Source organism: Rhodoferax sp. RT4P68, from assembly GCF_056521305.1.
Map to the genome: position 1 here is coordinate 222650 of NZ_JBWMBB010000009.1, position 57671 is coordinate 280320.

The window sequence follows — 57671 nt, forward strand, 5'->3', positions numbered from 1 at the left end:
CTGCAGCGGGCCGGCCGTGGCCGCACTGCCCAGCGCGAAGCCCAGCTCACCGGTGGACACGGCGGTGTAGAGCTGCGTGGTCTCTTTGTAGACCACGTGCTCCATCTGCGTGCCGGTGGCGCTTTCGAACAGCTCGGAGCCCAGGTGCACCGGGTTGCCGATGGACCAGGAGCCGTAGTTCATCTTGCCCGGGTTGGCCTTGGCGTCGGCCACGATGTCGCCCACGGTCTTGTACTTGCTGCCTGTGCCCACGGTGAAGAAGAAGTGCGTCTTGAACAGCGGCAGCAGCACGTCGAAGTCGCGGGCCACGTCGTAGGGCAGCTTCTTAAACAGGCTGGGGTAGGCCGCCAGGTGCACGTTGTCCAGCACCAGAATGTCGGTGCCGTCCTTGGCGCCGCGCTTCCACGCGTCGATGGCGATGAAGCCGTTGCCGCCCGGGCGGTTCTCCACGATCACGCCCTGGCCCCAGGCGCGAGAGACCTTGTCGGCCACCAGCCGGGCCACGCCGTCGGGGCCGCCGCCCACGGGAAACGGCGTGATGATACGCACCGGCTTGCCAGGGAAGTTCTGCGCGGCAGCGGTGAAGGGAACAGCCGCTGCAACGCAGGCAGCCAGCACGGTGCAGCGCAACACGGCGCGGCGGGTCTTCATGGTCATCGAAAGGTCTCCGGGGTCTCTGGGCTTGCTCGCGGACTCAGTGCTCAGTGCTCAGTCCAGCGAGATGTTGGCGCGCTTGATGATCACGTCGTGGCGCTTGGCCTCGGACGCAATGAAGGCTTCGGTCTTGGCGCGGTCCAGCGACAGCGGCACATAGCCGAAGGTCGCGTAGCGCTCCTGCACGTCGGGGCCGGCCAGGGCCTCGGCGATGTCGGCGCGGATCTTGTCCTGCACCGCTTGCGGCAGGCCCTTGGGGCCGGCGATCACGTTCCAGCCGCTGACCTCGTAGTCCTTGGGGCCGCCGACTTCAGCCGCCGTCGGCACGTCAGGGTAGGCCGGCAGGCGCTGGGGCGCCGTCACAGCCAGAAAGCGCACCTTGCCGCCCTTGTACAGCGGCCCGGTGGTGCCGGCCGTGCCCAGCGTCACAGGCAGTTCGCCATTGGCCACGGCGGTGTAGAGCTGCGAGGTTTCCTTGTAGATGACGTGCTGCATCTTGGTGCCGGTCAGGGCCTGGAACTCCTCCATGCCCAGGTGCACCGGGTTGCCGATGGACCACGAGCCATAGTCCAGCTTGCCGGGGTTGGCCTTGGCTTCGGCGATCACATCGGCCACGGTCTTGAACTTGCTGTTGGTGGGCACCACCACCATCATGTAGGCCTTGAACAGCGTGGCCTGCACGTCGAAATCCTTGGCGGCGTCGTAGGGCAGCTTCTTGAACATGTAGGGGTAGGCCACCAGGTGCACGCTGTCCAGCTGCACCAGGTCGTGCCCGTCCTTGGCGCCGCGCTTGAAGGCATCGATGGCGATGAAACCGTTGCCACCCGGGCGGTTCTCCACCACCACCGGCTGGCCCCACTTGCGCGACAGCTTGTCGGCCAGCACGCGAGAGATGGCGTCGGGGCCGCCACCGGTGGGGTAAGGCGAGATCAGGCGCACGGTGCGCGTGGGCCAGGTGGCGGCCGTCTGGGCCACGGTGGCGCCGGCGGCCAGCAGGGACAGGCCGAGCACGGTGGCACGGCGCAGGAACGATGTCTTCATGGGATGTCTCCTCGGGGGTTCAGGGATGGGTTGCGAAGTTCAGTCGATGTACTTCAGGCCGGCCGCTGCCAGCGGCTCGCGCATCTTGTACATGTCCAGGCCCAGCACGCCGCTGGCCAGTTTGTCTCGTTTCTCGCCTTCGAAGGACTCGCGCTTGCGGGCCGCCTCCAGCGTCTTGGCGGCGATGGCGCGCGGCACGCAGACGACGCCGTCATCGTCGGCCACGATCACGTCGCCCGGCGTCACCAGCATGCCGGCGCAGACCACGGGGATGTTGACCGAGCCGATCGTGGCCTTGATGGTGCCCTTGCTGCTGACGGCCTTGCTCCAGACCGGGAAGTTCATTTCCTTCAGCGTCTTCACATCGCGCACGCCGGCGTCGATGATGAGCGCGCGGGCGCCACGGGCCTGGAAGCTGGTGGCCAGCAGGTCGCCGAAATAGCCGTCCGTGCATTCGGCCGTGATGGCCGCCACCACGATGTCGCCGGGCTGGATCTGCTCTGCGACCACATGCATCATCCAGTTGTCACCGGGGTGCAGCAGCACGGTGACCGCCGTGCCGGACACCTGTGCGCCCGGGTAGATCGGCCGCATGTAGGGCTTGAGCAGACCGACGCGGCCCATGGCCTCGTGCACGGTGGCAGAGCCCAGGGCGGCCAGGCCGTCGGCGGTGGCGCTGTCGGTGCGCTGGATGTTGCGGTAGACGACTCCGAGTTCATACATGGTGGTGGCTCCTGCGGGTTACTTATTCTTTGCCTTGAGGGCCGTGTCCAGACGCGAGAACACGCGGCGCGCATTGCCTTCGAACACCTGGTAGCGGTCTTCATCCGTCAGGTTGGGCGTGTTCAGCACATAGCGCTTGGTGTCGTCGAAATAGTGGCCGGTCTCCGGGTCGATGCCGCGCACGGCGCCGATCATCTCGCTGGCGAACAGCACGTTCTTCACCGGGATCACCTTGGTCAACAGGTCGATGCCCGGCTGGTGGTAGACGCAGGTGTCGAAGTAGATGTTGTTCATCAGGTGCTCGGTCAGGAGCGGCTTCTTCAGCTCCTGCGCCAGCCCGCGGAAACGGCCCCAGTGGTAGGGCACGGCGCCGCCGCCGTGCGGGATCAGGAACTTCAGCGTCGGGAAGTCCTTGAACAAGTCAGACGTCAGGCACTGCATGAAGGCCGTGGTGTCTGCGTTCAGATAGTGCGCGCCGGTGGTGTGGAAGCAGGCGTTGCATGAGGTGGAGACGTGCACCATGGCCGGGATGTCGAACTCCACCATCTTCTCGTAGATGGGGTACCAGCTGCGGTCGGACAGCGGCGGGCTCGTCCAGTGGCCGCCCGACGGATCGGGGTTCAGGTTGATGCCGACGTTGCCGTATTCCTTGACGCACTTTTCCAGCTCGGGGATGCAGGTCTTGGGGTCGACGCCGGGGCTTTGCGGCAGCATCGCGGCGGGGATGAAGTGGTCGGGGAACAACTGCGACACGCGGTAACACAGCTCGTTGCAGATGGCCGCCCAGGTGGACGACACGTTGAAGTCGCCGATGTGGTGGGCCATGAAGCTGGCGCGCGGGCTGAAGATCGTGATGTCGCTGCCGCGCTCGCGCATCTTGGCCAGCTGGTTCAGCTCGATGCTCTCGCGCAGTTCGTCGTCGCTGATCTTCAGGTCGGCCACCTTGGGCATGAGGGCCGCGTCCTGGATGCCGGCGATCTGCTGGTTGCGCCAGTTCTCCAGCGCCTTGGGCGCCGTCGTGTAGTGGCCGTGTACGTCGATGATCAGGGGGTTGGCTTGACTCATGTTGCTCCTCGGTTTTATGGCTCGGCTGACCGGGCGGATTCTGGCCGGGAACAGCACCCCGGCAAAGACGGGCCAACCTCTAGCAGTTAGAACAGATTGCGATATCTCATGGCGCGGTATTCTCAATACACTGGGACCGACCATGGACCTCAAGCAACTCGAATACTTCGTGCGCGTCGCCGAGCTGGGCAGCTTCACGCGCGCTGCGATCGCGCTGAACGTGGCCCAGCCGGCGCTGTCCCGGCAGATCCGCTTGCTGGAGGTGGAACTGCGCCAGAACCTGCTGGCCCGCAACGGCCGCGGCGCCACACCCACCGAAGCCGGCAAGCTGCTGCTGGAGCACGGCCGCGGGATCCTGCACCAGGTGGACGTAGCGCGCGAAGAGCTGGGCGTGGCACGCGGCGCGCTGGCCGGGCGCGTGTCCATCGGCCTGCCGCCCAGCCTGTCGCGGCTCATCACCGTGCCGCTGACGAAGGCGTTGCGCGCGCAGCTGCCGCAGGCGCAGGTCACGCTGACGGAGGGGTTTTCGGTCAGCATGGTCGACGGCCTGCGCCTGGGCAAGCTGGACATGGCCGTGCTCTACAACCCCGAGCGCTCGCCCGATATCGAGCTGGCCACGCTGCATGAAGAAGAACTGGTGCTGATCTCACCGCGCAGCGGCACTGCGCGCGGGCGCGGTGCCACGGGCAAAGCCGGCAGCAAGGCCCGCGACCGCATCGGCTTTCGGGAGGTGACGGCGCTGCCGCTGATCCTGCCCAGTCGGCCCAATGCGTTTCGCCTGCTGATCGACGACGAGGCGCAACGCATCGGCCGCCCGGTGCAGGCCCGGCTGGAGGTCGATGGGCTCAATGGCATCCTGAACCTGGTCAAGGAGGGCATGGGCCATGCCGTACTGCCCGCCTACACGCTGAGTAACTTTGAAAACGCCGAGCCGTTCGAGCTGCGCAGCATCCACACGCCGCGGCTGATGGGCCAGTTGATGCTGGTGCGCTCGGCGCGCCGGCCGATCACCGCGACCCAGACCATCGCGCGCGCACTGGTGCAGGACGTGGTGCTCAAGGCCATTGCGCCCTACGTCTGAAGCACAGGCGCGCGGGCGCTAGACTGCCCCGCTTCCTGACGATTCACCTGGACGACATGACCGCCCCTATCCCCCTGCTCGTGCTGTGCCCACTGCAAGCGGCCTACCTGCAACAGTTCCGCGACCACTACGAGGTGATCGAGGCCCGAGACGACGCTCAGCGCGCCGCCGCCATCGCCACGCACGGCCCGCGCGTGCGCGCCGTGCTGACGATCGGCACCATCGGCCTGACCGCGATCGAGATTGCTGCCTTGCCCGCGCTGGAGGTGGTGCACACGCTGGGCGTGGGCTACGAGTTGGTGGACGTGGACGCCGCCCGCGCGCGCGGCATCGCCCTGGCGAACGCGGCCGGCAGCAACGAGACCTGTGTGGCCGACCATGCCTTCGGCTTGCTGCTGGCGGCCGTGCGCGGCATCGTGCAGCTGGACAAGGGTGTGCGCAAGGGCCTGTGGCGCGACCAGTTGCAGTTCTACACGCCCACCGTCAGCGGCAAGCGCATCGGCCTCCTGGGCATGGGCGGCATCGGCCAGCAGATCGCCAAGCGCGCAGCCGGCTTCGACATGCCCGTGGGCTACCACAGCCGCAGCCGCAAGGCCGCATTGCCATACGCGTATTTCGACAGCCCGCGCGCGTTGGCCCAGTGGTGCGACTGCCTGATCGTTGCCACGCCCGGTGGTGCCGACACGCGGCACCTGGTCAACGCCGAGGTGCTGGACGCGCTGGGCCCCCAGGGCACGCTGGTCAACATCGCGCGCGGCAGCGTGGTGGACACGGCCGCGTTGGCCGCCGCGCTGCGGGGTGGCCGCATTGCGTCTGCCGGCATCGACGTCTACGAGAGCGAACCAGCGCCGCCAGCGGAGCTGCTGGATCTGCCGAACGTGGTGCTGACGCCGCACATCGCCGGGCGTTCGCCGGAAGCCGTGCAGGCGTCGGTCACGCTGGTGCTGGGGAACCTGCGGGCCTTCTTCAACGGCCGGGCCTTGACCACGCCGATCTGAATTCGGCTTGGCCCGGCTCGGGGGGGGCCAGGAACGACAGCCGGGGCCGGCGTGCCAGAACGACTGCACGTTCCGTCCAGGCGCCGATGCAGTCGCCCAGTCGGCAGCACTGCATCGATTTCGTGCGCGGCGCTGGCCTGCGCGGCATGGCGCTGCTCGCGCCTGTGCCCACCACGGCGCAACAAGCCGCGTGGCAGGACGTCGCCGAGCAGCGCGACCGTTTCAGCGGGCCATGTGGATGGCAGGGCCCGGCAGTCCGTCCCGCACAAAATGTGACGTCAGGACGGCCAGCGGTCCGATAGACTGGCCTGCGCCCCGATCTCCGTGCAAGCTGCCGATGTGTTCCGCCAATTCATTGCTCCGTTTGTGCCCCTTGGGAGACCAGCGCCCGCGCGTTGGCGCATGACTGCGGCGTCGGGCATCACATGTCGAACCGAGCTGCACTGCTCAACACCGAAATCCTGACGAGCGACCTGCAGGCACTGGAAAGCGCGCGTCGCACACACGCGGCTTCCTATGTCGAGATCGGCCAGGCCGCCAACCGCATTCCGGTGCCCTGGCTCGCGTGCTTTCGTACGTCCGATCTGCGCCCCGTGGAGGTCAAGCGTGCCATCGGGCCTTCGGAATACGAAGTGCTGCATCTGGCGCTGCCCTGCACCTCGGTCGCGGCAGCACGAGAGAACCTTTTGGCCAGCCTTGCGCTGTACGTCGCCATCGTGGGTGATGCGGATGTCGCAGAGGCTTACTGGAAGTACGCGCTCGCGGGGCTCGCAGACCTTCCGTTTCCGTACCTCACGATGAATCCGGTCGAGGTCCTCGCGCTGAACGATCCATCCGAAGAATCGACTGTTCTGGCGAACTCTCTGAGTGGAACGCCAGAGGCTGTTGCGCTGGTCAAGCGCCTGGCCTTCATCGAAGACGGCTATGCACCGTGGTCGTGTCCCATCCCGTGGTGTAGGTCCACAGCCCGGACAGAGCTGGAGATGCACGGTACTCAGCGTGCCACTGCGGACAGCCGAGTGGGGGCAGTGTCGCTCAGGGTCTGCAAGCCTTCAAGCTGCATGTAGCGCCGGTTGAGCGACCACTCGTCGTTCTGCTCCAGCATCATGGCGCCGACCAGGCGCACGATGGACGCGTCGTTGGGGAAGATGCCCACGACGTTGGTGCGCCGCTTGATCTCCGCGTTCAGTCGCTCCAGCGAGTTGGTGCTGTAGATCTGCGTCCAGTGCGCCCGCGGGAAAGTCATGAAGGCCAGCACGTCGTTCTCCGCCTCGTCCATCACGGCGCCGAGCTTTGGGAATTTGTCTCTGAGCTGGTCGGCAACTGACCTCCACTGCGCGCGTGCCGCATCGGCCGACTCCTGCACGAACACCGTGCCGATGGCCGCCGAGACCATGCGCCGCTGGGTCTTGCCGGCATGCGCCAGGGCGTTGCGCATGAAGTGCACGCGGCAGCGCTGCCAGGTGGCCTTCAGAACCTTGGAGGCGGCCGCCTTGATGCCCTCGTGGCTGTCGCTGATCACCAGCTTGACGCCGCGCAGGCCACGGCGGTTCAGGCTGCGCAAGAACTCCGTCCAAAACGGCTCTGCTTCTGAAGCGCCGACCTTCAAACCCAGCACCTCTCGTTGGCCGTCGGTGTTCACGCCGACAGCCACTATCACGGCCACGCTGACGATGCGCCCGGCCTCGCGCGTCTTCACGTAGGTCGCATCCACCCACAGATACGGCCAGTCGCCCTCGATCTGGCGGCCCAGGAAGGCGTTGACACGCTCGTCCAGTTCGCCGCACAGCCGGCTGACCTGGCTCTTGGAGACCCCGCTCATGCCCATCGACTTGACCAGCTCGTCCACCGAGCGGGTGGAGATGCCCTGCACGTAGGCCTCCTGGATCACCGCGGTGAGCGCCTTCTCGGCCGTGCGCCGCGGCTCCAGGAACTCGGGGAAGTAGCTGCCTTGGCGCAGCTTGGGGATCTTCAGCTCCACCGAACCGGCGCGCGTGTCCCAGGTGCGCTCGCGGTAGCCGTTGCGGCTGTTCAGCCGCTCGGCACTCTTCTCGTCGTAGCCGGCGCCGCAGCGCCCCTCGACGTCCAGTTCCATCAGCCGCTGGGCCATGAACTGCACCATCTGGCGCAGCACGTCGATGTCGGCTCCCTTCTCGGCAAGCTCGGTCAATGCCATAGTGGCGTTGGTCATCGTGATTTCCCTTCGCAAGGATCAAGGTTGGTATTCGCACCTCAACCCTATCCGGAATCACGATGGCCACCCCCATCAGGAGCGGCCGCCGCGCGGCAGGCCGCTGCGGGTTACGCCCTCCGGGCTGCACCCTCCGCGGCCTGCCGCGCGATCAAGACTTACACCACTTCCTGGGACATCAACTGCACCGTACACAGTCGACGAATATTTCCGCGGACCACCTGAGGCCTTGACACATCAATCGCGGATTGACAACTCCGCTGCGCTGGACCCCGGATATTCCGACCCTCAGTACCGGCTCTGGTATCGGCCCGAGCTGCCAGCAGCGCCGGCGCCGGGCCAACCCGAACGCAAGCCGTGGTGGAAGCGCTGGTGAAACCCCCACGCGCATGTCACGGTGGCACCAGACCCAGAAAAGGAGAGAAGACCATGGGTGTCGAGGTCAAGCACTTGCTCATTCCCGTACAGGCGTCCTGGCGACCGGACGCTGCTGCCGTCGCGCGCCTGATTGCCAGGCTCACGCAGGAGGGATGGATGGCCGATCCCAAGTCTGCGGACTTCGCGGCCATGGCATTCGAGAGTTCCCACGATGGCGGCCATGCGCCAGGCGAGGGGTTCTACCTGCGCACTGCGTTGGGGGTCAGGCCGGGCCGCACAGCGGATCTGGTCGAAGAACTGCACAGCCTGCATGACCAGGATGTTCTGCTGGGCTGGCCTGTCGAGCGCTTCGGCCCCTCCAAGCTCCGCTATCCGCTCGCACACAGCCCCTTCAACTCGCCAGAAGACGCTGCCGATGGCTACTACGAACTCCAGCTGCACCTCGCGCGAGACGTCGTGCACTGTGTCTCCGAGGTCCTCGGCTCGTTCGACGAGCCTGTTCGGTGTGCGTGCGGAGAGGCGTTCGAGGAGTTCTACCTGGAAGAGGACATCTTCTATCGAAGTCGACTGCCCGCCCGTTGCCCCCGGTGCGCGGTTCCGCTCGACACCAGTGCCCGGACCTTCACGGTCCGGGATGGACGGACAGGTGAGTCACGCAAGGAGACCGGTGGTGCCGCCTACCGATTTGCCTTGGTCGTGGATTGCGGCAAATGCTTCCCGCAGCAGCCCACGCAGGTAGACCCCGCGTTGGCTGCGCTTGTAGAGGCGGAGCTGGGCTGTCGGCTGCGGTCGCTGGAGGATTTCTATTGAAAGCGTCGCGATAGGTCGGAGGCCTGCGAATGCGAAACCGTACCGCCACGATCGTGGTGGCGTTGGGCGCTGCAAGCGGCCTCGATTGCGCCGGCGACATCGCGCCCCTGCCAGGATGTGTGCCGATCGACCGAGCAGGATACGTTGCGCGCCGTTCATGCCGCGCCCGTGACGCCGCACCCATGATCTGAGGTCGTCATGGGCGCTTTCTTGAGCAGCCTCCTACAATCGCTGCCTTTTGCGGTTCGCCGTGACGTACACCGCAACCAGGCACCGCATGCAAGACCACTATCTCGCCTTGGGTGTCAGCAGTGGCGCGAGCCTGGCGGACATCAAGAAGGCCTACCGCCACCACGCCGCCCTGCACCACCCGGACCGCAGCACGGCCCCCGATGCCGCCACGCGTTTCCGCGCCGTCCAGGAGGCGTACGACGTCCTCGGCGACGCAGCGAAGCGCGAGGCTTACGACCACAACCGCAAGCGCAACCTGCTCGACGATCCGCTGGAAACAGCGCGCGAGATCTGGGCCGACTATTTCCGCAAGCTCATTTAGGTTTCGATGCACGTATCCCCCTTCTTTCGCAACCTGCGCTCCGCCTACATGGCCGAACTCGACGACATGCGCCACGACTCCGATGGGCAGTTCGTCCTCGACCGGCGGCTGGCCGAGCGGCGCAGCGAGATCGCGTTCCTGTTCAACATGCTGGAGATCAGCCCCGAGATGGTGGCGGTGGTGCTGCACAAGGCCTTCCGCTTCACGTCCCTGCCCGCCATGGACCAGCTGCTGGCCTGCGAGCCCGAGGACCTGCCCGCATGGGACAGCCTGCGGCACAGCATCGCCATCGCCCCATGGGCCGAGGCCACGGTGCAGGTGCTGCGCGCGCAAGCGGCCGGTGACAACTTCCTGAGCGTGGCCGCCGCGCTGGAATACATGGCGGGCAGCGCCCGGCATGCGAGCGATGGGTTGAAGCACGGCGATGGCGCGCAAGACGCCGACGGCGACGGCGACGGCGACCGCGACCACGACCACGACCACGAGGCTGACCACGATGGAGACGACCATCGCCAGCCCCTCTCGGCAGACGATCTGGACGATGCCGATGGCCTGAGCCGCGAGGACGCCCGCGCCGACTGGATGGTCGAGCAAGGCTTCGACCGCAAAGACTGAACCGCTCCACACGCCAACACCCACCGCCATGAACCACCTTGCCCTGATCGAGAAGACCCAAAGCCTGATTGCCGCAGGCGACATTGCCGGCGCCGAGTCCGCCCTCACCGAGCTGGCCGACACCGAGGGCGACGGTGCGCTGATGGTGGTGCTCGAGCAGCTGGCCCCCAAGGACATCCTGGCGGTGATGCGCGAGTACGACCCATCCCGGGAATCGGTCGTGAACCTGCTGGTCACGCCCGCGCAGTTCGCGCACGCCATCGTCATCGAGAAGCGCTACAAGGACCTCACCCACACGCACCTGCGCGGCATGGTCAATTCCATCGTCTTTCGGGAAGACGCGGACCCGGTGGCTTTCCTGACGGCGGTGGGCGATCTGGAGGGCGGCAGCGAGGCCATGGCCAACTACTTCGCGGAGAAGTGGGGCCGCATCGAAGCCTTCGCCCGCAGCGGCACCTTCGACACCGTCGAGGAAGATGGCGAGATGCTGTCCGAGACGGCGCTGCTGGCGTCGGCCTACGCCCGCCCCAGGGTCGAGCTGGAAGAGGTGGCCGACCAGGACTGGATGGAGCTGGCCTGGCACATGCGTCATGAGTGCCCGGACCTGTTCACCGAAACCTTGCTGGTCATGCGTGCCCAGGCACGCGCCCAGCATCTCGGTGTCGAAGACGAGGAAGAGGCCGCGGAAGAAGAAGACACGCGCGTGGAAACCCGCGACACGGACCGGGGCCGCGGCACACCGGCAGCGCGCGACGACGAGGAAGAGTCGGCCATCTGAGAAGGTGCGAGCGACCCTGTGATGCCACCCCTGCCCGATACCCTCCCCGGTACCCGCCCCGACACGGCCCCCCAGGCCGTCGCCCTGTTCGACGAGCGGCCTTTCTTCGAGAAGGCCCTGCAGCACGGCGTGCGACACGGGATCATCACGCCGCAGAAGCTGGCGACGATGTGCGTGGAGGCGCCCAAGGGCATGGTCCAGATCGCGCGTTACTTCGGCACCGAGTACCTGCGCCCCGACCTGGAGATGGCAAGGGCGCGGCTGGTCAATCTCGTGAGCCTGCACCTGGAGCACGAGAGCGGCGGCGACCTGGACCTGGCCGCCCAGGCCCTGCGCGACCACAGCCTGCTGTCGCGTTCCAAAGGCGGCTCGGACATGCTCAAGGCGCTGATCGCCATGCCCCAGAGCAGCCACTTCGGCATGCAGGAACACGGGGTCTTCGAGGACAAGCACATTGCCTTGCTGGCCAGATGGTCCCTGCGCAGCCTGCCCGAGGTCCACGCCGAACGCGCCGCGCGCAGCCATGCCACGACCCTGGTGGAGGCGGCCATCTGGATGGCAGCGCAACTGGGCCTGGACGCCGATGCGCTGGAGGATGCCGGCAAGGATGCGGAGGCCGTGGTGCGCACGGCTCTGCTGGTGCTGGCATGCCGGCGCAGCGCCATGCCGGACTGGTCCGGCTTCGAGAAGATGGTGCTGGGCCTGCGCAAGAAATACGGGCGGCAGGCCGATGGCCACGCGCAGGTCCCCGTCCCCATCGACTTGCCCAAGGACCTGCCGGCACCCTTCGTGGACGCTGTGCAGTCCGTGCAGGAAACCGTCGTGCAGGACATGCCCAAGATACTGGACGCCGCGCTCGGCGTGCGCAAGCTCTTCGACCAGACGCCGGCCTTTCTGGGCCGCTATTTCTGGCTAGAGGATGCCATGGCCGACCTGGACCATTTCGAGCGCAGCAACAGCGCCTTGTGGGAGAAGGCCACCGAGGGCCACAGCGACGACAGTTCGCTGCTGACACTGTTTTTGCGCATCGCAACGCACGGCAAGCACGCCACGCTGCTGACCGAGAAGTCCGCAGCCAGCCTGGTCAGGAAGATCCGCAAGTCAGGCCTGGATGCCGAGTTGCCCAGGCAGTTCGTCCTGCAGCATGCCCCCGTCGCGCTGCGCAGCGATTACCTGCATCTGTGGAACGCCTTCATCGCAGACGCCGAGCCCGTCTTGCAGAGCGACCGGGTGCACGGCACCGAGGATGCGTTGGCGCTGCTGCGCCGCGAGTGCAACATCGCGGCTTAGTCTTTACAGGAAAGCCCGATGGCGACGCCGATTCGGTGACGCATGCGGGACACCGTAGCGGTCCCATTGACACCCGGGGGAGCACCGCTAGCATCGTTCGGCCACTCCGACATCAACAGGCCGAAGTCTTGGCCGACGGAGCGGCGACAACGACAACGGAGACACCTCATGATCCCCAAAGTACTCTGGGCCGCAATGACGGCATGTGCGGTCGCCACATCGGCGGTCGCCGCGCCGGCCATGATCCCCAACGGGCCTACCGGCAACAACGGCAGCACGGCCTCGCTGCTGAGCTACGAGCAACTCATGCGCGCGTTGCAAAGCGCGGTGCACACGAGCCGCGGCGCCGCCACGCTGAAGGAAGCGCCCTGGATCAGCAACGCGGGCCGCGTCGTGCCCTATGTCGTGATCGGCAATGGTCCTACCCGCGTCATGATCATCGCGCAGCAGCACGGCAACGAGATGGAGACCAGCGACTCTGCCGCCAATCTGGTGCGCTCGTTGACCAACAACTCCAAGGAGTCCAACGCCATCCGCGCGGCGCTGACCGTGGTCGTGGTGCCGCGCGTCAACGTCGATGGTTTCGACGGCGTCAACACAGACGACACGCCGCTGACCGACAGTGCTGGCAACACGCCGCCATGGCGTCAGAACTACGACCCGCGCTACACCGTGAACCCGCTGCCGGCCTTCTACCAGCGTGGCCGCGGCTACGACATCAACCGCTACCACGCGTTTCGGCCCGAATGCCCGCTGGACAATCCCAACTATCCGAACATCACCACCGGCGTGACCAGCTGCGAGACGGCGGACCTCAATTCGCGTCCTGGCAGCAGCTATGACCTGCGGCTGGGCAATCCGGTGCCCGAGGCGAAGAACATCCGCTGGCTCAACGACCAATACAAGCCGGTGGCCGTGCTCGACATGCACCACCAGGGCACGCCCGTGCACAACGGCCAGATGGTGACCGGCTCTACCCTGTACCCGACCGCCGCGTCCACAGCGACCCGGCTGCTCGCGGTGGACCCGAACGCCGTGACCCGCTTCAACGCCGGCCAGACCATGGCCAAGCGCGTGGTGGTGCTGATCGCGAAGACGCTGGCCCAGTACCCCTACGCCACCTTGACGCGCTATCCCGGCGGCACCGAGCCCGGTATCTCGCGCAATGCCTATGGCCTGTTGGGCGCCGGCTCGGTGTTGTTGGAGCTGCGCGGCGGCATCGGCACGAAGTCCGGTGGCTACATCCAGAAAATCGGCTTCCACGCGTCGATGGCCATCGTCAGCGCACTGGCCAAGGACCCGACGCTCTCTGCGTACGACCCGGCCATGGCCGATGTCCTGGTCGTGCCGGCCAATGGGCAGCCGCCCAGCCCCGGGCAGGAGAGTGAAGCCATCACCGAGGGCATGGTGCCCGGCCTGGTCGAACACACCGACGATCACCACGACGGGAACTGAGCGTCGGCGCCCGCGCGCTGCACGCGCAGCGCGTGGCGCGCCGCTGGTGGGACTTTTCCCCTGGTGGCTGCACTGACTGGCGTTCAGCCGGCGGCGCCCGGCGCAATCGCCGCTCAGTCCGCGCGCCCCGGTGCCATACGGCTCTGATCTGAGGAATGGCGCTCGCAGACCGTGGGTCAGCGGCGGCCCATCCAGGCCTCCAGCGGCCATCGGCGGCGGCCGCTGTGCCGTGCGGCGACCAGCGCCACCAACCACAGCATCAGGCAGAACAGCACGGTCGCCACCGTCGTCGCGGCGATCGACCATCCCGCACCAGACAACAGTGCGAGGCACAGCAGGCTGTGCCCGACATATAGCGTCAAGGTGCGCTGCCCGAGCGGACTGAACCAGCCACACCAGGGCGCCCTGCCGCCCGCCGACGCGAGCGACAGCGCCGCCCCATAGCAGGCCGCCACCGGCAGGGCGATGAGGTCGCCGAGCGTGTCAATCCATGGGCGCAACGCGTCCGAAGGGCTTGTCAGGGCGCAGCCCACACCGTAGACGACGCTCAGCGCCAGCAGTGGCGGACCACAGCGCCGCAGGAACTGCCAAAGCGCCCTGCGCCAGCGGCGGTGGGTCAGCAGCCGCAAGCGGGCCGCAGCCACGCCGCACGCCATGCACAGGTACGTCACAGGCCCCGCCAGCAGCACAGACACAGCCAGACTGGTGGCGTAGGACACGGCATTGAGCTGCAGGAACGGCCACGCGCCCTGGACGGTCGCGAGCGATGGCGCGTCGGCTGGAGCGGCATCGACGCTGGTCCCCACGAAGACCCACAGCGACACCAGCTTTGCCAGCAACGCCCAGCCGAGCGCGCGCCAGAGGTGGCGGCGCAGGGCGCCCCAGGGCAGGTGCAGGCGCTGCAGCAGCCGCCCTCCGACCAGCGCGTACAGCGTCAGGATGTCGCCGAAATAGACGAAGACGCCGTGCAGGATGCCCAGTTGCAGCAAGCGGCGCTGGCGCACCCTGCCCCGGCGCAGCGCCTCGGGCCGGCTGCGCCCGCGGGTGGCCAGCCAGAGCGACATGCCGAACACGAAGGCCAGCATCGCATAGCCCTTGCCCTGCAACAGGGCGCCCACAAGTCCCTGGGTGGCGGCGGCCCAGGCACTGTCCTGCGGCGTGCGCTCGCCGAGGATCGGGCCCCAGGGCGCCACGGCGTAGCCGATGGCGTTCACCACCATCACGGAGACCATGGCGATGGCGCGCAGTGCGTCGGGGAGTTCCTGACGGGAATGCGGTGCGCTCACCGGACAACCTCCGTGCTTCGCACTGCGGTGCGAGCTTGCTTGGGGCGGCCCGGCGCGGCGCTCACCGGACAACCTCCGTGCTTCGCACTGCGGTGCGAGCTTGCTTGGGGCGGCCCGGCGCGGCGCTCATGGGGCGCGTGCGGCTATGCGGCGCTGGCCGCGAAGTCCCGCAGCGCCGCCCCGTGCAGGCGGTAGCGCACCCATTCACTTTGCGGCCTGGCACCGATGGATGTATAGAAGTCGATCGCCGGCTGGTTCCAGTCCAGCACGCTCCACTCGAAGCGGCCACAGCCCTCCTCTACCGCGATCACCGCCAGGTGCTGCAGCAGCCGCTTGCCGGCGCCCTGCCCGCGCGCGCCGGGCAGCACGAACAGGTCTTCCAGGTACAGGCCCTTCCTGGCCTGCCAGGTCGAGTAGTTGAAGAAGTAGACGGCGAAGCCGACGGCCTGGCCGTCCTGTTCGCAGATCAGCGCGCGCGACGGGCTGCCGGGGCCGAACAGGCTGCCGGCAATCGTTTCGGCCGTGGCCTCGACCTGGTCTTCGGCCTTCTCGTAGATCGCCAGTTCGCGGATGAAGTGCAGGATCAGCGCGGCGTCTGCGGCGCTGGCGGGGCGGATGGAAATCGTCACTTGGGGGCGCCTTCTTGTGGTGCGTGATCAGCTGTCGGGTGCAGAACAGGTCGGCGTGCATGCCGGCGCGCACGAAGACCAGTCCGCTTTCGTTTGGTCGGTCAATCAGCAGGAAGTCGCCTCCGATGTGGCACTCGCGGTGATCGGCCCCTTCGCCCTTGAGCGCATGGGCCAGCCACTCGGCACCCAGCGGTGCGTCACCCGCAAATGCTCACTGCTTCGGAATCTTCGCCTTGGCGATCACCTCGCCCCAGCGCTTGATCTCGCCGGCCAGTTGCGTGCTCAGCTGCTCCGGCGTGCTGCCCTGGGCCACCAGGTTCAGGTCGAGCAGCTTCTTCTTCACCTCGGGCAGCGCCAGTGCGGCGTTGATGTCCTTGTTCAGCCGGTCAACCACCGCTTTGGGCGTGCCGGCCGGCACGGCCAGGCCGTTCCACGACGCGACGTTGAAGCCCGCCAGGCCGCCACCGGTCTCACGCACTGCGGGCACGCCCGGCAACTGCTGCGCGCGCTTGTCGCCGAGCACGGCCAGCGGGCGCAGCGTCTTGCCGGTGATCTGCGTCATCAGCGGGCCGAGGATGTCGACCATGGCGTCGAGCTGCCCGCCGCGCAGCGCGGTGATCACGGGCGGCGTGCCGTTGAAGGGCACGACCTGCGCCTCGATGCCGGCCGTGCTCTTGAACAGCTCGGCCGCCAGGTTCTGCGTGGTGCCGATGTTGGGCGTGCCGATGTTGAGCTTGCCGGGGTTGGCCTTGGCGTAGGCCACCAGTTCGGCCAGCGTCTTGAAGCGGCTGTCATCGGCCACGACGATGGCCAGGTCGAAGGTGGCCAGCATCGAGACCGGCGTGAAGTCCTTCACCGTGTCGAACGGCAGCGAGCCGAACAGCGCTGCGCTGACCGCCGTGCCGCTGGACACCAGCAGCAGCGTGTGGCCATCGGCCGCCGCGCGCGCCACCATCTCGCCGGCCACCACGCCACCGGCGCTGGGCCGGTTGTCGATGACCACGCTCTGGCCCAGGGTCTTGCCCATCTCCTGGCCGACCGTGCGCGCCGTCAGGTCGGCCGCGCCACCGGCGGCGTTGGGCACGACCAGGCGCAGCGGCTTGGAGGGGAAGGCCTGGGCGGCAGCGATGCCCGGCAGCAGCGATGCCGCCGCGGTGGCGGCAGTGGCGGCCAGGAGTTCTCGTTTGGTCCACATGGTGTTTGTCCCTTCGCTGTTGATGGCTCGCTCTTGCTGCGCGTGGCGGGCGATTGTGGCGCCGACCTCGAGCTTGCCAGCGCCCGAAACACTTTCGTACAACAGCGGCAGACGCGGCCGGTCGGCCCAGGCCCTCAGCGCACCACGCCCAGCAGTTTGTCCAGCAGCTCCGGCTGCGCCCGCAGCTCGGCCGCCGTGCCGCTGTGCACTACCGTGCCCCGATCCAGCACGGCCGCCACGTCGGAGACCGCCAGGATCGCCTGCGGATGCTGCTCCACGATGATGGCCGACAGGCCCTCCTCGCGCGTGATGCGGCGGATGGCCTTCAGCAGTTCCTCCACGATGATGGGCGCCAGGCCCTCCAGCGGCTCATCGAGCAGCAAGAGGCGCGGGTTCAGCACCAGCGCGCGGCCCACGGCCAACATCTGCTGCTCGCCACCCGACAGCTGCGTGCCCAGGTTGGTCTTGCGCTCGGCCAGGCGCGGAAACATCTGGTAGACCCGCTCGGGCGTCCACGCCGGCAGGCCGGCGCGGGCCGGGCGCTTCACTGCCGTCAGGTTCTCGTGCACGGTCAGCGACTTGAAGATGTTGCGCTCTTGCGGCACCCAGCCGATGCCGATGGCCGCGCGCTCGTGCGAGGGCAGCTTGTGCAGCGCCACACCGCCCAAAGTGATGCTGCCGCCGTGCTGGCGCGTGGCGCCGGCCAGCGTGTTCATGAACGTGGTCTTGCCGGTGCCGTTGCGGCCCAGCAGGGCCAGGGTCTGGCCTTCGGGCAGCGTCAGGTTCACACCGGTCAGCACCACCGCCTCGCCGTAGCCCGCGCTCAGGTTCTCGACCTTCAACAACTCAGCCATGTGAAGTGACCCCCACGCTTGCGGCTGGCGCCGTGGCGCTGCCTCCCGAGGGGGCCCTCGCGCCCAGGGGCGGCCCGTCGCCGCTCGCCTCCTCTCCATGACCGAGGTACACCGCCTTCACTTGCGGATCGTTGGCGATCTCGTCCGGCGTGCCCTCGGTCAGCAGCGCGCCGTTGACCAGCACGGTGATGCGCTTGGCGAAGTCGAACACCAGGTCCATGTCGTGCTCGATCAGCAGCACCGACACATCGGCCGGCAGCGCGGCCACGGTCTGCAGCAGCTCCTCGCGCTCACCGGGGGGCACACCGGCCACGGGCTCGTCCAGCAGCAGCACGCGCGGCTCGCAGGCCAGCGCGATGGCGATCTCCAGCAGCCGGCGCTTGCCGTAGGCCAGCAGCTCGGTGCGCTGGTCCATCACGTCGGTCAGGTGGAACTGCGCCAGCAGCTCGGCGCAGCGCTCGGCCACTCCATCCTGCGTGCCCAGGCGCTGCCACCAGCGCGTGCCGATGCCGCGCTGCTGCGAGACCACCAGCGCCAATGTCTGCAGCGGCGTCATGGTGTTGAACAGCTGGTTGATCTGGAAGGTGCGCACCATGCCGCGGCGCACGCGCTGGTGCGGCGCCATGCGGGTGATGTCTTCGCCCTCCAGCACGATGCGGCCTTCGGACGGCTCCAGCATGCCGGTGAGCAGGTTGATGAGCGTGGTCTTGCCCGCGCCGTTGGGGCCGATCAGCGCGTGGCGCGCGCCCTGCTCCAGGTTCAGCGTGACGTTGCTGGTGGCGGTGATGCCGCCGAAGCGCTTCACCAGGTTCTGCGCGGAGAGAACGACCTTTGCCATCAGGTGCCTCTCTTTCCAAACCAGGTCCAGGGCCGGATCAGCCGCTCGCGCCCCACCAGCACCAGCACGACCAGAAACAGGCCCAGCCAGAACGTCCAGTACTGCGGCGTGATGGACGACAGCATGTCGTGCATCAGCTTGAACACGATGGCGCCCACCACGCCGCCATACAGCCAGCCCGTGCCGCCGATGATGAGGATCAGCATCACGTCGGCCGAGCGGTGGAACTCGAACACGTCGAGCGAGGCAAAGCCGGTCGTCTGCGCCAGCAGCGCGCCGGCCGCACCGGCCAGCGCGGCCGCCACCGTGTAGGCCACGACGATGCGGCCATGCACCGGGATGCCGATGGCGCCCGCGCGCAGCCGGTTGTCGCGGATCGCCTTGAGCGTGGCGCCGAGCGGCGAATGCACGAGCCGCCGCCCCAGCAGGAACATCAGCAGCAACACGGTGAGTGAATAGAACGCCGCCGTGCGCCCGTACAGGTCGAACTCGAAGCGGCCCAAGAGCGGCCCCATCACCACACCTTGCAGGCCATCGGCGCCGCCGGTCAACCAGTCCAACTTGTTGGCCAGCTCCATCAGGATGAGGCCGACGCCGAGCGTGACCATCAGCCGCGTGAGGTCGGTGCCGCGCATGACGGTGAACGAACACAGAGCACCCAGCACCGTGGACGTGGCGATGCCGACCGCCAGGCCGACCAGCGGGTCGGGCATCACATGCTTGGCGAACAGCGCCGCCGAATACGCCCCCATGCCGAAGAAGGCTGCATGGCCGAGCGAGACGATGCCGATGTAGCCGAGCACCAAGTCCAGCGAGACCGCGAACAGCGCGACGATGGCAATCTCGTTGACCATCAACGCATGGCTGGGCGCCAGCAGGGGCACGGCAAAGGCCAGCAGCCACAGCACCGGCTCCCATGGCTTCCAGCGGCTGGCGCTCAGGATGGAAGTGCGAGCGTTCATGTTGATTCCTCTGTGCTGCGCACTGCGGTGCGAGCGTCTTCGAGCGGCAGGGCGACGCGCATCATTTGCCCCCCTTGCGCACGAACAGACCTTGCGGCCGCCAGATCAGGATGGCGATCATCAGGCTGTAGACGATGAAGGCCCCCATCTTGGGGATGTAGTACTTGCCCGCCACATCGGCCACGCCCAGCAGCAGCGCGGCCAGCAGCGGCCCGGTGATCGACGAGGTGCCGCCCACCGCCACCACGATCAAAAAATACACCATGAACTTGAGCGGGAACTGCGGGTCCAGCCCCAGCACCTCGGCCCCCAGCGCCCCGCCCAGCCCCGCCAGGCCCGAGCCCACGGCGAAGGTCGAGAGAAACACCATGTTCACGTTGATGCCCAGCCCTGCCGCCACGCGCTGGTCGTCCACACTGGCGCGCAGCCGGCTGCCGAAGCGCGTGCGCGCGAGGATGAACTGCAGCGCCACCGTCAGCGCCGCGCACACGACGATGATGAACAGCCGGTAGTGGCCCATGCCCAGCGTCCACGCGCCGCTGCCGATCTCGGTGCGGCCCTTGAGCCAATCGGGCAGCTGCATGTTCTGCTGCGTGGAGCCGATGAAGTAATCGACCCCCGCCACCGCCATGAACACCAGGCCGATGGAGAACAGCACCTGGTCCAGGTGCGGGCGGTGGTAGAGCGGCCGGTAGAGCGTGCGCTCCAGCAGCGCGCCCAGCGCAGCCGAGACGACAAAGGCCATGGGCAACGCCGCCAGGAACGGCCAGCCCGCGCGCTGCATCAGCAGCACCGTGGTGTAGCCGCCCACCATGGCAAACGCCCCGTGCGCCAGGTTGATGAAGTTCATCAAGCCCATGGTCACGGCCAGCCCTACGGCCAGGATGAACAGCAGCATGCCGTAAGCGATGCCGTCGAAGAGGATGGTGAGCATGTGGAGGGTGGTTTGCCAAGGAGCCCGTCACGCCAGCGCTAGCGCGGAACCGGCTCTGCCGGGCCGCTGGTAGCGCCCCCCGCAAGGGGGTTGGCGGAGCGACGCGAAGTGCGCGCAGACTGGGGGTGGGCTCTTACTTTGTCTTGCCCGGGTCCTTCACATCCTTGATGACGTCGAACTCCATGTTCCACAGCTGCCCGTCCTTGCGCTCGACCTTGCGCAGGTAGATGTCCTGCACGATGTCGCGCGTCTGCGCGTCGATGAAGATCTTGCCGCGCGGGCTTTCGAAGATCTGGCCCTTCATGGCGGCCAGCAGCGCATCGCCGCCGCCCTGCCCCTTGGTGGCCTTCAGCGCCTCGTAGATCACGCGCATGCCGTCATAGCCGCCGACGGCCATGAAGTTGGGCCGCAGGTTCTTGTTGGCCTTCTGGAACGCGTCGACGAACTTCTTGTTCATCTCCGACGGGTGCGCTGTCGAATAGTGGTGCGAGGTGACCACGCCCAGCGCGCCGTCGCCCATGTCGTTCAGCTGGTCGTCGTCGGTTACGTCGCCGGTGCCGATCAGCCGGATGCCGGCCTTGTCCATGCCGCGCTCGACGAACTGCTTCATCACCGCCGCGCCCGCACCCGAGGGCACGAACACGAACAGCGCGTCGGGCTTCAGGTCGCGCACCTTTTGCAGAAACGGCGCGAAGTCGGGGTTGCGCAGCGGCACGCGCAGCGACTCGACGATCTTGCCGCCGTTGAAGGTCAGGCGCTGGTTGAAGAACTTCTCCGCATCGATGCCGGGGCCGTAGTCGGACACCAGCGTCACCACGTTCTTGATGCCGTTCTTGGGCGCCCAGTCGGCCAGCGCGACGGATGCCTGCGGCAGCGTGAAGCTGGTGCGCACGATGTAGGGCGAGGCCTCGGTGATGCTCGACGTGGCGGCCGCCATGACCACCAGCGGCGTCTTCGATTGGGTGGCCAAAGGCGCCACGGCCATGGCCGAAGGCGTGATGCCCATGCCGGCCAGCACGTTGACCTTGTCGTTGACGATCAGCTCCTGCGCCAGGCGGCGCGTCTGGTCCGGCAGGCTGGTGTCGTCCTTGATGATCAACTGCACCTTCTTGCCGGCCACGGTGTCGCCGTTCTGCGCCATGTACAGGCGCGCGGCCGCTTCGATCTGGCGGCCGGTGGTGGCCTGCTGGCCCGTCATGGGCAGCACCAGGCCGATCTTGAACACGTTGTCCTGCGCCAGCGCGGGCGAGAAAGCGGCCATGCCAGACAGGCCCGTGGCCAGGGCGGCCAGCACGGCACGTCGAGAGGTGTTGAAACGCATGCGGTCATCTCCTTGGGTTGTGAATGTCTCGGATCGATCGGCGTGGCGCCCGGCGCCGGGGGGCCACTGTAACGGGAAGTAAGGGCTCGGCATGTCAGCCTCGACCCTGTATCAACTGCACGCCCGGCATGCGCTGGCCCTCGGGCGCGGCCATGGCCTTGCGCAGGTTGCGCTGCGCCAGCCGTGAGTGTTCTCGCAAGATGGATTCGGCCCGCGCGCCCTCGCGCCGCTCGATCGCGTCCAGCACCTGGCGGTGCTGATCCTGCGCCACGATCAGCATGTCGCGCGCCTGCGGCGAATTGGCCTGCTGCACGACAAAGCCCGAGGGCGAGGCGAACGGCAGCCGCACCACGCGCTCCAGCTCGCGCGCAATCACCTCGCTGCCGGGCATCGCGTGCAGCAGGTGGTGAAAGCGGCCGTTGCAGCCCACATAGCGCTCGAAGTCCGCGTCGTTCAGCGCCGGCGCGCGCAGCACCGCGTCGATCTCGTCCAGGCAGGCATGCGCCTGCTGCTGCAGCGCCGCCGGCACGCCGCGCTCGGCCGCCAGGCGCGCGGCCAGGCCCTCCAGCGTGCCGCGCAGTTCGATGGCGTCGGCCACCTCGCGCTCGGAAAACACGCGCACCGCATAGCCGCCGCCGGGCAGTGCCTGCAGCAGGCCCTCCTGCTCCAGCCGCATCAGCGCGGCGCGGATCGGCGTGCGCGAGACGCCCACCTTGTCGACGATGGCCAACTCGGCGATGCGCCCGCCGGCCGGCAGCTCGCCAGCCAGGATCAGTTCGCGCAGGCGCAGCTGTGCCTTGACCGCTTGCGAGCTGGCGGCTTCCACGGGATCCATTGCCTTGATCATGGACAATGTATACATTGAAAGCCATGAACGGCGCAATACGGGTCATTTCTAGGTGTTCATCGGGTATTTTGGTATACATTCACTCTCAAACAAACCCACGGAGCCGACTCATGTTCCCGCGCAATACCTGGTACGTCGCCTGCACGCCCGACGAAATCGACGAGAAGCCGCTGGGCCGCCAGATCTGCGGCGAGCACATCGTGTTCTACCGGGCGGCCGACGGCCAGGTCGCGGCGCTGGAGGATTTCTGCCCGCACCGCGGCGCGCGCTTGTCGCTGGGCAGCGTGTGCGAGGGGCAGTTGGTCTGCGGCTACCACGGCCTGGTGATGGGCTGCGACGGCAAGACCGTCTCCATGCCCGGCCAGCGCGTGGGCGGGTTCCCGAAGATCCGCAACTACCCGGTGGTCGAGCGCTACGGCTTCATCTGGGTCTGGACGGGCGACGCCACCCTGGCCGACCCGGCCACCATCCACCACCTTGAATGGGCCGACCACCCCGAGTGGGCCTACGGCGGCGGCCTGTACCACGTGGCCTGTGACTACCGGTTGATGGTCGACAACCTCATGGACCTCACGCACGAGACCTACGTGCACAGCACCAGCATCGGCCAGAAAGAGATCGACGAGACGCCAGTCTCCACCAAGACCGAGGGCGACCAGGTCGTCACGCGCCGCACCATGGAAGGTGTCATGGCCCCGCCCTTCTGGCGCGCCAACCTGCGCGGCAACCACCTGCCCGACGACCAGCCGGTGGACCGCTGGCAGGTCTGCCGCTTCACGCCCCCTGGGCACATCATGATCGAGGTCGGCGTGGCGCTGGCCGGCAAGGGCGGCATCGATGCGCCGGCCGACCAGAAGGTCTACAGCATCGTGGTCGACTTCCTGACGCCCGAGACCGAGACCTCGATGTGGTACTTCTGGGGCATGGCGCGCAACTTCAACGTGAAGGACCGGGCACTGACGGCGCAGATCCGCGACGGCCAGGCCAGGGTGTTCGCCGAAGACATGGCCGTGCTGGAAGCGCAGCAGCGCAACCTCTCGCTACAGCCCACGCGCAAGCTGCTGATGCTGAACATCGATGCCGGTGGCGTGCAGTCGCGGCGCATGCTGGACAAGATGGTGGCGGCCGAGCAGGCTGCTTCGACGCCGGCAACACAGGCGGCATGATATGAACAAGCCCCCACGCTCATCGCTCCGCGTATCGCTGCCCCCCGAGGGGGCGCTTCAGTGCCTTCGGGCGGCCGGGCGGCACTGAAATGGACACGCTCACCGTCAAAGTCCTGCGCAAGACCGTCGAAGCGCAGGACATCGCCAGCTTCGAACTCGCCCGCGTCGATGGCGCGACGCTGCCGGCGTTCAGCGCCGGCTCGCACATCGACGTGCAGATCCCCGGCGGGCTCACACGCCAGTATTCGCTGTGCAACGACGACAACGAATCGCACCGCTACCGTATCGCCGTGCTGCGCGATGCAGGCTCGCGCGGCGGCTCGGTCGGCATGCACGACCAGGTGAGTGAGGGCGACGTGCTGACCATCAGCACGCCGCGCAACCACTTCCCGCTGGTGCGGGCCGAGCGCACGCTGCTGCTGGCCGGCGGCATCGGCGTCACGCCGCTGCTCTGCATGGCGCAGCGGCTGGCCGCCGTGGGCGCAGATTTCGAACTGCACTACTGCACGCGCTCGCCCGAGCGCACGGCGTTCCGCGACGAGATCGCCGCGTCACGCTTTGCCGACCGCGTGCACTTCCACCATGACGACGGCGATGCTGCGCAGAAGCTCGACGCCGCCAGTCTGCTGGCCGCGCCGAACGCGGGTACGCACCTCTACATCTGCGGCCCGACCGGCTTCATCAACCACATCGTCGGCACAACGCAGGCGCAGGGCTGGGACAAGGCCCATGTGCACCTCGAGTACTTCGGCGCCGCGCCGCAGGACACGGCCAGCGACGGATCGTTCGAGGTGCGTATCGCCAGCAGCGGCAAGAGCTACACCGTCGCCAAGGACCAGAGCGTCGTGCAGGCCCTGCTGCCGCACGGCATCGAGATCCTGACCTCGTGCGAGCAAGGCGTGTGCGGCACCTGCATCACGCGCGTGCTCGAAGGCGAATGCGAGCACCGCGACCTGTACTTCACGGACGATGAAAAAGCCGCGAACGACCAGTTCACACCGTGCTGTTCGCGGGCAAAGTCGGCAGTGTTGGTGCTGGATTTGTAAGCAGCGCTTCGGCGAGCCGCAGGCACGCCGCAGAATGCCGGGCCTGGACCAGAAGGAGCTTGCATTGCCGCCACCCCAACGCTTTCGCCGCCGCCCCGATCGCCCCGTGACAGCCATCCGCCTGCCGCTGGATTGCGACGGCCTGCGCTACCGCAAGTGGGGCGCCGACCAGCACGGCAAACCCGGTGACTGGCTGGTCGACAACGCGGGCGATGTCTACACCGTCGATGCTGCGTCGTTCGAGCGCACCTACCGCGCCGTCGGCGCAGGGGCCTACGTGAAGACCACGCCGATCTGGGCCTCGCGGGCGGAGGCAGCCGGCAGCGTCGCCACCAAGGAAGGCCGCACGCACTACGCGGCCGGCGACTACCTCGCCTCCAACCTCGAAGACGGATCGGACGCCTACGCGATCGCGGCAGAGACGTTCGAATCGATGTACGAGCCGGACCGCTGACGCCAGATCAGCTCACCGCGCGCACAACCCCTCTCCCCGCACGAACGCTTTCGCCGCCAGCACGTCCGCCACCTTGTAGGGCGGGCACACACTCGCGTCGCGGAAGGCGCCCGCCTGCACCAGCGGCGTGGTGTGGCTGGGCAGGAAAGTCTGCAGCGGCAGGATGGAGCGCACCTGGATGCCGGCACGCATCAGCGCCAACGCGACCAGCTTGACGTCGTCCAGCGGCACCGGCGTGCCGAACCAGACCGCGTTGGTCGCGTCCGGCAGCAGCGCGGCGCGCACGCGCATCGTGAAGCCCAGGCGTTCCAGCGCAGCGCGCACGCGCTGCTGGTCCACGTCCTTGGTCCAGATCTCCAGCGTCATGCCGCGGCGGCGGGCGGCGCCCTCGGCACCGGTGCTGCGCACAAGAGTTTGGATGGCGTCGTTGGCCTGCACCGCGTTGTCGTACAGCCAGTTCTCGTTGCCGCCCGCCCAGCCGTAGTCGGACAGCAGCGTCAACTGCGCCAGGCGTTGCTGCGCGTCCTGCGCGGCGGCGCTGGCCTTGGCCTCGGCCTCCTTCGCGCGGGCCAGCGCGGTGGCCAGTTCGGTGGCCGAGCCCTCGGCCCGCTGGCGGGCGGCCTCGGCCACCTCGCGCGCGGCATCGGCCGCCCGGCGCGCCTCGTCCACCTCGCCCAGCGCCCGGTTGGCCAGCACGGCCGAATACACCGCCACGATGGCCAGCAGGCTGACGACCGCCAGCGCCGAGGCGATCCACCGCTTGGCGCGGCGCTGGCGTGCCTGGTCTTCCCGTTGGCGCGCCTGCTCGGCCTGCTGGTCTGCGGCCTTGCGCGATGCCTCGGCCTGCTGCTGCGCCCGCCGCGTATCGCGCGCGCGGCGCACCACCTCGACCACGCGGTCGTGGATCAGCTCGATGCGCGGCACGTTGCCGGCCGGGTCCACGCGCAACAACCGGTGCACCGAGGTCAGCCGGTCCAGTTGCTCGGTGCTGATGAAGCCCTGCGCAATCGCGTCATCGCGCGCATAGCTGCCGCGCGAACGGCCCTGCACGAGGTGGTCTTCGATGAAGTGGCGCACACCTTCGGGCATGCCCTGCATCGCCTCGTCGAAGAAGTCCTCAATGATGTTGGGCCCGGCCGTGCGCAGCAACTCGCCGTCGATGCGCTGACTGTTCTGGCGCCGGCGGTTCAGCTGCGTGCAGCACAGGCTCAGCATGACCGGCTCGACCAAGGCCTCGCTGCTGCCGGCCGGCCCGCTGGCCACGAAATCGACAATGGCCTCGGCCGCGCCCTCGGCCAGCACGGCGTGGCCCGCGCCGCTGACAGCCTCGACCGCCTGCGCGCGCGTCATCGGCAAGAGCCGCATGGACTGGCGCAGCAGCGAGGGCAGGCGCGGCTCCCAGGCGCGCAGGTCGGGCAGGTAGTCCTCGCGGAAGCTCAGCACGATGCGGTAGCGGCAGCGGATCGCGTCCAGCGCGGCCAGCGCTGCCTTGTCGGAGGCGATGGCCGACGGGATGCGGTTCTCCACCAGATCGCCCAGGCCGTCGAACACCGCGCTCGATGCCGGCTGCCCGCCCGTTCGCGAAAACACCTCCTCGAACTGGTCGATCACCAGCACGGGCGTCATCAGGTGGTTGTCGTCGGTCCACAGCTCGAAGTCGGGCCGGTGCAGGTATTGCCACAGCGTCTCGCCAGGGTGCGGCGCCACGCGCTCCAACCCGGCCGCCTCGGTGGCTGCCAGCAGCAGTTGCAGAAGCTGGTCCCACGGGCTGGTGGTCGAGGCGAAATCGAGCCGCGCATGGACGGGCAGGAAGCCGCGCGCGCGCAGCCGCGGGAAGGCGCCTGCCAGCAGCAGCGAGCTTTTGCCCAGTCCCGACTTGCCATACAGGCTCACGACCGCGTGGCCCTCGATCAGGTCGGTGAGCTGGGCCGCCTCCTGGTCGCGGCCTTTGAACCAGGCTTGCGACGCCTCGTCGTAGGGCGCCAGGCCCGGCCAGGGCCGCTGCGCGCTCAGCACCGGGGCGGCGGCGTCGGCGGGAATGGTCGTGGAGCTGGTGGCGGCCATGGCCATCACGCGGTTGCCCGCGCCGGGTTGCGCGCATCGCGCAGCAGCTGCTTGAGCTTGTGCAGAGTGGCGCCGTCGGGCACGCCGCCAGGCGCGTGGCCGAAGTGCAGGTGGCCCCAGTCGACCACGGCGCCGGCATAGCGCGCGGGGTCGTAGGTCTCGTCGACCACCAGCGGCACGACGAAGGGCCGGTTCAACCCGCGCTCGCGTTCGCGCGCCTCGCGCCATTCGCGGAAGACGAAGGCCTCTTCACGCTGCAACGCCGCCTGCGAGAGCAGCGGCAAGAAGTAGCGGCACGACGACACGCCGCCCATGATCTCGCGCGCGAAATCCTCCCCCGGCTCGATGGCGCCACGGTCGAACCAGATCTCGCCCTCGCCGCAGCCCAGGCTGCGCAGTGCGTCCACCAGCTTCTGCGCAGCGGGCGCATCGGTGACGCGCGAGTAGCTGACGAAGAACACGGCGCCGTGCGGCACCTCGGGCACCGGCGCGGCAATGGTCATCGTCGGCACCACCGGGGCGGCCTGGCGCTCGGCCATCCAGCGGCGGTGCAGCTCGTCGACAAAGGCGGTGGGCGATTGCAGTTCCAGGCATTCGGTGTCTTCGCTGAAGTACTTCAGGAAGCTGGCCAGCTCGTCATCGGCCCGGGCGCCGCGCGGTGCCTCGACCAGCCATTCGTGGCGCGTCTTCTCGGACAACCGGTCCTTGTTGGTCAGCCGCAGGAAGAAGCGGCCCAGCCAGTCCGGCAGGCCGCAGCCCAGCATCAACAAACTGCGGTCCTGCAGCGCGCGCAGGAAGTTGACGGGCACATTGCCGCCACGCGCCATGACGTTGTGCGCGTACTCCAGCACGTCCTCGTCGTGGATGGCGTAGACGGGCGCCGGCCGCGCGCGGCCGAACATGTAGAGCACCCAGGCCTGGTCACCGCCCTGCCCGCCGCCTTGCCCGCTCCACAGCTCAGGCAGGTCGCGCCATTCGTTGGTCGGCAGCTTGGGCGCGTGCACCACCTCGCCCACCTGGTGCGGCCCGCGCAGTGTGCGCAGGGCGCTGGCCATCAGGCCGTCGCAGGTCATGCAGACGAACAGACGGAAGTCGCTGATCTCGGCCAGCTGGCGCAGCGGCTTGGGCAGCCCTTGCGGGTCCTTGGCCAGCTCGTCCATCAGGTCGGCGACATCGACATACAACGCCTGCGCCTTGGCCGTGCGGCTGCCCAGCAGGTGCGAGACGGCGGCGTTCAACTCGCGGAACGGGCGCAGCACCGGGCGCTCAGCCGCAGGCACGGCGTGCAGGTCGAGCAGCCGCTCGGCCAGAACGCGCTGCGCGGTGGAGCTTCCGTCCGGATCGGCCAGCAGTTGCGGGCCGATGACGGGCACCACGTAGCCATCGCGGATCTGGCGCAGCAAACGCCTCCAGTCGCTTTCGGTCATTCAGTCCGTCCTTGTGGCCTGGGCCATCGCGCGGGCCTGCATGCGGGCTTCGTACTGCTCGGCAGCCCGCTTCTCGGCTTTGGACACCCAGCGCTTTTCGACCCAGCGGTGCAGCACGAACCGGGCCTGGTCGAGCAGCGTCTCCCAGTTGTTGCGGGCCGGCACGCGGCGCTGCAGGTCGGCGATCAACGGTTCGATCTCGTCCAGGGCCTGCGCCAGCCGGCCCAGTGCCAGCGCCTGGTACAGATCCAGCTCGATGCGGCAGGCCACCAGCCAGAAGTTGGCGCCGCCGGCAATCTGCGCTTCCACCTCGGTGCGCACGGCCGCCATGGACGCCACGAAGCCGGCGCATTCTTCGCGCCGCTGCAGGCCGACCAGCCGGGCCGCCAGGCCGTTGATGGCCGGGTAGTACAGCTGCGGGTGCTGCTGTGCGCTGGCCAACTGCTCACTCAGGCCATAGGCCTGCGCCATGTCGCGCAGTGCCTTGCGCTCGGCCGCGGCAGCCTGGATGTGCTGCCGGCGTGCCCGGTCCCTCTGTGCACCATCGGCCGCCGTCTCCGCCCAGGACTTCTCCAACGCGCAGGCCCTCCGCTCGAGCATGGCCAGTCGCTTGCACGCCGAGCCGGCGAGCGAATGGCGCTCGATGCTGGGCTGCATGCGCACCAGCGCGCCCAGGTCGGCCAGCGCTGCGGCAATATCGGTGCGCGCGGTGGCCAGAGTGGCGCGCGCAGCGGCCGGCTCCGGCCAGGTGCCGGCGGCATCGGCCTTCAGTGCCTCGACCCGCTTCCACGCGCGGCGTGCGTGCTGGTTGGCCAGCTGCTCGGCCGTGCGCAGCGATGCGCCGCCATCGTTGGCCGCCACGGCACGCTCGTACCAGTCGATGCCCGCATCGTTCAGCCCGTTGGCGATGAAGGCGGTGCCGATGGCCTCGGCCACGGCCCCCTGGCGGCCCCACACCGGGCCGAAGCGCTCTGCCAGATGGCCGACATGCGCCTGCTGCTCGGCGCGGTCCACATGCTCGAAGCGGGCGTCGACCGTCAGCTTCTCCAGCGCGATCAGCAGGCCCTGCGCCGACGAGATGCCGCTGTACAGCGCCTGCAGCTCTTGATGGGTCGAGGTCTTGCGCGCAGCGGGCTGGGCGCGGCCATGCAGGCGCCAGTCCGGGTCGCCATAGCACTGGTAGGCGGCCCAGGTGTTGCTGTCCTTGTGCGCGCGCCAGGTCTCTTCACGCGCATGCCCCACCGCATCGCTGAAGGTGCTGCCCGCAAGCAGATGCGTGTAGAAGACCTGCGCGAACTGCTCGGCCGGGTCGTCGTCCACAGCCCAGCCGGCGGCCACGACGCAGCGCACGCCGATGCGGATCAGCGCCTCGGCAGTGCTGGCGGCAAACGCGCTGCGGTTGAACGGGTCGGGCCGCGCGCCCAGCTGCTCGTCCGGGAACTTCGCCAGGTGGCAGCAGTTGACGAACACCAGCTCGGGCACGGCGCGCATCTGCCCGATCTCGCTCGGCCCCAGGGTGGTGTCGCCGGACAACACGACGCCGCCGCTGCCTCCCTCCTCGCCATGCGCGGCCACGTGCAGGATGCGGTAGGGCCTGTCCATCACCGCGTTGACGACGGCCGTGGCGTCGGCGCCCAACAGTTCGAAGGTGTGGTCCGCGCCCACGCGGTCGTGGTCGCGCATCAGGCTGGCCACCTGCCGCGCCTCGCGCAGCGCGCCGGGCAGCCGGCCATAGCGCGGGCTGCAGGCGGGCTCGCCGATGACCAGCACATCGGCGTGCCGGCCGGCGTCGCGCACAGCGTCGCGGTAGCTGCTGGTCGCCAGCTTGCGGATCAACCGGCTGCGCACGCCCCAGGGCACGGACTCGCCGGCCGCATCCGGCTCGGGCGCCGTGTCCAGCAGTTCCCAGGGCACGACGGCGGTGCCCTGGTCCACCTCCAGCAGCATCTGCGTGCGCCCGGCCAGGAAGGGCTCGATCTCCAGCGGCACCAGCAGCTGGAACAGCGTGCGCCCGATCTGCGTGCCGCCGTCGTGCGCGTTCGAGGCGCGCTTGAGCATCTCCATCAGCAGTTGCGACTGCGCGCGCACGGCCCGCACTTCGGTGCGGGCGCGCTTGGTGTCCAGCCGGAACTGGATCGCGGTGGCCGCTGGTGCGCCGGGCGTGCCGTCGGCACCGGGCTTGCTCGCCGCCTGCCCATCCTGGCCCAGCGAGGTGATGGAGATGAAGTCGTGCTTGGTGCCACGGTAGGCGGAATCGACCTGCCGACGCAGCGACGCCTCGCCCGCCTCGATCGTCGACGTGATCAGCAGCTCGCCCGGCCGCGCCGTGGCGTGCACCTGCAGGCCACGCCAGGCCTCGGCCGCACGCTCCAGGTACAGCTCGACCAGCCGCAGGTGCGCCACATGGGGCCAGGCGCCGCGCTGCAGGCGGCCGTTGAGTCGCGCGATGCGGGCATTGGCGGCCCGCACGCCGTTGGCGATGGCGCGCGCCGCGTTGCCGGGCTGAAAGCCGATGCCGCCGCTGCCCATCAGCACCGCCGCCAGCGCGATGCCGCCCGGCTGGCCCGTTGCATCCACGGGCGGGGGCCGGTCGCCGGCCACTGAGGCCTCCGCCAGGCGCTCGGTCCAGGCCAGCACGCCCTGGCAGACGGACTCGGCCAGCAGCGCCTCGGTCAGGCCGCCCTCTGGCCCCAGGCCGATCACGACCACGCCCTCGGGCTGCGGCAGCAATGCGTCATGCCGGGGCAGTGCCGTGTTGCGAAAGATCTGCGCCATGCCCGCCTCTTGCGGATAGCGGCCGACCTCCAGCGCGTTGGCCATCACGCCGCCCACCATGTCGTCCACCGCCAGCGCGGCGCCAGACAGGCGCGAGGCCGTGTAGTGCCCCACCAGCAGCGGCTGACGCACGAAGGCCAGGTTGCCATTGACGACGGTGATGCGCAGCGCAGCCGGCATGCCCTGGGGGGTGGCCGGCAGGCCCGCGCCGCGCGTGGAGACGGACACCACCTGCGCCGCATCGGCCGGACGCGCGAGCGTGAGCTGCCCGCGCGAGGGGCGGCTGTGCGCGCGCTCGACGGCCCCGGCCCCGATGCCGACGCCAGTCGCTTGGCTGCCACGTGGCGCGGTGGCCGACAGCCGGTCCAGCCGCGTGGTCTCACCGTGGACCAGCAGGTCCAGATAGGCGCCAAAGGCCTCCTGGCGCTGCGGCAACGCGCCGTGCTCGGCGTCCACCGCCCAGGTGGGCACGCCCGGCAGGCAGGCCTGCGCCAGCGTGACGCGGCCGTCGCCACCTTCCGGCGCGTCCACGTAGACGAAACCCTCGGGCGCCCACGTGAACCCATCGGGCGTGAACGGCGCGCGGCCCACCACCAGGGCCAGCCGGTCGGCCCAGCGCGGCAGGTCGGTAGTGCACTGCGCGTCGAGCCGCTGTCGCAACGCCACGGCCTGCGCCAGCACGGCCTGGCTAGGCAAGCCCCATTCGTACGCGCTGACCTGGGTGTCGCCGGCCTCCGTCGTGTGCACGTTGCGGTGCCACCAGCTGGCGCTGCGCACGCGGGCCACGTCGTCTTCGCCGAGCTTGGCCCAGACCTTGGGGTCGGCCAGGTTCAGCGACGGGTCCAGCAGCCCGGCCTGCAGTTGCAGGAAGCCGGGGAACTGCGCCATCAGGTTGCGCGCCGCGTGGTCGCGAAACGGTGCGCCCAGCGCCGCCAGCGTGTTGCCCAGTGGGTCGTCACCGCTGAGCACCTGCATCGGCGCCCACGAGCCGGCGTTCGGCGTGCCCAGCATCAGCAGCCGGCCGCCCGCGCGGGCGATGACCTGGTCCCAGACCGGCTTGCATTCCAGCGCCATGGTGCGTACCAGCAGCCCGCCCATGGAGTGGGCGAGGAAGCACACCGGCTGGCCGCTGGCAGCCCGCGCGTTCAGCGCCGCCTGGACGTGCCCGCCCAGGCGGCGCGCCTCTTCCTCCAACGGCCGGCGCCAGTCGAAGCCGAAGGGGATGACCTCGTGCGTCTCGCGCAGAAACTCCACCAGCGCGTCGTAGTAGTCGCCGATCGGCCCATCGTCCACCACGTCGGTCTGGCCTGGGGCATAGGCCAGCCGATCGAGCCCGCCCAGCACGCGCCAGCCCAGCCAGACACGCTGGCCGCCCACCTTCAGATGGCTGCCCAGGATGCCCGGCAGCACGAAGACGGCCGGCTTGTCCGGCTGCGGCGCCGCAGCCCGCGCGGCGGCACGGCTGCCGGTAGGGCTCTGGCCAGCCCAGGAGAGCGGGCCGATCGGCGCGAAGCCGGCTGGCGCGTCCTGCACCAGCGCATCGACCACCGCATCGGCCGTGCGCCGGTTCAGGAAATACGCGAAGTGCGTGGTGCCACCACTCTGGTCCAGCAGATAGCTGGCACCGTCGCGCCGCGGCGTGCCGCCGTACATCGAACTGGTCTGCACGACGATGTCGTTGTCTGTCCAGTAGAAGGCGTCGGCCACCAGGGTCTTGAGCCAGGTGCCCAGGGAGTCGCCCTCACGGTCGCCGGCCACCACGCGCAGATCGCCGGGAATGGCTTCGCGCGCGTCGTTCAGCCACTGCACCAGCGGGTTGTGCGGCGTCATCGCGGCCAGGCCTGGCAGCGTCTCGGGGTCGAAGCGTTCGCGCGCCACGGCGCTGAGGAACTCCACCAGCGACGGCACCACCGCCACACCGGCCAACTGCAGCGACCACTGCAGCACCGACAGATAGGCATCGAGCCGGCGCGAGGCCAGCAGCGTGCCGCGCGCCGGGCAGGCCACGCGCACCACGCGCTCGACCGTCACCTGCCGCTCGGCCACAGCATCGGCCAGCGCCTGCAACTGCGTGCGCTGGTGGTGGTAGTCGTCGCCGGCAAAGGCAGCCAAATCCTGCAGCGTGAGCTTGGTGGCCGCCACGCGCGCCAGCACCTCGGCCACCAGGCCGCCGCGCGAGTGCGTGGCCAGGTGCAGCGCCACCGGCACGCCCTTGGGCAGCGCCTGCACGAGCATCAATGCGTTGTCGATGGGGCTGGCGCCCAGGGTGGCGTGGTCCAGCGCGTAGACCTGCCCCGCGTAGTGCGAGAAGAGATCGGCCACACGCTGCGGGTGCTGGGCCCACAGCTTGCCGAAGGTGCCGTCGGTGCTCGAGAACGTGCCGTGCAGCAGCACCAGCACCGGCCGGCCGCCGACCGGCGGCGCGACGGCCACGGGCGCCGCGCCGGGCCGGGTCGCGGCGGCCAGCGCCGGTGTCAGCCGGTAGACGCCGGGCGCGACGTTGCCATCGATGCGCGCTGCAATCTGCGTGGCCGTCCACTCGGCGGCGTCGCGCCCGGTGAACAGGTCGGTCACGACTTCGATGGCCTTCAGCGCAATCTTGCCGACCAGGCCCGCACTGCGCGCGGTGGCGGCGGTCGGCTCCAGCCCGCGCCACTGCAGCGTGGCCGGCACCTGCACTTCATCGGGTTCCGGTGCGCTGCGCGTTGCGCTGCGCGACAAGGGTTGGTCGCCGGACTGGGCCAGCAGCAGATCGCGCGCGTTGTGCGGGTGCAGCACCAGCGTGGGGCCACCTTCCACGTGCAGCACGACGACGTCCTGGCCCGGCCGAGCCCCGATGCGCACCGTCTGGCCCGCATCGCGGCGCGCGGCCACCTCGACCAGGGCCGTGCGGCGCCCGGGCAGGTTCGACGCCCACGCATCTGCACGCGCAGCGCCACGTGCTGTTGCGGCCTGCGCGGGGACGACGAAGGTGATCTCGCGAGTGCTTGCATCCGCCATGGCTGAAGTCCTTGTAGGTGTCGCCGCGCGGCCCGCTGCAGGCCGCCTGACGGTGCAAGCCACGGGCCTGGCCCCTCCCTCGCGCGGCAACGCATGGTATGCAGGCGGCTGCACGGTTACAAGCGTGGCAACCGCAGGGCCGCAGCCCAGCGTTCGCACTTGTGCGGATGCGGCCCAGCCACCGGCCGGCCACGTAACGAATTGCCGCAGCACAAGGTGCGCGCCTTGACCGCGACACACAATGCCGCGCAGGAGCCCGCCCCGCCATGCCCAGCGCATTCAACTTCTCCGCCTCGCCCTTCGATTGCCTGACCCCGGCCGAGCAGGCCCTGGTGCAAGGCCAGATCGACATCGCCTACTTTCGCGCGGGCGACACCATCTTGGACAGCGCGCAGACGCCCACGCACCTGTTCGTCGTCATCAAGGGCTTCGTGCAGCAGTTCGCCCAGGGCGAGGCCGACCAGGCGATTGCCACCTACGGGCCGGACGACAGCTTCGACGGCCGCAGCCTGGTGGCCGGCCGCGTGAGTGGCCGCTTCGTCGCCGCCGAGGAGGTGCTGGCCTACCAGCTCGCCCACGCCGCCGTGAACGAGCTGATCGCGCGCAACGCCACCTTCGGCGCGCTGCTGTTCTCCGACCTGTCGAACAAGCTGGGTGCGATTGCCGAGCGCCAGAGCCGGCACGAGCTGCAGTCGCTCACGCTGGCGCGCGTGGACGAGGCCTACCTGCGCACGCCGGTGTTCATGAACGCGGACGAAGACGTGCTCTCGGCCGTGCGCATGTTCCGCGAGAAGCGCACCAACACCGTCCTGGTGACCGACGCGACCACCACACCGCCGCGCACCGGCGTGTTCACCGCCAACGCGCTGCAGCGCGCCGTGCTGGACGGCCGGCCGCTGGACCAGTTGCCGCTGCGCGAGGTGGCCAGCTTCGAGCTGGTCAGCGTGCGCGCGAGCGACCCGGTGGGCGACGCGCTGACGGTGATGGTGCGCCACAAGGTGCACCGCGCCGTGGTGCTGAAAGCGCACGATGGGGGCCACGATGGCAGCACCATCGTCGGCGTGCTGGAGGCGCTGGACCTGTTCAGCTTCCTGTCGAACCACTCCTACCTGATCAGCCGCGACATCGCCGAGGCCGGCGACCTGGCGACGCTGGCCCGCGCGGCCGAGCACATCACGCGGCTGATCGCGCTGCTGCAGCGCGGCGGCACACGCGTGGGCCAGATCGCCAGCCTGGTGCAGGCGCTGAACGCCAAGCTGTTCGAGCGCGCCTGGCAACTGATCGCACCGCCCGAACTGGTGGAGAGCAGCTGCCTGATCGTGATGGGCAGCGAGGGCCGTGGCGAGCAACTGCTGCGCACCGACCAGGACAACGGCCTGCTGCTGCGCGACGGCTATCAAGCGCCCGACGATCTGCAGGCGCTGTGCGGCCGCTTCTCTGACGCACTGGCCAGCTTTGGCTACCCGCCCTGTGCCGGCGGCGTGATGCTGTCCAACCCCGCGTGGCGCGGCACGACATCCGAATTCGCCGAACGCGCACGCGGCTGGCTGCTGCAGCCCACCGGCGAGCACCTGATGGCGCTGGCGATCTTTCTGGACGCGCACGCGGTGGGCGGCGATGCGCGCCTGCTGGATGAGGTGCGCACGCGCCTGTTCGCGCTGGCCACCGACCACGACGCCATGCTGGCCCGCTTCGCTGCAGCCATCGACCAGTTCGCCGCCGAAGACGCGCACTGGTGGAGCCGCCTGCTGTCGCGCGACACGGCGACGCACGAGGGCCTAGACCTGAAGAAGCAGGGCATCTTCCCGCTGGTGCATGGCGTGCGCAGCCTGGCGCTGCGCGCGCATTTGGCCGAGACCGGCACCGCCGAGCGGCTGGACGCACTGGTCGCGGCCGGCCAGCTGGACAGCGCCCTGGCCGCCGAGGTGCAGGACAGCCTGCAGTTCTTCATGGGCCTGAAGCTCAGGGCCGGCCTGCACGAGATGGACACCGGACACGCGGTGAGCGGCCGGGTCGACCCGCGCCGTTTGTCGAGCCTGGAGCGCGACCTGCTGAAGGACACACTGGAAGTCGTCAAGCGCTTCCGGCGCAGCCTGCGGACGCGGTTCCATCTGGACCAGCTGTGAGACGCCACGCGATGCTGCACAGCGCCCGCATGCAGGGCACGGCATGAAGCCGCTCGCATGGACCGAGCAGGCCCGCCGCTGGTGGGGCCTGCGCCGCTTGAAAGACCCGCAGTTTGCGTTCCTGTGGGACACACCCCCACCCGACGAATGGGTGTCGGTGGACTGCGAGACCACGGGCCTGGACCGCCAGCGCGACGAGATCGTCGCCATCGGCGCCGTGCGCATCCGCGGCAACCGCGTGATGACCAGCGAGCGGCTGCAACTGCTGGTGCGCCCCACGCAGGGCCAGCCCTCGGCCGACAGCGTGCGCATCCACCAGCTGCGCGCGCAGGACGTGGCCGGTGGCCTGGCGCCCGAAGACGCCGTGCGTGAGTTGCTGCACTTCATCGGCAGCCGGCCGCTGGTGGGTTACTTCCTCGAGTTCGACGTCGCCATGCTCAACCGCGTCGTGCAGCCGCTGCTGGGCACGCCGCTGCCGCAGCCGCAGATCGAGGTGTCGGCCCTGTACTACGACCATGTGAACCGGCATCGGCCGCTGGAGCAGCGGCATGGGCACACGGACCTGCGGTTTGCGACGCTGATGGGGGACTTGGAACTGCCGATGCGGCCAGCGCACGATGCGTTGAGCGATGCGGTGATGGCGGGGTTGGCGTTTGTGAAGTTGAAGGCGTTGGCTGGCCGGCAGTGAACCCTGCACCGCCGCGCCAGACGGCAAGGCGTGGTGAGGCAACACCTCGCGATACCTGGACGGAGCTCGACATGCCTGCAGCATCTGACGGCGGACGAAGTCGACACCTGGCTGGCCCAACTTGAACAGGGCAACAACTCCGCGAACGCGACTGGTATGTGCCGATTCAAGACGCTTTGTTGTATAAATCAAAAGAGCCTAGTCGCTTTACCGTATCGCTCACATGACAACGCAGCCGCCGTCACGCGCCCGCAACCCCGAAACGCTCGTTCACTTGGGAGCGCAGCTGCGGCGCGCCCGCGAAGCGGCGGGACTTGCCCAGAGCCGCGTCGTGAACATGCGCCAGGGCACCGTGTCGAAGATCGAAAACGGCCTGGACGTCACCTTGGACACCCTGCTCACATACGCCGCTTCTCTGGGGTTGGAGATCGCACTGGTGCCAATCGGTCAAGCCGACCTGCTGCAGGCCAAGTCGCGGGCAGACGATCAAGCCGCCGCTGCAACGCGGTCGGTGCCTATGGATTTGCTGACCGAGATCGCCCACCTGCGCGACCCAGAGTGAGTACCGCGCTGCCCCTGCACCAGGACCTTGAAGCTGCTGCGCGATGCGCCGCACAGCCGGCCACGGCCTGGCTCGGACCGTCAGCCGCGCCAGCCACCCTCGACTTGTCGCGCGCGGCCTAGGGCCTCCAGCGTCTCCAGAATGCGCGGCAGGCCCCGCTTCCATGGCCCCCGGCCCTTGAAGGCGTTCTCGATGGTGGGCAAGGCCAACGGCGTTGGACTGTCCGCCAGCAGCTGCGCGACAACGCGCACTTGGTCCGGCAACGTAGAAGGCCACGCCTGGCTGGCCGCGGCCAGGGCTGGCGCCGGCACGGCGCCGTCGTCCAGCGACGTTCGGCACAATCCACCACCATCAACTCCTATCAAAATGATAGGAACCAATCTTTGGCGTCCCCGTCTACCCATCAGTTGGAACGCTTCATCCGGCAACAGGCGATGGACAGTTTCAACGTGGCGTTCACCCGACACGCCGAAGCCCGCATGCGGGAGCGCCGGATCTCACGGTCGTCACAGTCATCGATCTTGGAGAGTAGCCATGCACCACTACACGGACGGCGGCCTGCGCAACGTATGGCTGGCCAACGGGTACGAAATCAGGAAGACGCCGCATGGCAAGGCCATCGCCATCCGTGATCTCGACGGGCTGACGCAGGCGCTGTGCGAGACCTTCGTGCGGCAGGGCAAGCCGCTGTCGGGCACCGAGTTCCGCTATGTGCGGACGTCGGGACTGCAGCTGTCGCAGCCCGCTCTGGGTGGCTCGCTCGGGACGGACGCGCAAACGGTCGCGCGGTGGGAGAAGCAGGGCCGCATCCCCAAGATGGCCGACAAGATGATCCGCCTGATCTACCTGGAGCATGTCAATGGCAATGAGCGTCTGCGCAGTGCGTTCGAAACGCTGCGCGCGATGGAGCGCGCAAAGAATGGGCCGCACCCCACCCGCGTGATCGCGGAGGCCAAGGGTGAGCATTGGGAATCTCGTCTGGAGGGCGACGACGAGGTGGATGCGGTGGAACAGCCCAGTTGAACGGCGCCTCTCGCACGAGAAGCGACGCAGCAAGTCAGGGCCCCTTGCACACCGCCAACAACTCCAGATTGTTCGGATCCTTCCGATCCGCCACCGTACGCACATACTTGCGTGCGTTCCTCGGCGCGATCACCCGCACGGCCACGCGCTGGCCCTGCTCCTGAACGTAGAACTGAAACCGCCCGCTCTCGATCAGCCGCACCACCTCGGCGACCGGCAGCAGGAAGCGTGAGCGCTCATCGCTGCCCAGGTTGCGCCCGCCCACGGCGACGATGCGGCTGCCGGCGCGCTGCACGCAGTCGATGCGCAGGCTGATCTGGCCGCCTTCGGGGTAGAGCGTGTCTTGCGCCAGCTCGACCTGCAGCCAGCCGTCGCTGGCCTGCGCCGGGCTCTCGGGCAGCGCGGCGGCCGATGCGCCCACCACTTCGTCGCGCGCCCACTCGGCCGGCGCCGGGCGGCGGTGCCACAGCCAGGTGCCCCGGATGTCGGCCGGCACCGGCAGGCGCGTGGCGGCCGCCTCGCGCAGCACGGGGCCGAAGCGCAACGAGGGCGACAGGCGCGACAGCGCGGCCGAGGTCCATTCGCGCATGAGGCCGATGCGCTTGGGCGGCAGCAGGCCGGTGCGCACGTGCACGTCCGAGCCGGGCGTCATCAACAGCACCAGCGGCAGCACCACGCCGGGGTACAGGTCGAACACGCCGGTTGCGTCCAGCATCGGTGCCAGCGCCGCGCCGCGCGCCTGCGCCGCCAGGTCGGCCACGGCCGGGTCGAGCAGGTGCAGCCTGCGGAAGTCGTCGGCCACGTAGTAGCCCAGCAGGCCGTCCTGCAGGTGCGCCAGCTCGCCCAGGCGCACCGGCACGGCGGCGCTGCGGTTCTCGGACGGGTTGCGCGGGTCCATCACCTCCAGCGCGATGCTGGCGCGCACGATGGCGACCGGCTGGCCCAGCAGCAGCGACAGGTGTTCGTCGCCAGCGCTGGCCGTCAGGTCCACGCTCCAGCGCGTGATGTCCAGCACCGTCAGCAGCGTCTCCAGCGCGTTGGGGCCGGTGTCGTTGCGGGCCATGGCGTCGGCGCCGGCGTCCAGCACGGCGTCGGCCATGCGGCCCAGCAGCTTGTTGCGCAGCACCTGGCTGGGGCGCACGCCCAGCGTGGGCGGCAGGCCAGGGTCTTCTTCCCAGGCCGTGCCCTGCTGGGCGTCGCCGCGCAGCCGGCCGCAGGCGATGCCGTCGTCGTCGAAGAATTCCAGCGTGCCGTCCAGCGGCGCGGCCACCACGTAGCCGCAGACCGGGTTGACCAAGGGCCCGTTGTCGGCCAGGTCGCCATGGGCATCGGCAAAGCGCAGCAGCACGCGGGCCGGTGCGGTGAAGCGCGGGCGCAGCGCCCACAGCTCGGGCCGGGCCGGCACACGCAGGCTGCCGGCCGGGCGCGGCAGCAGCGGCGTGGTGGCGCTGCCGCCCAGCAAGTCCAGGCATTGGCCGAAGGCATCGACCAGGCGCAGGCGGTCCAGGCGGAAGAAGCCGGCGCGCAACGCGAGGAAATCGGCGCTGCGGGGCCGGGCGGCCAGCGGTGTGTGGTCGTTCAGCGCCGCAGGCGAGACGGTGGCCTCCATGGTCTCGCCGCGCAACAGGGCTGTGAGCCCTTCGAAGCTGCCGCCCAGCGCATCGGCCAGCGGCACGCCGGGTGCGCTGCCTGCGGCCCAGGCCAGCATGGCGGCGGGCGTGGCGGCCAGCAGCGCACGGTCTTGCAGCACGCGCGGGGGTGCGGCCGGGTCGGGCAAGGCGGCGGCAGCGGTTGGCGCCTCGAAATCGGTCTCGCCCATGGGCCAATCGTGGGCGCCGCGCGGGCTGGCCAGGTAGTGCACGCGCCATTCCAGCGCCAAAGGCGTCCACGGCCGGTTCGGCGCGGTCACGCCGATGGGGCTGGGCAGGGTGCCTTTGACATGCGCACCGGCCAGCAGCGCCGGCAACGGGGCGGCGGGGTCGAAGCTGGCCCACCAGGCGGCGCGCATGGCCGCCACCGGTGACGGCGCGGTGGGCGTGGCGGCGGCCAGGTCGGGGGCGGAACCCGGGTCCAGGCAGGCCAGCTCGACCAGCAGGCCCTGCACAGCGGCCGGCACGCCGTAGTCGGCGGGCATGCCGGCGAGCGGTGTGGGCGGCAGCATGTCCGCGCCCTGCCCCAGCTCTGCGCCCTGCACGCCGAACGCCGTCAGCGCCTGCCCCTCGAGGCGGCATCGCAGGGTGCCGGCCTCGGTGTGGTCACCGTCGCCGCCGTGCTTGGCGCTGCGGCCGGCGCCCAACAGCACGAAGGCCGGCTCCACCGCCTGCCAGGCGCGCGCGGCCGTGCGCTTGACGGTCTCGAAGCGGCCGGTGGGCCGGCCGGCGGCGTCGTCTTCTCCCGGCTGCCAGATGGTGTCGGTGCCAGGCGGCAGCGGCACGGCGCCAAAGCGCGTGATGTGCAGCGCGTTGTCCAGCGTGGCCAGGCCGTCGGCCGAAGCCACGTCGCCCAGCACGCCGGCCATGCGCGCCTCCAGCAGGTGCAGCAGATCGGCGTTGGCATTGGCGGGCGCGGCGAACAGCGCGGTGGCCTCGGCCATGGTCTCGCCCAGGGCCAACTGCATCGTGGCGGGGTTGGGCCGCAGGTCGACCTCGGTGCCGAGCAGGCCCCCATCGCCCGGCCAGTTCGCCTGCGGCCAGCCGATGGAGACGGCGGCTGCGTGGTAGAGCGTGCGGTCGGGGAACGGCCTGCCGCTCGGCAGCGCGTCGGCCAGTTCCCACTGCAGCCGGGCCAATGCCTCGTACCCGGCGCTCTCGGTCGTGCCGGGCAACGGGTCGTCGCCCGCGCGCTGGTGCCAGCCGCAGACGAGGTAGGCGACCGCGCCCTGCACGCCGGCCAGGTCGTCGTGCAGCGCGAAGCGGCCCACCGTGTTGTCGAACCAGGCGTCCCAACCCAGCTCGCCCGGGCCGATGGCGGTGAGCTTGCCCTGGGCCGGCGCGCCGGCTGGCAGCGGCGGCCCGGTCAAGGCCTGGGCCAGCACCACGGGCTGGGCGGCGGCGCTGTCGGGCAGCAGCCAGGCGTCCACCCGGCGCTGCGGGGCGCCAGGCGCGCCGGACAGTCGCAGCACCAGCCAGCGGTCGGGCAGCGCGGCCATCTGCAGCTGGCCTTGCGCGTCCTGGTGGCCACGCGTCAGGGCATCGGGCATGGCCCAGTGCAGGTAGGCGCCGGGTGCGCGTGGGCGGGCCAGCGCCTCGAACGGCGGCGGCCGCAGCAACTGGCGCTTCTTGCGCGTGCCGCTGGCCTTGGGGATGGCGATGCCGGTGCGGGCCCAGTCCTGCGCCGGATCGCCGTGGCGCACGACCAGCACATCGAGGGCGACGGGGACGAGGAGTGCGGGCATCTCAAGCACCAAACCGCTGGCGCGAGGGCGCGCGCAACAGTTGACGGGCCAGTCCGGCGGCCGTGGTGGGTACGGCGGCGGGCGTGGCGTTGGTGATGGCCAGGGCCAGCGCGGCGACGTCGATGACGCCGGGGCCGGCCTGGCTGACGATGCGCATCGGCACTTCGACGCGGTCGACGGTGGCGCCGGGCAGGTCGCGCAGCACCAGCGTGCGCGGGCCGCCGTCGTCCTCCACGCCGAACTGCACGGCGTGGTGCGGCTCCTCCAGCCACAGCATCTGCGGCTGGCCGTCGAACAGGGCCAGCAGCAGCGAGGGGTTCAGCCGCTCCAGCCGCAGAATGCGCACGACCAGATCGGGCCGCGCGGCTTCGACCGCAGCCGGGTCGGCGCCGGGCGGCACGTCCTGCGGATCGGCGCTGGCCCAGGCCCGCAGTTCCATGCCGGGCCAGCGCGAGACCAGCTCGGAGCGCAGCAGGAAGCCCGTGACCAGGCCGCCCGCCACCGGCGCGGCCGGCGCGGGCTTGCCGAAGCCGCCGATCACCAGCCGGCCCTGGCGCACGGCGCGCACTTCGGACAGCAGCGCACGGCCCTCGTGGGCGGCTTGGGGCCGGGCGTCGCGGGCGTGCGCCAGTTCGCGGCTGCCTCGGCCGCCGGCCATCAGCGCGCCCTCGGTCAGGGCCTCCATCCACGCCTCGTCGATGGCAAAGAAGCGCATGGATTCGGGTGGCAGCAGCGCCGCCGTGTCGGGTACCAGGTAGGCGATGGGGATGTCGTGCAGCAGGCGCCAGCGGGCCAGCGAATGCGCGATGAAGGCTGGTAGCGCGGTGCTGGACGCGCCGCCGAAGGCGTCGTCGGATGATGCACCGGCTGCGCCTGTCGCGGCGTTGCGTGCAAGGCTGCGCGCCACGGGCGCAGCGGCAGCCAGCAGGCCGGAGGTGGCCAGGCGCTGGCGCAACAGGTCGGCGCCGCGTGTCATGACGGGCTCCTGTTGTCTTCGTCCGGCCGCTGCCACAGCCGGGCACGCGGCAGGTCGCCCGCCAGCCGCGCGGCGATGTGTTGCGACAGCGTGCTGGCCACCGCGCGCGTGGTCGCGGCCGTGGCCGTGGCCGTGGCCGTGGCCGTGGCCGTGGCCGTGGCCGTGGTCGTGGTCGTGGTCGTGTCCGTGGCCGCGGTCGCGGTCGCGGTCGCGGACATGCTCATGGACGTGGGCTGGATCGCCTCGGACACGGCGCCGGCCAGCGCGCGCGGGCGCACCGGACGGATCGGCCCCTCCCCATGCAGCGGCGCCAGCGCCTCGTGCAAGCGCTTGAGGTTGACCAGCCCGCGTTCGCGCGCCTCGGCGGCGCGGTGCCAGACCACGACTTCGCGCAGGAAGCGCGCGTCGGCGTTGCCCAGCAGGCGGCCCAGCTCGACGGCGGCGGCGCGCGAGATGTCGGCTTCCTGCGCCGAGAACGGCTGCTCGCCCAGCCCGCGCAACGGGCCTCGGTAGCGCACGTCGTGCGGCTCGCCGCGCCGGTCGCGGCGCTGCAGCGGCACACGGCCCGCTGCGTCGACAGGGGCCGGCGCAACCGGGTCGGCGGCCGCCTGCGGCAGCGCGAAGCCCTGCACGCTCAGCGCGCGCATCATGTCCTCGAACGTGCCGCCGGTGGCCGTGCTCGTGAACGGCCAGGCATGCAGCACCAGCAGCGCCGGCGCCGGCGCGCTGCGGTCCAGCAGCCACAGGTCGTCGCGCGCCTGCAGCGACACCAGGCAGGCGGTGTAGGCCGTGCCCTCGCCTGTATAGAGCGGCAGCCGGTTGGCCGTGACCACGGCGAACCAGCCGTCGTCATCGGCACCGGCCAGCGTGCTGTCGCGCAGGTTGACCTGGCGCACATGGGTCAGGAGCGGCACTTCGGCCCGCTCGGGCAGCAGGTCGTACAGCACCTGGCCGCTGTTGCAGCGCAGCAGCGTGGCGGGCGCGGTGTCGGGCGCGCCCAGCGCAGCCCGCACAGGCTGCGGCAGGCCGGCCACCGTGCCGGCCTCGACCAGGCCCTCGCCCTGCGCCACGACCAGCAGCGCCAGCCACGGCATGCCGCCGGGGCCGCTGCGTTCCCACGGCAGGCTGCGCCGACCCAGCACCACGTGCGGCAGCTGGTCGGCAAAACTGCCGCGTGCCTGCGGCGCCGGGTGGCAGTCGGCCACATCGCCCGGCTCCAGCCGCAGCAGCGGTGCCTCGACCGAAAAGAACATGCGGTGCGCGGGCGGCGCGTCCAGCGGGCCGCCGCCTTGCTCGATGGCCAGCGCGCTCTCCAGCACGTAGTTGCCCGCCGGCAGGCTGGGCCGGGCCTCGTCGTACAGGCGGATGCTGCCCACGGCCGGCATATCGCTCATACGAAACCTCCGCGCGCGCAGCCAACGCTGCGGCCTGACACCCGGTGGTGCGCTCTGGCTTGGGGCTGCAGGTCGAGGCTCATGTCTTCTTCCTTGGTCGGGTGGCCCGCACGGCCACGCTGGCCGCGGGCTGCGGCGCCGCGCTGGCGGGCGCGGGTGCGGGTGTCAGCCGGCAATGCCTTTCGTCGAACAGCTGGCGTGCCCAGCGCGCCTGCACGCGGCGCCCGGCCAGCACACCGGCCAGGCGCCAGCCGTCGCCGCGCTGGACCTTGACCGAGACCACCTCGCCCGCATGCGGCCGCATGGCGAACAGCAGCTCGACCCGTGCGCCATGGCGGATGACCTGGCGCTCGCCCACCGTGGCGCCGTGCACGTCGACGCGCACCTGGTCAATCCGCGCGCCGGCCTGGTGGCGGTCCAGCCGAACCAGCAGGCTCGTCGGTGCACTGTCGAATCGCGTGGTGATGCCGTCGATCTCGGCCGCCAGGGCGCTGGCCGCCACGCGGCGCGGCAACGCCGTGTCGCCTGGCCGCCCCCGCGCCTGCCAGGGCCGCGGCAGCAGCAGGCAAGCGCCCGGTGCGATCAGCGTGGCCTGGCCGGCCTGCAGCAGCGGCGTGGCCAGCTCCCAGCCAGCCGGGCCTTCTGCGGGCGCGTCAGACACCAGCACCGCCGCCGTACCGGCCGGCAGGGCCTGGCTGCCGACGGCCCCCTGCACGTCGGCCAGCACCGCGCCGCTGCCGGCGAAGGCGGTCAACCGCCGTGGCGCGCCGCGCAGCTGCAGCGCGTGCGTGCCATCGCCTGCCAGTCGCCACAGCTGCGCGTCGCCGGCGGGCAGGGGCGCAACGACCTCGGCCGACGCGGCAGCGCTGCGCGCACGTGCTGGCTGCCGTGGTGGCGCGCGCACCGGCAGCGGGCTGGCCGGTGCGCGCAGGTGCGCGACCAGCTGCGGTGCCGCGGGTGGCGCGGCGGCAGTTGTGCTCATGCTCGGGCTCACGTTGGCGTTCAGGTTCAACGGCAGGCCGGCAGTGCGGGCTGTCGCGGCTGGCATGGCCCCCGCAGCCACGTTGGAAGCTGCCTCGGCATCTCCCGCGCCCGCCGCCCGCGCCCCGGCCCGTGGCGCCGACACCGGCAGTACCGGCAGTACCGGCGCTGGCGGGAACGGCAGGCCCAGCGGCGCCTCTTCATCCACCAGCGCCGACAGCACCAGGTCCGCCGGCGCCAGCGTCGGCAGCAGGGCCACGGTGCTGCGCAGTTCCAGCCCCCCCAGCGCGCGCAGCATGTCTTGCGCGGCATCGGCCGGCGCATTGAAATCGTGGCCCGGCCCGCCCCACACGGCGGTGGGAAAGCTGCCAGGCCGCGTCTGCACCGTCACCGCGTCCAGCTGCGCACTCGCAAGCGGCGTGCGGTCAACGCCGTTGGCGGCCGGGCGGCCCAGGGCCAGTTGCAGCACAGCGCGCATGCCGCCCAACTGCGGGCCGCAGGGAACGGCCAGCACGTGGCTGGGGCCGAAGCCGGCGCCCTGTTCGGCGCGCTGCTCCAGCCGCCAGGCGGACAGCGGCATCTTCGATTCCACGCGCAGCGAAAACTCGGGCGCCACAAGCCAGGGCCGGGCAAAGCTGCCGTCGGTCGGCCCCGAGCTTTGCTGCGGCGCCGGCAACCCGCCACTCAGCACCGACGCCGCCGTGGCTGTTGCCCCGGTCGCACCCTGCGCTGGCGGCGGCGCCAGGTAGGTCGTGACCACCTCCAGCCAGGTGCGGAAGGCCTGCGGCACGGTGGTGCCGAACGGGATGGTGAAGCGCGCCACGCCCACGTCGATCAAGACGCTGCCGCTGAGCGGCGGCCCCTCCAGGTGCAGCCAGGCGCCCTGGCTGATGCGCAGCGGCGGCAGGCTGATGCAGATGCCGAAGGCGCAGGCCTCCAGCCGCAGCTCGATGCCGACCTCGATGTGCGCGTCGACCACGTAGGCGAACGGGTCCCACCAGATGATCACGTCCAGCGCGGCCGAGAACCAGGCCCGCACCGGCCCCAGGCGGAAGCTCACCTCCAGCGCACCGCCCACCATCGCGGCGGCATGCGTCAGCGCGAAGAAGGTCTCGCCCTTGACCACGATCTCGCCCGGAAAACCCTCAACTTTCACGTTCCAGTGGAAGCCCACGCGCGGCACCACGGGGTAGTGGTCCGGCGGGTCGAAGTTGTTCGAATAGCCGCCGATGGACAGCAGGACACCGGGCCGCGCCGGGTCGAACCAGACGACGAAGGCAAAGCCGCCGGTCAACTGGCAATCGCGGCTGATCAGCCATGAATTGCGCGTCAACCCCGCACGGAGCGACAGCACCTGGTCGGTGGTGCTGTACTTGGCGGCCAACGCCAGTTCCACCGACAGGATGGCGGCCTCCTCCACCGGCGGCAGCTGCAGCTGCATCAGGCCCATCAGGCTGATCTCGAAGCCGCGGTCCACCGCCACCGTCACCAGCGCGGTGGTCTTGAGCAGCTCGAAGGTCGAGAACTTGATGCCCGCCGCGAACCAGAAGGCGCCGCGCTGCGGCGGGATGTCGGTGCCGATGCGCTGCAGTTGCGCCATCGGGTCGGGGTCGGCGCCCGGCGTCATGGCCGCCACCAGCGGGAAGCCGGGGATGGCCGCCGGGTCGCGTGGTGTCAGCAGCCGGCGGTTCACACCCGCGCCCGCCGCCACACCGGTGATGAACAGATACGGCGGCCCGCCCAGCGGCGCCGACACGGCCAGGAAGAGGAACAGCGAGGTGTATTCGCCGGCCGCATCGGTGGGCCGCGCATAGGCGCCGATGGCCGACAGGCCGTAGCCCGCCACCTCGACCGACAGCGAGCCGCGGTATTCGACCGTCGTGGGCAGCTGGGCCTTGAGCAGAGCGCCCATGATCTTCAGCCCCGAGCCCTGGTAGCTGACGGACAGGCCTGACAAGTCCAGCTCCCAGCGCTCCAGCTCGCCGGGGCGGTCGAGGGGCACGAACAGGCTCAGGTTGTCGGCCTGCACCTTCAGGCCGGCCAGTGCGATCGACGCATCCAGCCCGATGCCGACCAGGCCCGAGCCCGGCAGGCGCGGCTTGTACAGCAGCGCGATCTCTTCCAGGTACAGCGGGCCAAACTGCTTGCGGATGGCGATGCGCAGCGCCGGCTCGCCACCGAAGCGCACCGTGATGCCGCCACCGGCCTGCGCCGACGAGCCCACCATCAGGTCGAACGGCGGGTTCGCTGGTGCGCTGTCGCCGCCTGCGCCGTCGGATTTGACCAGCGAGCCGGCCACCGGGTTTTCATTGCCGCCCGGTGCGATGACCAGCCCCAGGCCGGTCAACTCCACGGCCCCCAGCACGCGCTGGTCCTGCGGCGTCTGCCCGGCCAGGCGCGGCGCGTTGGTGCCCATCAGCTCCAGGTCGGCCGCCATGTAGGCACCGATGGCGCCGAGGCGAAAACCGCCCACGTCGATCAGCGGCTTGGTGGCGTCGGCCTTGCCGAAGCGCGCACCCAGGCCGCCCAGGCGCAGCACGGGGTTGAAGGCCGGCTGCGCGGGGTTGGACATGTCCAGCAGCAGCAGGCCCAGGCCGTCGGCACCGTCCCATTCCATGGCGTCGGCCATGTTGGTCGGCAGGCCCATCTGCAGCGTCAGCGCGTAGTCGCCGATGCCCAGCTGCGGCGCGCCGCGCAACGAGAGGCCGTAGCGCTGGCGCGCATCGGTCACCAGGGCCAGCGCAAGATTGCCCGGCAACGGCACCTGGGCGCCGGCCAGTCCGTCGAGCAGGCCGCGCAGCAACTGCAGCGGCGTGGGCAGCGGCGTCAGCATGCGCAGCCGGCCATCGGTCTCGCGCGCGGCCAGGCCGGCGGCCACCACCAGGTCGGCAATGGTCTTGGAGCTGCCGGTCCACAGCGGCTGGCTGAGCACTGCGTGGGCCTCGCGCAGCAGCAGCGTGCCGGCCAATGGCAGCAGCCAGGCCTCGGCCAGCTTGAGCAGATCGGCCGGCGTCGGCGGCACGGGCTGCGGCGCCAGCACGATGCGGGCCGTGCCGTCGGGCAGCGGCAGAAAGTCGAGCTTCATGCGCACGTCGGCACCGATCTGCAGGCCAGCCGCGAAGCCCGGCTGCAGCACCAGGCCGGCGCCCGTGTCGATGGCAGCCGACAGCACCACACTGGCCTGCAGCGTGGTCTGCGTGCCGGCCAGCACCAGGCCCAGGTCGGCTGAGAAACGCACGGCGCCGAGTGTCACGTCCTGCAGGCGCAGGCGCACGCCGATGGGCTGCTGGCTGAAGTCTGCCGCCACGGCCACGCTGCCACCGCTGACACCGGCCAGCAACAGGCCGACCTGGCCCGGGCCGGTGGCCGGCGTGACGTTGGCGCCGAACAGCCGGCCCAGCAAGGTGGCCAGCGCCGTGCCGATGGCGGGCGCGAGCGTCTGCAGCTGCCCGGTCGCGACCTGCTGCGCAAACGCGCCGATGGCCTGCGCGCGCGCGGCAAAGCCGGCGCCAATGGCTGCACTTGCATCGTGCAGGCCCAGCGCGGTGGCCACGGCCAGCGCATCGTCGAGCGCGGCCGGGCGCGGCTGGCGCGTGTGGAGCGCGGCGGCCAGGCGGTCGAGCACCAGCGGCAGCAGTTGCGTGGTGCCGACGGTGACGGCACCGCTCAGCAAGGTGTCCAGCCCCGCCACCTGGGGCAGCAGCTGCACGGCGATGCCGGTGTCGGTGGCCACACTGAGGCGCAGGCCCTGGGCATCGCCGCCAAGCGCCAGATCGAGCACGCCCCAGGGCGATGGCGCGGGCAGCGGCAGGCGCAGCCGCAGCGCGCCGCCGGGCGTGGGCTGGCGGCTACCGTCGATGTCCAGTTGCAGTGCCAGGTCCAGCGTGGCGGGGGTGGTGCCGGTGGTCCACAACGGAATGGGCGCGGCACTGGCGAGCGCCAGGCGCAGGCGACCGCCTGCATCGACAGCCGAGAGGCGCAGGCCGCCGGGCAGCAGCACGGCGCCGCCCGCCTCGGTCTGCAGGCCGACCAGCGCGGCCAGGGACTGCAGCAGCGACTGCACACGGCTGGGTTGCAGCGCAGCGGCGGCGTCGGACAAGGTGTCGGCCAGCCAGCCACCCGGGTCGCGCAGCAAGCGGCCCAGCGGTGCGATGCGGGCCGTGCCCTGCAGGCTTTGCTCCAGCAGCAGCGACATGGCCGCCTGCACCAGGGCCATGGGCACGGCTTCGGCCAGCAGTCGGGCCAGGGCCGGGTCGGCCGGTGCCAGCGCGACCGGCGCGGCCATGCCGGCCAGTTGCGCCTGCAGCGGCTGGCCGGGGCCGCCGCACGACAGCGTGGCCCCCGGCAGCACCAGGCTGGCACTGCAGCGCGCGGCGCCACCGGCCAGCGGCAAGCTGGCGTCGACCTGCAGCCGCGCGACCGGGCCGAGCGCCAGGCCGGCGCCCGTGGTGCGCACGCGGATGCGCCAGGGCGCGGTCTCGATCAAGCACTCGACGGGCAGCGGTGCCAGCGTGCGCAGCCAGGGGCCGCCGGTGGCGAGGGCGCCGGGCGCGCGCTGCCAGCCGAGCAGGCCGCCAGCGGTGTCGAGCAAGGCTGGCAGTTCGGCACGCAGGCGGGCCATCGCGTCGTCGCGCAGCGACTGCAGGCCATCTGCCAGCACGGCGGCCGGCACGGTGCTCGTCCGACGACGCAGCATGCCGAGCGTGGCCAGCAGGCCCAGCAGCTTGTCCAACGGGCCGTTGGTGGCGAGGCCGCTGTCCAGCGTGCGGACCAGCAGGTCGAGCAAGCCGGGTGTGGCCGCGTCGTCCAGCGTGGCCAGGGCGATGGTGAGGCGCTGCAGGCTGGCGTCGTGCAGAGCAATGCCCAGCTGCGGCTGCGTGGCGCCTGCAGGCAGTGCGCCGGTGAAAGCAGCCCAACGCACGCTGGCGGGCTGTGCGGCGCCGGCGCCTGGCCCGCCGAGCAACCAGCCGCCAGGGCGCTGCAGCCGCGCTTCGAAATCCAGCGCCCCCACCCCCGCCTGCACCTGCCCGCTGGCGAACGCGACGGAGCCCAGCGCCAAGCCAATCCGCGCGTCGACCTGCACCTCGCCCGCCACAGCGGCCGGCAACGCCAAGCCGAGCCGCAAGCCCCAGCACAGGTGCGTGGGCGCGGCCGGCAGCGGCAGCGCATTGACGTCGCGCACCAGCGTGCGGGCCAGGGCCGTGCACAGAGGCGCATCGCCGGCCAGCGCCACGATGTTCAAGGCCGGCAGCGTGGCCGGCAGCGGCCCCATGCCGGGCGGGCGGCGCCATGCCGATAGGGGAGGCCGAGCGGCGCCCACGCCCGGCGCGGCGCCACCCTGCAACTGGTCGGCCAGCAGCGCACAGGCATCGGCCAGGGCCGGTGCCACGGTCGCGGCCAGCCCGTTCGGCGCCAGCGCCTGCAGCAGCCGCAGCGCGGGGCCGAGCGCGGTGGTGGCGGTGGCGGTGGCGGCCGCATCGTCCAGCGCCAGCGGGTCACCGGCGCCGACCGGCGCGGCCAGCGTGATGAGCCCGGCCACCGCCTGCGCGCGGCGCGCGGCGACGGCGCGCGCGACCAGGCCGCAATACGAGTGGCCGACCAGCACGATGCGCACGCCGGGCCGCACGCGCAGCACGGCATCGACCACGCGCTCCAGCGCCTGCCGGGCCTTGGCGCGCGTGCCGGTGCCGTCGTCGGCGGTGTCGACCACGAGCCAGGGGGCCGACGGGATGGCCTGCAGGTCGACCAGCTCGGGCGCGACGCCGGGCACGCGCAGGCTGACGCGGGCCTGTTCGGTGGCGGGCACGCCCTGCAGCAAGGCGTCCCAGGCGTCGGTGCCGGCCAGCGGGGGTGCGAGCAGCAGCACCGTCCAGCCGCCGGCGGGCAGGCCGGTGGTCAGCGTGGTGATGCGCGCTCGCACCTGCGTGACCGCCTCGGGGTGGCGCGGCAGGCGGTGGTGGGCCGCCATGACGGGCGTGCCCAGCGTCCAGGCATCGCCGATGGGCGTGGCCAGGCCCAGCGGCAGCAGGCCGTCGCTGCCGGCCAGGGCGGCATCCAATGCCTGCAGTTGCACGGCGGCGGTGGCTGGCGCATGGCCGTGCAGCGCAGGGCCGAGCCAGGGCGCGTGGCCGCGCAGTGCGTCGGCTGCGGCCAGCACGTCGTCGGCCGTCAATTCGTCCCCGCCCAGCCGGGCCAGTGTGGGCGTGGCCCAGGCGCGCGGCGGGCCGGCGGGCGCCAGCCACAGCGTGGCGGCGAGTGCGGCGCTGTCGTCGCCCACGGCGAGCGCCCAGGGGTCTTGCGGGCTGCCACCGCCGGGGATGGCGGGCAGCGCGTCGGCGTCGAGGTCGAAGGTGTCGACCAGCAGCATGGCGATCTGCTGCAGCCAGGCCGCGGCGGCGTCGCGCGTGGTGTCCGCCGTCAGCAGCGCTGCCAGCCAGGCGCGTGCTGCTGCCAGCGGGTCGGCCAGCAGGGCCGGCAGGCCACCGGGCGGCAGCGGCAGGGGTGGCAAGCGCACCGCCCCGCCCTGCCCTTGCAGATCGGCCAGGCCCACCAGCGCCAGCAGCGCACCGGCCTGCGGACCGCCCAGCGCCACGGCGCGCTGCGCCAGCAGGCTTTGCAGTGACCGCCAGAGTGCGGCGGCGTCGACGCCCAGGCCCAGGTCGTCTGCCGCAGGGTCGAAGCCGCCAGCGGGCAGCGGCAGGCGCAGCGCGCCCAGGTCCACCGTCTCGTCGTGCAACACCAGGCGCAGGCCGTCCAGGCTGGCGGCCACGGCGACGGGCCGGGCCGGCTGCCAGCGCAGATCGAACCGGGCGCCGTCGGCCCGCAGCGAGATGCCGTCCAGCGTGGGCTGCGCCGTCGGCGGCAGCAGCCGCACGCCAGTCGTGATGCCGCCGAGCCAGCGCACCGCGCCCTGCCCATCGGCCTGCAGCGCGGCCTCGATCAATTGCACGTCCAGCCGCGCGCGGCCCACCACGTCCAACTGGCCCGCCGCGCGCAGCGCCAGCGTGAACACGGGGGTGGCGGCATCGCCGCTGTCCCATAGCGCCAACTGCAGCGCCATGGCACCGGCCGGTGCGGTGCTGGGGGCGGCGAACTTCAAAAGCGGCACGGTCCACGGGCTGTCGACCTGCCCGGTGCCGGCGACGGTGGGCAGCGTGTCGTCGCCCAGCAGCGCGGCCAGCGCCAGGAGCACGGGCTTCCAACCATCTGGTGTGGCGAGCAGCGCGCGGTAGTAGGCGCCGATGGCCTGCGTGGGCGCGCTGGCCAGCAGGGCCGTGTCCAGCCCCGGCGTGCGGCCCAGGCCGAGCAAGGTGCGCACGGCCTGCGCCACGGCCGTGGCACCGGGCAGGGCCTGGTCGAGCAGGTCACCCAGCACGGCTTCGGCCGCGTTGCCCAGCGCGCCGGCGTCGGTCAAGTCGAGCCGCGCGAACTGGCGCGTGCTGCCGGCCACCAGGACGGACACATCCAGCAATTCGAGCAGCGGCACCACCTGCGGCGCGGCGCCGCCGGGCTGGGGGCGCAGGCTCAGGCCCGCCCGCAGTGCGCGCACGCCAAAGCCGGCGTGGGCAGCAGCGTCCACCAACGGCGCGCCGCTGGCCGTGGCGTCCAGCCGCAGGTCCAGCCGCTCCAGCACGGTGGCCGGCAGCTGGCCCTGCAGCGGCAGCGCCAGCACCGTGGCGTCAGCCCGCAATGCCGCATCGGCCACGCCGCTGGCCACCAGTTGCGCGCGCAGGCCGATGACCAGCCAGGCGCTGCCATCGCCGGCCTCACGCCGCACAGCGGCCGACAGGCTGATCCCCGGCACGTTGTTGGCCGGCGCCAGCAACTGCAGCAGCACCGGATCTTCCGGCGTGCCCTGGGGCAGCGGCTGCACCAGGTCCGGCGCGCCGAGCAGTTTGCCGATGGCGCCGAACCAGACGACCAGCGTCGAGTCGCCCGTGGCCGTGCGGCCGGTGAACAGCGCCGCCAGCCAACGCCGCATGGCGCCCGCGTCGCGCGCCAGCTCGCCCACCGGCAACGGCGGCAGGCCGGGCGCCAGGCCGAGCAGCGTGGGCACGGCGGCGGCGGCGCGGCGCACGGCGATGGGGGCCTGCGCGTCGATCTGCGCCAGCAGCAGGTGCAGCAGCAGCGAGACGAGTTGCGCCATCGGCGGCGTGGCGGCCAGCACGTCGACCTCCAGCTGCGCCGTCGGTTCGGCCAGCCCGGTCAGGCGCACGCGCAGCCGGCTGGCGTCCAGCGGGTCGGCCACCAGCAGCAGGCTGGCGACCAGGCGCGCGCCGTCGGCCGACACCGGCGTGCTGGCCTCCACGCGCAGCGGGTGCGCGCGGCTGGCGGCCACGGGGCGGATGCCGTTGGCGTCGGCCGCCACCAGCGCGATCTCCAGCTCGGCCGCCGGGCCACCGCCGGCCACAGCCACCTCGGCCAGCACCGACAGGCGCATGGCCGCCGCCGTGGACGGCCCCTCGCGCGTGACGACCAGGTAGATCTGCCCCGGCGCGTCCGGCTGCAGCAGCGGGTAGGCGTTGCGCGGGCCGGCGCCGGCCTCTGGGCGCAGCAGCGGCTCACCGGTGGCCAGCAGCCGGCCCAGCGCCGACACCAGCGCCGCACGCTGCGGCCCATTGGCGAAGATGCCGCGCACCTGGCGCCAGGGGTCGCTGAAGAAGGCCGTGTTCAGCGTCGCGCCGCTGCCCTGCGGCGTGCAGATGCCCAGGGCCAGCGCGACGTCCTGGACGACCGGGTCGAGTTCGAAGGAGATGGCCACTGGGGGGCGATCGTCAGGACACGAGGACCGGAGGTGCGTCGGTGCTGATCTCGACCGTCAGATGGGCCATGTTCCCGCTCACGCTGAAACTCGCCCGCATGCGCACACGGGGCACCTCCACCGGCGTGCCGAAGACGGGGTAGTTCCACAGCGAACACAGCAGCGCCTGCAGCACCGGCGTGGGGCTGGACAGCACGGCCGTGCCCTTGTCCAGCGGCCCACGCATGGTCGTGAAGAACGGCATGCTGCGTGGGAACTGGTCGAACACCGATAGCGCCAGCGCCGCATGGCACAGCGCCGGCCCCTCGGCCAGGCCCATGCCCGTGAACAGCGTCTGCAGCCTGGCCAGCCGCGCCTGCACGGCCGGCGCGATGGGCGCGCGGATGCTGAAGCTCTCGCGCTCCTCCGGATCGGCAAAACCGCCGAGCGCGCGCCGCTTGACGGACAGCAGCACGTCGGCACCGAAGGCCCGCAGCTTGTCCATTTGCGTGCCGAGCGCAGCGGCGCCTTCGTCCAGCAACTCACCGGCCTTGCGCAGCTTGGCGCTGACCTCCTCCAGCACCCACTGCCGGCTGGCCTGCGCCTGGTCCGGCAGCCGGCCGGCCTTGGACACCAGCGCCAGCGCCATCGATTGCAGCGGCAGCACGGCGGCATGGTTCAGCACCTGGGCGATGGCCTCGGCCGACATGTTCAGCGCCTCCAGCCGCTGGCGCAACGCGGCCAGGATGGCGTCGGCCGTCTGGTCCGCCGTGTTGATCGCCACCTGCAGCGCCGCCGCGACGGACTGGGCCAGCTGCTGCTTCAGCGCCGGCGGCAGCGCCTGCAGCTCCCAGTCCATGGTTTCGGGCTGGATCGAATTGCGTGTCCAGAACACCAGCCGCGCCTGGCCCGAGGTGCCGATCTCGATGGCCCAGACCACGCCCTCCATCCAGCCCGAAGTGCCGGAGTTGAAGTAGCCGCTCTTGATGCGCGGCTCCATCGGCAGCAGCAGCTTGATCGCGTCGATCACCGGCGTGAGCGGCTTGACGACCTTGGAGACGCTGTCCAGCGTCCAGTACGGCTGGCTGTGCGGCGCGTGCGTGTGGCCGATGCAGATCTGGTGGAAGTGGTGCCGGTCCAGGTAGGTCATCAGCTCCACCGGGTCCAGCAGATCGAGCGAGGCGCGGCTCTGCGCCGGCGTGACCAGCGTGCCCTGGGCGTTGCGGTGGTTCAGCGCCAGGCCGAAGGCGCCCCACAGCGCCGGCACCGATTCGCTGAACATCAGGTTGTCGCTGAACGTGCGCCCGGCGTTCGGCATGTGCTGGATGCGGTGCGCAAACTGCACGGCCGATTGCTCGCCCGGCCAGGAGTCGAACACCGGCATCGCGGCCAGCATGTCGCCGAAGTCGACCAGCGGGTTGCCCTGCAGCGCAAAGCCGCGCGCGTCCAGCAGCGGGTCCATCCACCGGTCGGCCATGGTGCCCACGGTGTTGGAGATCAACAGGCCCAGGATCTCGTTGTCCGGGCAGTTCCAGGGGTCGAACTGGTGGCCGTGGCAGACCAGCATGCGGCGCCTGGCCGTGTAGTCGTTCGCGTCCATGCCCAGGCGCCCGCTCATGAGCGTGGTGGCCAGGCCCTGCGCGTTGAGCTGCCCGGCGGCGAAGTCGCCCAGCTCGCCCAGCACGTCCAGCCCGGTGTGCTCCTGCATGGTCTTGATGCCCTCGATCACGGCACAGTCCCAGATCTTGAACGGCGCCACGCCGGCCGGTGCGCCCGCGTCCATGCGCGCCTTGAGCACCTGGCCCACGCTGTCGTCCGCGCCCACCTGCTTCAGGAACGAGTCATGGTTGCCCTGGATGCGCACATAGCGCCCGTCGTGGTGCAGCTGGCGCAGCCGGTCATAGACGCCCGGGTGGCTGGCCACGATGGCGCGCATCTTGGCCTCGATGTCCAGCACCTGCTGGGTGCCGACCGTCCTGCTCGGGTAGGCGGCAGCATCGCGCACGAACCACAGCTCTTCGCAATCGCCGGCCTCCAACACGGTGTAGCCGTTGGTGATGGCGTGGTCCAGGATGCGCTGGTAGAGCGCGGCATTGCCCTTGAAGTGGTCGATGGAGCCGGTCCGCAGATCGCCCACATCGTCGCTGGCGTCGTCGCGGTGGATGTCGCTGAAAATCAGGTACTTGGTGTCGCGCCCGCCTGCACCGTTGCCCACGCCGGGCGCTGTCAGCCGCGCCATGTCCCAGCCCGCCGGCATGCCGTGCTCGCCCTCCTCCACGAACATCTGCGACCAGCTGCTCTGCACCTGCCGCACCGCGATGTGCGGAATGGCCGCGGCCACCAGCGTCAGGCCCAGCAACGGGTGCAGGCTGGCCTCCTTGAGCAACTGCAGCTCGCCGGTGCGATCGGGCATGGCCACCATGGTGGCCAGCCGCGCACGCCAGGCCGCGATCTCCTGCGCCGTGGGCTCGGCCACGCTGCCCTTGAAGAACTTCTTCCACTCATCGAGCAGCGCCGTCAGCGGGTGATCGCCTGCGGCCTGGGGCGTGAGCAGCAGGTCCAGGGCATCGAGCAGGCCGGTCAACACATTCGGTGATGGCATCGATACCCCAGAGAGTGATGAGTCTCTTTATAGCGACGCGTTGCGACACGCGTCAACGCGTGGGGGCAACGGACATCCACCGTTTGGGGGACGCTGTGCCGCCCTCACGACCCCCAGCGCAACACCAGCGGATCGAGCCGACGCGCCGTCTCCAGCAATCCCTTGCGCACCTCCGGGTGCATGGCGGGCCAGGGGCTGCGCGGCAGGTCGCAATCGATCACGCCGCCTTGCAGCATCAGCGCCTTGGCGGCGAGGAACCCGGCCTGCCGGTTCTCGTAGTTGATCAGCGGCAGCCAGCGCGTGTACTGCGCGACCGCCTCTTCGCGGTTGCCGGCCATGTACGGGTCCATGATCTGGCGGATGCCGTCGGGGTAGCCGCCGCCCGTCATGGCACCGGTGGCACCGGCGTCCAGGTCGGGGATCAGCGTGATGGCCTCCTCGCCGTCCCACGGGCCTTCGATGGCGTCACCCCCCAGGCGGATCAGCTCGCGCAGCTTGCTCGCGGCGCCCGCCGTCTCGATCTTGAAGTAGCTCAGGTGCTCGATCTCCTGCGCCATGCGTGCCAGGAACGCGGCCGACATCGGCGTGCCGGCGGCCGGCGCGTCCTGCACCATGATCGGAATGTCGATCGCGTCCGACACGCCGGCGTAGAACGCATGGATCTGCGGCTCGCCCACGCGGAAGGTGGCGCCGTGGTAGGGCGGCATGACCATCACCATGGCTGCGCCCATGTCCTGCGCGCGGCGGCTGCGCTC

At 70.4% G+C, this 57671-nt stretch carries 40 protein-coding genes and 1 pseudogene (2 of these 41 running past the window's edge); 16 read left to right on the forward strand and 25 right to left on the reverse strand.

Annotated features, from left to right (window positions below; all coding sequences use genetic code 11):
- The 4 genes in view from AC099J_RS20145 to AC099J_RS20160 are tightly spaced (at most 57 nt apart) and all read right to left on the reverse strand, a layout consistent with a single transcriptional unit that may run on beyond the window.
- Window positions 1-651 carry the 5' portion of a Bug family tripartite tricarboxylate transporter substrate binding protein gene (locus tag AC099J_RS20145; RefSeq protein WP_479617104.1) on the reverse strand. 336 nt of this gene lie to the left of the window's left edge, so only the first 651 of its 987 coding nucleotides appear in the window; it begins with the start codon at window positions 649-651; the stop codon falls past the left edge of the window.
- A 57-nt stretch (window positions 652-708) separates the two neighbouring features.
- Window positions 709-1695 carry a Bug family tripartite tricarboxylate transporter substrate binding protein gene (locus AC099J_RS20150; RefSeq protein WP_479617045.1) on the reverse strand — a complete coding sequence of 329 codons (987 nt, stop codon included), beginning with the start codon at window positions 1693-1695 and terminating at the stop codon, window positions 709-711.
- 39 nt (window positions 1696-1734) lie between these two features.
- Window positions 1735-2418: a 4-carboxy-4-hydroxy-2-oxoadipate aldolase/oxaloacetate decarboxylase gene (gene ligK, locus AC099J_RS20155; protein ID WP_479617046.1), complete on the reverse strand. Its 684-nt coding sequence runs from the start codon at window positions 2416-2418 to the stop codon at window positions 1735-1737.
- Between the two features lie 18 nt (window positions 2419-2436).
- Window positions 2437-3465 carry an amidohydrolase family protein gene (locus AC099J_RS20160; RefSeq protein ID WP_479617105.1) on the reverse strand — a complete coding sequence of 343 codons (1029 nt, stop codon included), beginning with the start codon at window positions 3463-3465 and terminating at the stop codon, window positions 2437-2439.
- Between the two features lie 160 nt (window positions 3466-3625).
- Here AC099J_RS20160 and AC099J_RS20165 point away from each other — a divergent pair, with 160 nt between their 5' ends.
- From AC099J_RS20165 to AC099J_RS20175, 3 genes are all read left to right on the forward strand, one after another.
- Window positions 3626-4564 carry a LysR substrate-binding domain-containing protein gene (locus AC099J_RS20165; RefSeq protein WP_479617047.1) on the forward strand — a complete coding sequence of 313 codons (939 nt, stop codon included), beginning with the start codon at window positions 3626-3628 and terminating at the stop codon, window positions 4562-4564.
- A gap of 56 nt (window positions 4565-4620) precedes the next feature.
- Complete coding sequence (locus AC099J_RS20170; RefSeq protein ID WP_479617048.1) at window positions 4621-5562, forward strand: 2-hydroxyacid dehydrogenase; 942 nt, start codon at window positions 4621-4623, stop codon at window positions 5560-5562.
- 425 nt (window positions 5563-5987) lie between these two features.
- Entirely contained in the window at window positions 5988-6629 is a 642-nt protein-coding gene (locus tag AC099J_RS20175; RefSeq protein ID WP_479617049.1) for a hypothetical protein, read from the forward strand.
- Here the strand turns inward: AC099J_RS20175 and AC099J_RS20180 are convergent.
- A complete protein-coding gene (locus AC099J_RS20180) occupies window positions 6557-7753 on the reverse strand; it encodes an IS256 family transposase (RefSeq protein WP_479617050.1) in 1197 nt (398 codons plus the stop codon). The genes AC099J_RS20175 and AC099J_RS20180 overlap by 73 nt on opposite strands.
- Before the next feature lie 429 nt (window positions 7754-8182).
- Between AC099J_RS20180 and AC099J_RS20185 the strand changes: the two genes are divergently transcribed.
- The 6 genes from AC099J_RS20185 (at window position 8183) to AC099J_RS20210 (ending at window position 13632) form a co-directional block, all read left to right on the forward strand.
- A complete protein-coding gene (locus AC099J_RS20185) occupies window positions 8183-8941 on the forward strand; it encodes a hypothetical protein (protein WP_479617051.1) in 759 nt (252 codons plus the stop codon).
- A gap of 277 nt (window positions 8942-9218) precedes the next feature.
- Entirely contained in the window at window positions 9219-9494 is a 276-nt protein-coding gene (locus AC099J_RS20190; protein ID WP_479617052.1) for a DnaJ domain-containing protein, read from the forward strand.
- A 6-nt stretch (window positions 9495-9500) separates the two neighbouring features.
- Window positions 9501-10109, forward strand: a complete 609-nt coding sequence (locus AC099J_RS20195; protein ID WP_479617053.1) for a hypothetical protein — start codon at window positions 9501-9503, stop codon at window positions 10107-10109.
- 28 nt (window positions 10110-10137) lie between these two features.
- A complete protein-coding gene (locus AC099J_RS20200) occupies window positions 10138-10887 on the forward strand; it encodes a hypothetical protein (protein WP_479617054.1) in 750 nt (249 codons plus the stop codon).
- 21 nt (window positions 10888-10908) lie between these two features.
- Window positions 10909-12177: a hypothetical protein gene (locus AC099J_RS20205; RefSeq protein ID WP_479617055.1), complete on the forward strand. Its 1269-nt coding sequence runs from the start codon at window positions 10909-10911 to the stop codon at window positions 12175-12177.
- A gap of 168 nt (window positions 12178-12345) precedes the next feature.
- The gene (locus AC099J_RS20210; protein WP_479617056.1) at window positions 12346-13632 is read left to right on the forward strand and encodes a M14 family zinc carboxypeptidase; all 1287 of its coding nucleotides are present in this window, start codon (window positions 12346-12348) and stop codon (window positions 13630-13632) included.
- A 176-nt stretch (window positions 13633-13808) separates the two neighbouring features.
- On the opposite strand, the gene AC099J_RS20215 is transcribed toward AC099J_RS20210, so the two are convergent.
- From AC099J_RS20215 to AC099J_RS20260, 10 genes and pseudogenes are all read right to left on the reverse strand, one after another.
- The gene (locus tag AC099J_RS20215; RefSeq protein ID WP_479617057.1) at window positions 13809-14918 is read right to left on the reverse strand and encodes a DUF418 domain-containing protein; all 1110 of its coding nucleotides are present in this window, start codon (window positions 14916-14918) and stop codon (window positions 13809-13811) included.
- Between the two features lie 143 nt (window positions 14919-15061).
- Window positions 15062-15547, reverse strand: coding sequence for an N-acetyltransferase family protein (locus tag AC099J_RS20220; protein WP_479617058.1), 486 nt, complete (start codon window positions 15545-15547; stop codon window positions 15062-15064).
- Window positions 15548-15602: 55 nt separating this feature from the next.
- Window positions 15603-15737 (reverse strand): annotated as a pseudogene (locus tag AC099J_RS20225) (type II toxin-antitoxin system YafQ family toxin); the annotation flags it as partial.
- Between the two features lie 21 nt (window positions 15738-15758).
- Window positions 15759-16742, reverse strand: a complete 984-nt coding sequence (locus AC099J_RS20230) for a Bug family tripartite tricarboxylate transporter substrate binding protein (RefSeq protein WP_479617059.1) — start codon at window positions 16740-16742, stop codon at window positions 15759-15761.
- A gap of 134 nt (window positions 16743-16876) precedes the next feature.
- Window positions 16877-17596 (reverse strand): ABC transporter ATP-binding protein, encoded by a 720-nt coding sequence (locus tag AC099J_RS20235; RefSeq protein WP_479617060.1) that lies wholly within the window; start codon window positions 17594-17596, stop codon window positions 16877-16879.
- Complete coding sequence (locus AC099J_RS20240) at window positions 17589-18434, reverse strand: ABC transporter ATP-binding protein (protein WP_479617061.1); 846 nt, start codon at window positions 18432-18434, stop codon at window positions 17589-17591. Before AC099J_RS20240 ends, AC099J_RS20235 begins: the two co-directional genes overlap by 8 nt.
- Complete coding sequence (locus AC099J_RS20245) at window positions 18434-19396, reverse strand: branched-chain amino acid ABC transporter permease (RefSeq protein WP_479617062.1); 963 nt, start codon at window positions 19394-19396, stop codon at window positions 18434-18436. Before AC099J_RS20245 ends, AC099J_RS20240 begins: the two co-directional genes overlap by 1 nt.
- A 61-nt stretch (window positions 19397-19457) precedes the next feature.
- The gene (locus AC099J_RS20250) at window positions 19458-20330 is read right to left on the reverse strand and encodes a branched-chain amino acid ABC transporter permease (protein ID WP_479617063.1); all 873 of its coding nucleotides are present in this window, start codon (window positions 20328-20330) and stop codon (window positions 19458-19460) included.
- Between the two features lie 133 nt (window positions 20331-20463).
- A complete protein-coding gene (locus AC099J_RS20255) occupies window positions 20464-21651 on the reverse strand; it encodes an ABC transporter substrate-binding protein (RefSeq protein WP_479617064.1) in 1188 nt (395 codons plus the stop codon).
- Between the two features lie 94 nt (window positions 21652-21745).
- Window positions 21746-22498 (reverse strand): GntR family transcriptional regulator, encoded by a 753-nt coding sequence (locus AC099J_RS20260; protein ID WP_479617065.1) that lies wholly within the window; start codon window positions 22496-22498, stop codon window positions 21746-21748.
- Window positions 22499-22608: 110 nt separating this feature from the next.
- Between AC099J_RS20260 and AC099J_RS20265 the strand changes: the two genes are divergently transcribed.
- From AC099J_RS20265 to AC099J_RS20275, 3 genes are all read left to right on the forward strand, one after another.
- Window positions 22609-23664 (forward strand): aromatic ring-hydroxylating dioxygenase subunit alpha, encoded by a 1056-nt coding sequence (locus tag AC099J_RS20265; protein ID WP_479617066.1) that lies wholly within the window; start codon window positions 22609-22611, stop codon window positions 23662-23664.
- Between the two features lie 89 nt (window positions 23665-23753).
- Window positions 23754-24710, forward strand: coding sequence for a PDR/VanB family oxidoreductase (locus AC099J_RS20270; protein ID WP_479617067.1), 957 nt, complete (start codon window positions 23754-23756; stop codon window positions 24708-24710).
- Between the two features lie 106 nt (window positions 24711-24816).
- Complete coding sequence (locus AC099J_RS20275) at window positions 24817-25164, forward strand: hypothetical protein (protein ID WP_479617068.1); 348 nt, start codon at window positions 24817-24819, stop codon at window positions 25162-25164.
- A 12-nt stretch (window positions 25165-25176) separates the two neighbouring features.
- Here the strand turns inward: AC099J_RS20275 and AC099J_RS20280 are convergent, their stop codons facing one another.
- The 3 genes from AC099J_RS20280 to AC099J_RS20290 are packed head-to-tail and all read right to left on the reverse strand — an operon-like array spanning window position 25177 to window position 34430.
- Window positions 25177-27228 (reverse strand): nSTAND1 domain-containing NTPase, encoded by a 2052-nt coding sequence (locus tag AC099J_RS20280; RefSeq protein WP_479617069.1) that lies wholly within the window; start codon window positions 27226-27228, stop codon window positions 25177-25179.
- A 5-nt stretch (window positions 27229-27233) separates the two neighbouring features.
- Complete coding sequence (locus AC099J_RS20285; protein ID WP_479617070.1) at window positions 27234-28655, reverse strand: toll/interleukin-1 receptor domain-containing protein; 1422 nt, start codon at window positions 28653-28655, stop codon at window positions 27234-27236.
- Window positions 28656-34430, reverse strand: a complete 5775-nt coding sequence (locus tag AC099J_RS20290; protein ID WP_479617071.1) for a DUF7379 domain-containing protein — start codon at window positions 34428-34430, stop codon at window positions 28656-28658.
- A 266-nt stretch (window positions 34431-34696) separates the two neighbouring features.
- Here AC099J_RS20290 and AC099J_RS20295 point away from each other — a divergent pair, with 266 nt between their 5' ends.
- From AC099J_RS20295 to AC099J_RS20305, 3 genes are all read left to right on the forward strand, one after another.
- Window positions 34697-36556: a DUF294 nucleotidyltransferase-like domain-containing protein gene (locus tag AC099J_RS20295; protein ID WP_479617072.1), complete on the forward strand. Its 1860-nt coding sequence runs from the start codon at window positions 34697-34699 to the stop codon at window positions 36554-36556.
- Window positions 36557-36599: 43 nt separating this feature from the next.
- On the forward strand, window positions 36600-37244 hold the full coding sequence (locus AC099J_RS20300) for a 3'-5' exonuclease (RefSeq protein WP_479617073.1): 645 nt from the start codon (window positions 36600-36602) through the stop codon (window positions 37242-37244).
- A 223-nt stretch (window positions 37245-37467) separates the two neighbouring features.
- The gene (locus AC099J_RS20305) at window positions 37468-37806 is read left to right on the forward strand and encodes a helix-turn-helix domain-containing protein (protein WP_479617074.1); all 339 of its coding nucleotides are present in this window, start codon (window positions 37468-37470) and stop codon (window positions 37804-37806) included.
- 80 nt (window positions 37807-37886) lie between these two features.
- Here AC099J_RS20305 and AC099J_RS20310 read toward each other — a convergent pair whose 3' ends face one another.
- Window positions 37887-38147, reverse strand: coding sequence for a hypothetical protein (locus tag AC099J_RS20310; RefSeq protein WP_479617075.1), 261 nt, complete (start codon window positions 38145-38147; stop codon window positions 37887-37889).
- A gap of 193 nt (window positions 38148-38340) precedes the next feature.
- Between AC099J_RS20310 and AC099J_RS20315 the strand changes: the two genes are divergently transcribed.
- The gene (locus tag AC099J_RS20315; RefSeq protein ID WP_479617076.1) at window positions 38341-38829 is read left to right on the forward strand and encodes a helix-turn-helix domain-containing protein; all 489 of its coding nucleotides are present in this window, start codon (window positions 38341-38343) and stop codon (window positions 38827-38829) included.
- 34 nt (window positions 38830-38863) lie between these two features.
- On the opposite strand, the gene AC099J_RS20320 is transcribed toward AC099J_RS20315, so the two are convergent.
- The 6 genes from AC099J_RS20320 to AC099J_RS20345 form a co-directional block, all read right to left on the reverse strand.
- A complete protein-coding gene (locus tag AC099J_RS20320) occupies window positions 38864-42223 on the reverse strand; it encodes a DUF3892 domain-containing protein (RefSeq protein WP_479617077.1) in 3360 nt (1119 codons plus the stop codon).
- Window position 42224: 1 nt separating this feature from the next.
- The gene (locus AC099J_RS20325; RefSeq protein ID WP_479617078.1) at window positions 42225-43199 is read right to left on the reverse strand and encodes a hypothetical protein; all 975 of its coding nucleotides are present in this window, start codon (window positions 43197-43199) and stop codon (window positions 42225-42227) included.
- Window positions 43196-44593 carry a hypothetical protein gene (locus AC099J_RS20330; RefSeq protein WP_479617079.1) on the reverse strand — a complete coding sequence of 466 codons (1398 nt, stop codon included), beginning with the start codon at window positions 44591-44593 and terminating at the stop codon, window positions 43196-43198. Before AC099J_RS20330 ends, AC099J_RS20325 begins: the two co-directional genes overlap by 4 nt.
- 79 nt (window positions 44594-44672) lie before the next feature.
- Window positions 44673-54335: a DUF6603 domain-containing protein gene (locus tag AC099J_RS20335; RefSeq protein WP_479617080.1), complete on the reverse strand. Its 9663-nt coding sequence runs from the start codon at window positions 54333-54335 to the stop codon at window positions 44673-44675.
- Window positions 54336-54348: 13 nt separating this feature from the next.
- Window positions 54349-56916 (reverse strand): hypothetical protein, encoded by a 2568-nt coding sequence (locus AC099J_RS20340; protein ID WP_479617081.1) that lies wholly within the window; start codon window positions 56914-56916, stop codon window positions 54349-54351.
- A 104-nt stretch (window positions 56917-57020) separates the two neighbouring features.
- Window positions 57021-57671: the 3' portion of a dihydrodipicolinate synthase family protein gene (locus AC099J_RS20345; protein WP_479617082.1), read on the reverse strand. The gene runs 270 nt beyond the window's last position; 651 of the gene's 921 nt are visible here — the last part of the coding sequence; its start codon lies off the right edge, out of view; it ends in the stop codon at window positions 57021-57023.

What these genes read in the sequence shown, in the direction of transcription:
- AC099J_RS20150 (WP_479617045.1), bottom strand. Translation starts at nt 1,695, where the DNA reads ATGAAGACATCGTTCCTGCGCCGTGCCACCGTGCTCGGCCTGTCCCTG.
- ligK (WP_479617046.1), bottom strand. Translation starts at nt 2,418, where the DNA reads ATGTATGAACTCGGAGTCGTCTACCGCAACATCCAGCGCACCGACAGC.
- AC099J_RS20165 (WP_479617047.1), top strand. Translation starts at nt 3,626, where the DNA reads ATGGACCTCAAGCAACTCGAATACTTCGTGCGCGTCGCCGAGCTGGGC.
- AC099J_RS20170 (WP_479617048.1), top strand. Translation starts at nt 4,621, where the DNA reads ATGACCGCCCCTATCCCCCTGCTCGTGCTGTGCCCACTGCAAGCGGCC.
- AC099J_RS20175 (WP_479617049.1), top strand. Translation starts at nt 5,988, where the DNA reads ATGTCGAACCGAGCTGCACTGCTCAACACCGAAATCCTGACGAGCGAC.
- AC099J_RS20180 (WP_479617050.1), bottom strand. Translation starts at nt 7,753, where the DNA reads ATGACCAACGCCACTATGGCATTGACCGAGCTTGCCGAGAAGGGAGCC.
- AC099J_RS20185 (WP_479617051.1), top strand. Translation starts at nt 8,183, where the DNA reads ATGGGTGTCGAGGTCAAGCACTTGCTCATTCCCGTACAGGCGTCCTGG.
- AC099J_RS20190 (WP_479617052.1), top strand. Translation starts at nt 9,219, where the DNA reads ATGCAAGACCACTATCTCGCCTTGGGTGTCAGCAGTGGCGCGAGCCTG.
- AC099J_RS20195 (WP_479617053.1), top strand. Translation starts at nt 9,501, where the DNA reads ATGCACGTATCCCCCTTCTTTCGCAACCTGCGCTCCGCCTACATGGCC.
- AC099J_RS20200 (WP_479617054.1), top strand. Translation starts at nt 10,138, where the DNA reads ATGAACCACCTTGCCCTGATCGAGAAGACCCAAAGCCTGATTGCCGCA.
- AC099J_RS20205 (WP_479617055.1), top strand. Translation starts at nt 10,909, where the DNA reads ATGCCACCCCTGCCCGATACCCTCCCCGGTACCCGCCCCGACACGGCC.
- AC099J_RS20210 (WP_479617056.1), top strand. Translation starts at nt 12,346, where the DNA reads ATGATCCCCAAAGTACTCTGGGCCGCAATGACGGCATGTGCGGTCGCC.
- AC099J_RS20230 (WP_479617059.1), bottom strand. Translation starts at nt 16,742, where the DNA reads ATGTGGACCAAACGAGAACTCCTGGCCGCCACTGCCGCCACCGCGGCG.
- AC099J_RS20235 (WP_479617060.1), bottom strand. Translation starts at nt 17,596, where the DNA reads ATGGCTGAGTTGTTGAAGGTCGAGAACCTGAGCGCGGGCTACGGCGAG.
- AC099J_RS20240 (WP_479617061.1), bottom strand. Translation starts at nt 18,434, where the DNA reads ATGGCAAAGGTCGTTCTCTCCGCGCAGAACCTGGTGAAGCGCTTCGGC.
- AC099J_RS20245 (WP_479617062.1), bottom strand. Translation starts at nt 19,396, where the DNA reads ATGAACGCTCGCACTTCCATCCTGAGCGCCAGCCGCTGGAAGCCATGG.
- AC099J_RS20250 (WP_479617063.1), bottom strand. Translation starts at nt 20,330, where the DNA reads ATGCTCACCATCCTCTTCGACGGCATCGCTTACGGCATGCTGCTGTTC.
- AC099J_RS20255 (WP_479617064.1), bottom strand. Translation starts at nt 21,651, where the DNA reads ATGCGTTTCAACACCTCTCGACGTGCCGTGCTGGCCGCCCTGGCCACG.
- AC099J_RS20260 (WP_479617065.1), bottom strand. Translation starts at nt 22,498, where the DNA reads ATGATCAAGGCAATGGATCCCGTGGAAGCCGCCAGCTCGCAAGCGGTC.
- AC099J_RS20265 (WP_479617066.1), top strand. Translation starts at nt 22,609, where the DNA reads ATGTTCCCGCGCAATACCTGGTACGTCGCCTGCACGCCCGACGAAATC.
- AC099J_RS20270 (WP_479617067.1), top strand. Translation starts at nt 23,754, where the DNA reads ATGGACACGCTCACCGTCAAAGTCCTGCGCAAGACCGTCGAAGCGCAG.
- AC099J_RS20280 (WP_479617069.1), bottom strand. Translation starts at nt 27,228, where the DNA reads ATGGCCGCCACCAGCTCCACGACCATTCCCGCCGACGCCGCCGCCCCG.
- AC099J_RS20285 (WP_479617070.1), bottom strand. Translation starts at nt 28,655, where the DNA reads ATGACCGAAAGCGACTGGAGGCGTTTGCTGCGCCAGATCCGCGATGGC.
- AC099J_RS20290 (WP_479617071.1), bottom strand. Translation starts at nt 34,430, where the DNA reads ATGGCGGATGCAAGCACTCGCGAGATCACCTTCGTCGTCCCCGCGCAG.
- AC099J_RS20295 (WP_479617072.1), top strand. Translation starts at nt 34,697, where the DNA reads ATGCCCAGCGCATTCAACTTCTCCGCCTCGCCCTTCGATTGCCTGACC.
- AC099J_RS20300 (WP_479617073.1), top strand. Translation starts at nt 36,600, where the DNA reads ATGAAGCCGCTCGCATGGACCGAGCAGGCCCGCCGCTGGTGGGGCCTG.
- AC099J_RS20305 (WP_479617074.1), top strand. Translation starts at nt 37,468, where the DNA reads ATGACAACGCAGCCGCCGTCACGCGCCCGCAACCCCGAAACGCTCGTT.
- AC099J_RS20315 (WP_479617076.1), top strand. Translation starts at nt 38,341, where the DNA reads ATGCACCACTACACGGACGGCGGCCTGCGCAACGTATGGCTGGCCAAC.
- AC099J_RS20320 (WP_479617077.1), bottom strand. Translation starts at nt 42,223, where the DNA reads ATGCCCGCACTCCTCGTCCCCGTCGCCCTCGATGTGCTGGTCGTGCGC.
- AC099J_RS20325 (WP_479617078.1), bottom strand. Translation starts at nt 43,199, where the DNA reads ATGACACGCGGCGCCGACCTGTTGCGCCAGCGCCTGGCCACCTCCGGC.
- AC099J_RS20330 (WP_479617079.1), bottom strand. Translation starts at nt 44,593, where the DNA reads ATGAGCGATATGCCGGCCGTGGGCAGCATCCGCCTGTACGACGAGGCC.
- AC099J_RS20340 (WP_479617081.1), bottom strand. Translation starts at nt 56,916, where the DNA reads ATGCCATCACCGAATGTGTTGACCGGCCTGCTCGATGCCCTGGACCTG.